A 57,671-nucleotide genomic window follows, 5' to 3' on the forward strand; every position below is an offset into this window, starting at 1 on the left:
TTAAGTTACGTAAGTTTTTTAGTTAAATTTCTTATAATAATAATGCACGGCCTCCGTTTTTACATTAATTCAATCATAAGCTAACCTGCAGCTTTTACTGTTTAATTAATAGTAATATGGAATCAAAAAACCAAAAGTTGCTTGTCGACACGCTTTTAGCAATCTCATTTCTTTTAGTGGTTTTATTGGCCGTGATTATGGTTTTTCAGCCAGGTGGCTATCCCAATTAATATTTCTTTAGGCTATTGCAATTGAGAGCTTACTCCACCTTGTAAAGGAAGGGCCAATGTGCCATAAATTACAGCCCTGCATTAAAAAACCGTAGACCGGGATTTCGCAGAAATTACCTGTTATTCTTGCATGTTCTACTAAATTGGTAGTATATTGTCATCCAATTTTAATAAAAAGATGTTTAAACATCTTTTTTGTTTGAAGTCCGGGGCATTTGCATACTTTTGGGCCATAATCAAAAACAAAAAAGAAATTTAAAGATCAAAACAAATGAAAAAGATTCTTATCCTGTTAGCAGCAGCATTCTCGTACACGGCAGCATCGGCACAAACTACCTGGACGGTAGATAAAGCTCACTCAAACGTTAAATTTACCGTAACTCACTTAATGGTATCTGACGTTGATGGTATTTTTAAAAGCTATGATGCAACTATTACCGCCGCCAAACCTGATTTCAGCGATGCTAAATTTCAAATCAGCATACAAACAGCTTCAGTAACAACTGATAACGACCAGCGTGATAAACACATTTCAAGCCCTGACTTTTTTGATGTTGCTACTTACCCAACTATTACCTTCACCAGTACTGCTATCACCAAAACATCTGACAAGCATTACAAACTAACTGGTAATTTAACTTTACATGGCGTAACTAAACCAGCTTCATTTGATTTATGGTACCGCGGTACTATCCAAAACCCAATGAGCAAAGCTGATGATGCAGGTTTCCAGTTAACTGGTACTATCAAACGTGCTGATTTTAATTTCGGTTCAAAATTTCCTAATGCTGTAGTAAGCGACGAGGTTACTATCAAAGCTAATGGCGAGTTTGGCAAAGCCAAATAATTGCAAAATTATATAACGGGAACGGCGCGGATAACCCGCGCCGTTTTTTTGTTTTTATAGTTTAGGCAGCGGATGATTTATGCTTAAGATTGCTGGTATTGTACTTTTAATTCCTGTTTTTTTTGATAGCGGATTATCAAAGTACAAATGCCAATTACTGCAATAAATGCCGAGCCCGCAGTGATATGAAAAAAGGGTAATTTAAAACCGGGGTTAATAAAGGTTTCGGTTATATCCGGAAGGATAATAGCGATGAGGGGTAAACAGCAAAATAGCCTCAGGTAAATGAGTTTTTTCATAAAAAGGAATAATGATGTTTAGCAAAAGTTAATCGCTGCTAATGTGTCATTATGTTTGTTTTTATGAAATACCCGTTATGAGGTATTTATACAACCTGTATTGGTATCTTATGGTTATGTAATTACGTTATTTTAAAAGGATACTGTTAAAATAAATAGGGGAGACGGGGCATTAGGACTTCCGGGCCAGAAGTTGCTTAAGCGTATTAAACCACAATTGATTTTTAGCCCCAAAAAGGGTATGATCAACAATGAGGTATAAAGTCTTCAATTCTTCTTTAAGCCTGTAACGTAACCTCAGCGGCTGCCAAAATAAACCGTTGTTACGTACCATTGAGCGTTTGTAAAACTCATCAAACCCCAAATATAGCTGTTCAAGGCTTTCAAGCGGGATATGCTCATAGCTATCGCCGTCAAGTACAATACTTTTAGGGGTAAGTATAATTTCGCCGGTGTAATGGTGCGGTGGCGGGGTAAATGCAAATAAAGCGCCAACCTCATTAGCCAACCCTAATGTGGCCAGGTCATAATCATGACTCCACATTACCTTTCCAATTCTCAATATCTGCATGTTATAAACTTCGGTATTAAAAACGGCATTTGCAATAGATTGTTATCATGATAGTTTCATTTTGTTACAATAATGTTAATCCCACCCTATGGTAACTGCTGTGATATGCTAAACGGTAAAATGCCTATCTTTGATTTACAGGAAAAACTTTCCTTATTAAATAAATATGGCTACAGAAGTTAAGTGCCCAAGTTGTGGTTTCGGTTTTCCGATAGAGGAGGTAATGGCCGAGGAGTATAAAAAAGAACTCAGGGTTAAGATGATGGATTACACCCGTCAAAAGGAAGAGGAATACCGCAAAAAAGACGAGGAGTTTTTAAATAAAGAGCGCCAGCAGCAGGCTGCTTTTGAGCAACGGCTTAATAGCGAAAAAAAGCAATTACAGCAAACGCTTGAAGATAACCTGCGCAAAACTATAAGCCAGGATTTTGAGAACCAGTTGTTATTGCTCAAAAATTCGGCTGCCGAAACTGAAGAGAAATTAAAACAATCGCGCCTGAAAGAACTGGAGTTTTTGCAGCGCGAAAACACGCTGAAGCAAAAGGAAGAGGAGATGGAACTTTCTGTTCAGCGTAAGCTGCAGGAGCAACGCAACGAACTTACTGATCAGATCCGCAAGCAGGAGGCCGAGCGCCACAGCATAAAAGATACCGAGTACCAGCTCAAAGTTAAAGAACTCGAAAAACAGCTTGACGATCAGAAAAAACTGGCCGACGAAATGAAACGTAAAGCCGAACAAGGCTCTATGCAACTGCAGGGTGAAGCCCAGGAATTGATATTGGAAGAGCTTTTGCGCAATTATTTCCCGTTTGATGTTATCAGCGAGGTAGGGAAAGGCGTTAGGGGGGCCGACTGTGTGCAAACCGTACGCAACCAATTTGGGCAGGAATGCGGGCGCATTATTTATGAAAGCAAGCGTACCAATGCTTTTTCGATGGATTGGATCGAGAAACTGAAAAAGGATATGCGCAGCATGGGGGTTGATGTAGCGGTTATTGTAACCCAATGCTACCCCAAAGGGATGGATTGCTTTGGTGAACGCGATGGCGTTTGGATCTGTAGTTTTGATGAGGTAAAGGCAGTATCCTACATTTTAAGGGATGGGGTAATGAAGTTATCAAACTTGTCCAAATCGCAGGATAATAAAGGTGATAAAATGCACCTGCTGTATGATTACCTCACCAGCAGCGAGTTTTCTGAACAGTGGAAGGCTATTCGCGAGGGGTACATGAGTATGCGCCAGTCTATTCAGCGTGAACGTGATGCGATGGAAAAGCTCTGGAAGGCCCGCGAAAAGCAATTGGACAAAGTGCTGTTAAGCGCAGCCCATATTCGCGGCAGTATTGAAGGTATAGCGGGTAACGATACCATTCAGCTTAACCTTACTGATGATGAGGATGCACTGCTGCTGGAGTAAGGCTTATATGCCGGCAATAATCTCATTTAATTTTACCACCAGTATCTGAATGGTCAGAAGTCTAATTGTAAGCTATATTAAAGTGACTGCGGAAGCCGTTTTTTCCGTTCAAGAAATGATAAAAGCTTTAGGGTGTGCATCTAAACCTATTAGGTTTAATGTTTATTAGGAGCTTTGCTGTCAATGTGTTAATATTACACAATAATTTCTGAGTGCCAGAGCATTCATTGATTTGTGATAAGGTTTAGGTTTTAAAGCCCCATGCAGCGAGTGCAATGGGGCTTTTATTTTTCTTTACACTCCTAAAGACAAAGAGCTAACGAACATTAACAGAAGGAAACCGACAAACAAAGGTGCATGGGGAATTTGGATTGCAGGGGCGTAAATAACTAAAAGACATCATAGAGATGCAATAAGAAAATAACCACCCTTATTGTCATACGATACTTTCCTGCTTAAAACGTTCATTTATGGGCACCATTTCATAAACTATGCATACGGCCCTTTTTATTTTTGCCCCGATAATGGCCACAAGTGAGGTCATCTGCCACAGCGATGGAACGGTCGAATCATTGATTTGTACCATAGCTTACCCGAAAAGCACCATAACCTACTGGTAAATGATGGCTAATTTTGCTTTTTTAAAGAAAAGCAAAATGAATAGGACAGTGCAACCGAAAATCAGTAGGGTGCAGGTCCGGAAAATTAACAGTTTAGCTTCCATTATAATGAAAAAGATAGTAGCTTTTAAAAGCGCATTGGGATATGCTTTAATATTAATCATGATTGGTGCATCCATTTTGGCTAACAATAAGGAAGTTATACTTCCGGAAATGGCTGCACTTGCTATTGGCTGCCTGATCCACCAAAACCCGGTGTGGTTATCTAAGCCATTTCATATATTTCTTTTGCCTTCAATAACTGCAATTGGCGGTTTCCTGATCAATAAAGCAAATCTCGACCTGGCAACAAAGCTTATTTTAGTTGTAATGTTTGTATTGTTAACCTTACAGGTATTTAAAAGTGCATTGGCCCCCGCATTGGCAACTGGCCTGTTGCCGGTTATCACAAATGCCACATCATTGTATTTTATATTCTCTATCCTGGCATTTACATTTTTATTGTTTGCAAGCTTGAATTTCAAACGCGAGGTGCCACCAGCTAAAATGGCTTCAAAGAGGCAAAAACCGCAGGACAACATCTTATACATAGCCTTTATATCAGCCTGGGTATTGATCTGTTCACAAAACGGATGGATGTATATTGCCGCTATCCCCCCGGTTTTGGTTGTGGGTTATGAATCAATTCATAAAGAAGAATATACCTTCAATATGTTTTATAAACAGGTGATTTGCCTTGCTTTAGCCGCTTTTATCGGAATTCAAAGCCTGTATTTTTTGAATAATCTGCTCCTGGCGGCAGTGTTTGATATCATAGCAGTGTTTTTTATGCTGCGTTTATTGGCTTTTAAACTAACACCGTCATACGCAACGGCAATATTACCTATGGTGTTGCATAATGCATCGCCTAAGTATTTTTATTGGCAAGTGCTAATTATGTGTATTATTGTTTTGGGCACTATTTATTCCTATAAAAACTTCAGGTTTAGCGAACAGCTTCGGGTGAGGCTGGTGCGGGTAAATAGTAAAGATGAAGAAGTTTCGTCTTGTGACAAATAGGCCGTCCTAATTTTTTGATTCCCGAAAAAAATTGAAAAACATCCTGCGCTCTTTTTGAAAAAACTCATGTATTCTATTTTTTGAGTCAGTTGTGGCCTGGAGGTTGAAGTTTAGCCTTATTGCTGATGCGCGCGTAAACCAAGTTAAAGAATAGGGGCCGAATACATGTTTACTATGTTGTAAACCCGGCAACAATGCGCTACTTTTATAGCCATAAACCAAGTCACAATGAAATCATCCCTAAGAACCATTGCTGTATTCTTAATACAGATTCTATCCATTTCATCCGCAAATCAACCCAAGCTGGCGCGAGTATGCAGTGTTGGGCTGCAGGGCTGACTACTCATGACCTGATCTGCACTATGCTTTTTGCATCGCTGCACACCCTCTCCAGAAAGGGAAGGATTGCTGCTCCGCACAGGTAATATCTTTCTTTTCGGCTAATGTTAAATGGTAAAATAAATGAAGAAAATACTGCTACTATCGATGCTCTTTCTTAATTGTTGTACATTATTTACAGATGAAAGAACAGTGAATTTTAAGCTTAATCCTAAAAGTAATGGATGGTATTTTATTGAGTTGATTAAAGATACAACCATGAGAGACACAGGTGTCGTAAATATAAAATTTAACGATACAAGCAGATTTGTTACTATTAAAATTAACAATATAGATAAAATGATAGTGAACCCATTTGATTATGATGGGAACAGTTTATCACGCAGACTTCAATATTTTGGTGTAAAAAAAACAGCACAAGGATCTTCTTTTCTTGAGTTTTACAATCCGACTGATGAAGAGCTAATGAACATTGACAAATGGAATCCAACCAACAAACGCGCATGGGAAATCTGGGACCTTGGGGATCAAATGTTTAAAAGATATCACAAAGATACAGTAGGAATGTAATCAATTTAAAATCTGCACCTGAAAGGCTTTCCTTTAGTGGTGCTGCATACAAGCATCAGTTGGGCAACATTGTTGAGATGAAAGTTATCAGCTTAGGTTTGTTAAGTAATACTGTTTTTAAAGAACAAGCCAAATGGTCGATATTGGATCAATGAAAATAGTTGTTAGGCCGATTAAGCTTTAAATAAAAATTTGAATGAAGTTAAGAACTATTGATGCATCATCGTTAACACCGGCCGAAATGCAAGTTTATTTGCACTATGCCATTGCTCCCCGGCCAATATGCTTTGTATCAACTATTGACAAAAATGGCGAGGTTAATTTAAGTCCGTTTAGCTTTTTTAATGTTTTTAGTGTCAATCCACCAATATGCGTTTTTTCGCCGACAAGCAGGGCGCGGGATAATACCACTAAACACACGCTCGAAAACGTTTTGGAAGTACCCGAATGTGTGATCAATATTGTAAACTACGATATGGTGCAGCAGACCTATTTAACCAGTATGGATTACAAAAAAGACGTAAATGAATTTTCGAAAGCAGGGTTTACTGAATTGGCTTCGGATACGGTAAAGCCGCCGAGGGTAGCGGAATCGACCGTTCAATTTGAATGTGTAGTGAATGATGTGATATCGTTAGGAAAAAGCGGGGGCGCGGGTAATTTGGTTATTGCCGAGGTGAAACGGATTCACATCAATGAAGCTATTTTGGATGCTAATGGTAAAATAGACCCGCATAAAATAGATCTGGTGGCTCGTTTAGGTGGCGATTGGTATTGCAGGATAACCAACGATAATTTATTTAAAATTTCCAAACCAACAGGCAGGGCCGGAATAGGTATCGGTGTAGATGCTTTTCCAAAAGAGGTTAAATACTCCACAGTATTAACCGGGAATGATCTGGGGGTATTAGGGCTTGTTGAAACGCTACCATCCGATGAGGAGGTAAGGGCTTTTAGTTTAACCGACGAAATGAAAGAACTGGTTAATGCTGCCATCAATGGCAGCCGCACTCTGCACCTGCATTTAAAAGCTAAGCAATTGTTGGATGACGGTCGGGTAATGGATGCCTGGAAAGTATTGTTAATGTAGTTTATTTAAGCATTGCAATGTTGTGGTAGGTTTGATAAAAGCTACAGATGCTACCGCAAGCCTCCCGGCTTGTGGTTAATAGGACCATATGCTAAGCTGCAATTTGCAACTAAGCATATAAAATTTATTTTTAAACATGAGCCGTAATTATAAATTCCACAACCCTGAAGGAATGTATTTTGTGAGTTTTGCAACCGTGTTCTGGATCGATGTATTTGTACGACGATTGTATTTTGACTGCCTGGTAGATAATCTTAATTTTTGTGTGAGTGAAAAGGGGATGGAAATATATGCGTGGTGTATTATGACAAGTCATGTCCACTTGGTATTTCGGTCGGAGAAAGTAAAACCAGAAGAATTGATTGGTGGTTTTAAATCTGTAACCTCTCGGCAAATTATAAAACTCATCGAAGATAATATGCAGGAAAGCAGGCGTGAATGGCTTCTAAATTCATTTAAGAAAGCGGGTGCCGCTAACTCAAATAATACCCAGAATCAGTTTTGGCAACAACATAATCAGCCTATTGAGCTTTGGAGCAATCATGTTATTCAGCAAAAAATAGATTATATTCATAATAATCCGGTAGTTTCTGGTTTTGTCGAAAACGATTATGGATATCTGTACAGCAGTGCCCGCGATTACGCGGGAATTAAGGGGCTTGTTAATGTTGTATTAGATTAGCGAAAAAAATGAAATACGCTGATACGCTACCTCAAGCGTCCTCGCTTGTGGGCATCATGCTAAGTTATGCAGGCGGGCTCGTCAAGTTGTAGACCTGAATGCAGGCCAGTTAATCTATGCGAACGGCTCATCAGGCTGTATACCTAAACGCTGGCCACAAGCGGGGATGCTTGCGGCGACGAGGGGCTTGTCAATATTGTATTAGATTAGCGAAAAAACAATGAAATAAGCTCATACGCTACCGCAAGCGTCCTCGCTTGTGGACATCATGCTAAGTTATGCAAGCGGCTCGTCATGTTGTAAACCTGAACGCGGGCCACAAGCGAGGACGCTTGCGGCAGCAAGGGCTATTTAATATTATCTTCGTTTGCTAAAACTAACCGTATCGGTAACAGGTTTTTCTTTAAAATCGTACGGATTCACCGCGGGGTCATTGATCTCCACTTTCTTTCCGGGCTCCTTTATATCCAATTGAAATATAGGACCGTCATTAATATAGCCTACTTTCATACGCGGCATTAAAGAATCTATAACGCGGTCCGCTACCTGCTTATTCCTTAAGATTTCGGAACCGTCATAACACAGGAAAATACTATTGTAAAATTTAAAATATGATGATGGGAATGTACTTAATTCTTCTTTGTTTATGATTTGAAAAACGGTGACTCTCAGAAACGTATTTCTTCGTGATATGACAACCTTAAAACACTTGCCGGATTTTTGATCGATATCAAGCTTGCCACACATCGCTGAATTTATTTGCTTATCAGATATCAAATAATTACTTACGGGATTACAATCATTGCCATCTGTACTTTTCATGGTACAAGATGAAACCGATAATACCAAACTTGCCCAAAAACCAATTACGTACGTCCTCATGTTTTTTTAAATATACTTTGATTAGGTATAATTACTGTATTCCCATTTAACAAATTCGAAACACCGCCCAGACGAGTCGGGCTTCTTAACCGGCGCGAGTATGCAGCGTTGGGCCGTAGGGTTGAGTACTCGTGAATTCATCTACTTTAATAATTTTATTTGAAATGTTTTATAAAGTCACGAGTACGCCTCGCTTTTGCCTGCGCTGCATACCCGCGCCAGAAAAAGAGACCAAAGAATTACCTTGCCATTAAATATTCTTTATACTCTTCTTGTATCATCCCTGCCGCAACAAACCTGCTTTCTGATGCTTGGTACTTATTTATCGCAAAGAATAAGGCCTCATTGATATTGCTAAAAGAATTAATGGTGAAAGGTTCGTCAGGGTCTAATGGTGCAAATTCGTAAATATCTAAAAAGTCTTCATCACCTTCATCAAAGCACTCCATATAACTCACACTATAGGTCGAGTCTTTTTCTTTATCTATTCTCAACCATTTTAAAATGGTATAGTCGTCCTGCTTTTGGTGAGATAGCCATTGTTCAATTGGCTTACCTGATGATAAATTAGTTTTTAATTGTTCTGATGATAAATATTTCATTTTGAAGGTAACAAATGTCCCCGCTACCACAAGCGTCCTCGCTTGTGGACATCATGCTAAGTTATGCAAGGAGCTCGTCATGTTGAAGATCTGAACACTGGTCACAAGCGAGGGCGCTCGCGGCAGCGGAGGATTACAATAGCGAAGGGCTCCAGATTTAAAAACCAGAGGCAGTTGGCAATTTTACATTCGTCATGTATTTAACACCGTCCGAAATATCTTTCAAGTAGATTATGTTCAATTGGGTTGGATTCAGTATTTCAATGTGAAGAATAACAGCATTGCCAAATTCCATTATTTTCATCTCAGATTTTGTTTGGAGATCGTATTTGAATAAAAAAGAATTATCTAAGTAATAAACAGATTTTCCATCCTCCGAAAACGGCGAATTAACGGTATTTATCAGTCTTTTTCTCAAACACATTTTAGCGTTTGTTCTTAAATCGATCAAAAACAAATCAGAGGTTGTATTAAACGTATCGGCATTTTGGTCCGAGATAATGGAAAAAGACAATCGTTGTTTTTTCTTATCTAATTCGAAGGCTGTAATAGCTAAAACGCTATCTTGATCAAAAAAAACTTTATTATTGTTCAATAACTTAAACCTGCTTAATATAATATCTCCCTCCTCGTCATTTTTCCCTTTAATCAGATAATTGGCTGTTAACACACTGTTAAAATCCGGGGTTATACTTAAAGAATCTTTTTCACCTTTAGTTGAAAATGTTTTGTGTTCAAGAGCATTGTAGTTTTTGATGATAGATGATTTTACCGTACCTAAATCAATGAACTCAATCTTTTGTCGCTTTATTTGGAGCTGATTTGTTGTATCGGATTTTCGGCCATTAGTCGTAACAGAATCAGTCTTTCGTTTATCCTTCTGAGGTTCTGAACATCCGAGAGCGCTAAATAGTGATATTACGATCAACGGCATCAATGTTATATAGCTTTTTTTAAAGAGGGTAGAATACATTACACTATAGTTTTAAAGTTAATTTTGCTTTTTTTTCGGGTTCTTTTCATATTAACCAGGTTTTTGCGCTGCTCACCATTTTTTACTTTATCAATCTTACGCCAAAGGATATAGCAAATGTTATTCTATCTATTTAAGTAAAAGATCAAGTTCTGTATAAGCCTGGATCAATCCTGCACGGTCGTCAAGCAAAATATTATAATAAACTTTAGGGCTATCGCATTTAAAGAACGGTGGATTTTCATTAATCACATTGTAGGGTATGTCATTGGTCTTTAAATAATCACTAATAAAGATCATGTTATTATTAGCAGTGAAACAGATCAGATAAAAGCCTGCTTTATGGCATTTTCCTAATAGCTCCGTCACGCACCCATAGTTGTCGCCGGTACCATGAAAATCATAAACAGTATTATCAAAATCAAAAGCAACAACCAAGGTACCGTGTTTTTTATAATCGTCAACTAATCGCAGGTATGATTGATTAGGTTGTAGATATTGATCCATCTTATTTTAACTATATAAAGTCACGAGTATGCCACGTTTTTGCCTGCGCTGCATACTCGCGCCAGTTAGGAGAAATAGCAAATGTTATTCTTATCATGCTATAATTTAAAGTGATCAATTACCTCTCCCTCACCCACAAATCAACCCTGCCACAGTCCTCACCTCCACAAAATCATCTCCCTCCAAATCCTTACAATTCACATGCGTATCGGTACAGATCAGCTTTTTAATAGCCCCGCATGCTTTTAACTTCCCAATGCCATCGTTTACAAACAAGCCGTGGGTAGTGATTACATAAATATCCCCTGCACCGGCATTTTTATAAGTCAGTGCGGCGTTTACGATGCTGCCTCCTGAGCGGATCATGTCGTCATAAATGATCACCGTTTTACCGGCTACGTCGGCGTTGATGGCGCTTACTTCGGTTTGGTCGCCTTTGAGGCGGCGTTTGAGGATGAAGGCGGCATTTACGCCCATGTCGTTAGCCAATGACTCTACCCATTTGGCGCGGCCGGCATCAGTGCTGGCCATTACAAAGTTATCGCCGCCGTACCGGGTGGCGGCTTCAATCACAATATCCTTACAGTAAACGTGTACAGGGTACAGGTCCTGCTCAAAGTAGTACTGGATGCCCTCGCTGTGCAGGTCGAACAGCATTACCTTATTGCCCCGGTTTGATTTTGGTATGGCCGAGAGCAGGCGGGCGCGTGTTTTGGCGGTCACAATTTCGCCGGGTTTAACGGCGCGTTCCATGGTACTATAGCCAAAGTAGGGGATCACCAGTGTAAGCGAATCGGCACCGTAACTTACCAGCGACGAAGCAAGGTCATAAAGCTCGAGCGTGGCGCTATCATTCACAGTACCGCCGATCAGCAATACCTCCCTGCCTTCCACATTGGAAAGGATGCGCTGGTAGCGTTCGCCGTCGGTAAAGTAGCTTACTTCAATTTCGCCGCGTTCGCAATGGCCAAGGGCAAGCACCTTCTCGGCGAGATATTCATATCCGGTTATGGCAAATAGTAATTTCTTCATTATATAAGAGCTTAAAGCGGAATGCATAAAGCATAAAGCTTTTTTTGTTTACGTGGTTGATTGGTTCTGTAGGGTATCAATTACCTGTTCAAAGGTAAATTCTTTCACAATATGGCCGTTTTCAAAAACGGTTTGGAGCTGATCAGTCAGTTCGGATTGTTCATCCTCGCCAATGGTTTTATAACCTTCAGCGGTTTTAACCAGTTTCAGCCTGCCGCCTTTGCTCTTTTTAAAGCTTGGGGTAATGTTTCCATGGGCATCCATTTCGGTAGGGCTTTTCTCCACAGCAACTTCTTTTCCATCAATAACCGCGCTGCTGCATTTCAGGGCAAATTTCTGGGTATCACGGTCGACCTTTTGCAGTAATGCCCCGCCCATGCCCAGTACCAGGTTTTCGGCACTGATGCCGTTTTCTTTAAGGGCTTTGTAAATCACACCGATCTCAGTATAGTTAACACCATCACCCTGGATCACCCTCACCTGCGGCGGCAGTACTTTATAACCTTTAGCATTGGTAGTAAAGCCGAATTTATCAAACAGGATCTTAAAGATCTCCAAAAGGGTCATTACCGGGTCGCCACTATCGGGGCGGATCACCAATGTTCCATCACGTTTCAGGATCTCTTCTTTCAGGTCTTCGCCCCAGTATTCGCTGCAGGCGCGGAAAATGTTAAAGCTGTCGCTCACGCAGGCGATAACGCCCGTAGGGAAGCTGCGCAGTACATGTTTAAATACCTCCAGTTCACCTTCCTGCCCAAGCAGGGTGCAAATGCTGTGCTCAGTAGCCGGAATGCTCAGGCCATGTACTTTTTGCGCATGATAGTATTTAATAGCCATGCCAGAACCTGCCAGGTTATCGCTGCCTGCAAAGCTGAGCAGGTGGGCAGCTCCGCCCAGTTTGGCACTCTCCACACTACTCACCCCGCGGAAACCAAAATCATTCAACACAAAACAAATTCCGCCGAAAGCTTCGGGCGTGGCGGTTTCTTCGTAATATTGGGTAACCACTTTTTTAACCTCGTGGCTTAGTGTGGCCACAGTGCAGGGATACCAAACCTGCATCAGCAGGGTTTCGAGGAAGTTGGTGAGCCAGTAGCATTCAGGATCGGTATTTTCGATGGTCATGAGCACGTTACCGGTGGGTACGCTGGTACCTTCGGCCACAGCTTTGATGCGTACCGGCAGATGACCGTTGTATTTATTCAGTATGTACTGAAACTTGCTGCAATCAAACACGTCATCGCGACCGAAAACCTGTTTCAAAAATTCATCGGCTTCGTCAAGGTCAACCTGGTTAAAGGCCGGGCCCTGCAGGTATTCTTTCAAAATATATTGCAGACCGAAAAAAACGGTCTCATTAAACATTCCTCCGCGGCTTTCCAGGTAACTGTAAATATTGGTGGTGCCGGGGTAGTAAAATTTATGGTGGGCGTATTTATATGCGTCGGCTAAAAGAATCAGATTTTCCCTTTTCATGGCTTTAGTTTTTAAGGTATTTGCCGGTGATGAAATTAAACAATTCAATGTGTTCTTCGCTAATGGAGCCGTCTTTTATCATTAAGGGCAGGTCGGTAAGTTTAAACCAGGCCAGGTCGGCAATATCATCCTGGGCCTTTGGCTCACCGCCAATAAAATCGCAGCTAAACAGCAGGGTAATGATCTTATCGGCCTCGCTGCGGTAGCGCCAGTCGTTTATTTTGGCTGATGTTTCGTACTGCATAGCGGTGGTTTGCATTTCCCCGCATTCTTCGGCAAGCTCGCGTTCGGCGGCATCTTCGTAGCAGCCATCTTCCGGATCAGAGAAGCCACCTACAAAACGCCATTTATTGTTGATGGCCTTTTTGCCAAGAAGGATTTCGCTGCGGTTATTCCTGAACAGTGCGACATCAACAGTAGGGTATACCTTTGGGTACTGGTTATAGTAAGCATACAGGATACCTGCACGAAAATCATTGGAATCGAAAACTTTATCGGCGTATTGTTTACGCAGTTCGGTGGCGTTATAGTCGCCATGTTCGGGAAGCTCGATGGTTTCAAATTTGCCGCTGTAGTAGGGGATAAAGCTGTCGCGGCTACCGTACAAACAAAACTGCTCAGCATTGAAAACACTTTTTAACAAATTGTCCAGATTATCCGACCAAATTTTATCGCTCGGATTATCGCTGATGGGCAGTACCACAATTTCAGGATAATCTTTTTTGATCATCTTTTCACGCGTGTAATAGTCGTAAGGGTTTTTGCGACTGCCTTTTATGGGGCTAACACCCAGTAATATAATCAGTTTGGCATGATTTTGCTTAACCTGTGCTATCAGTTGCTTGTGACCCTCATGCAGGTACGGCGTTTGAAAGCGTGCTATAATTACTCCTGTTTTCATCTCTATTTTGCGTTAATTGTACACAAATATAAATATGTGTTTTTAATACGCAAATTATTTTTTGATTTTTTTTAGAGAAAGGGAGCGGCTTGAGTATCTCGGGGACTTTATACAAAGTTTTTTGATTCTTGAAGCGAATAAAAACATGTCATTGCGAGGAGCGAAATGGGAATGAGCATCGGCGTGACGTGGCAATCGTATGCTATACAGAGCGGTTCTGCTTCCGTGCGATTGCCGCGCTACGCTTATAATGACGTGAATTTAAGTTATTGATTATCAATGGTAATTTTTTAACACGTCATCACATTTTTTTTCGGGTTCTTACCTGATGGTTACTCGCAATGACATAAAGGCTGGTCGATCTCTCCAACCCGGGATGGTGGATACAGAATTATATCTCGAAACTAATCCCCTCTTTTTGCAGCTGGTAATACTTTTCCTCATTAAAACGGAAAAGGTTACCCGGGCGGCCAGCACCTTCGAGGGCTTGTTTTTCGGTGGTTTCTTCGAGGAAGCCGTATTTGGTGATCTTCTTTTTAAAGTTACGGCGGTCGATAGGGCGGTCGAGTACCGCGAGGTAGAGTTTTTCGAGCTCGGAAAAGGGGAACTTTTCTTCGAGCAGTTCGAAGCCCACGGGTTGATAAAGCATTTTGCTTTTAAGGCGCTCGCGTGCTACGCTGATGATAGTAGTATGATCAAACGCCAGGGCGGGAAGCTTTTTGATATTGAACCAGTTTACATCGCTGGCATCGGTAGCAGCTTTAACAACAAAGGCATCCGGCCGCACAAGGCCGTAATAAGTTATGGAGATCACCCTGTTGCGCGGATCGCGGCCCGGCTGGCCAAAGCTGTATAATTGTTCCAGGTAGGTGATGTTTACACCGGTTTCTTCCCGCAGTTCGCGCTGAATAGCTTCCTCTAATGATTCATGATCAGCCACTAAACCGCCCGGCAATGCCCAGCTGTTTTTAAAAGGTTCGATATTGCGTTTTATGAGCAGTACGGACAACCCTTCTTTCGAGGTATATCCAAATACTACAGCATCAACGGCAACCTTTATATTTTGGGCGACTGGCATAATACAAAGGTAGAGATTGGGAAACGGCGGGGCAAGGGTTTATAAATAAATCAGTCATACAAAGTCAGGGTATCAAATGCCATTTTTTGATATTTAAATGCAGAATTATGCATGGCGGTGTTTGATCTCCTTATACCCCGACATCGGGAAGGTAACCCACTGTTAAGGTTTAGGTAATATCTTATTTATGATAATATGTTTATATGTATTATATGATGAGATATACAGCTTGATCTCTAACCAAAAACCTCTAATCTCTCACATCAATCATTCATTTCGTTCATTATTCATTCATCGTTCACTTTGTTCATAACCGTTCATTATCAATAAAAAACGGCTTTTGTGAGGTAACTTTCGGTCAAATTAGTAGCACATAAATTTTGCCCTGATCATTGAGCTGCTTATTATTTCTACTTATGGAACTGATAGCTTTATCATGATTATTGGCATTTTAATAAAATGTTGATATGGATAAATTGGACCTTTTAGCCGACAAGTTGGATTTCGTATATAAGAAGGAGGAAACTCCCGGCGATGTCCGAAGCCTTGTTGCCATTTGCCTCAATTACTGGTACCTTTTCTGTATTGGTATAGCAGTATGCATTCTCGCCACTTTTGTGTACATCCAGTACGAGCCAAGTAAATGGAATGTATCCAGCAAAATTATTGTTGAGGATGAAAAAAACTCGCCAACCAAAGCGCTTACCAACGGTGTAAATGCTGATCTTGCCTCCCTGTTTGATATCAAGAGCAATGCCGATAACGAGGTTAAGGTGCTGAAATCGCGCAGTCTCTTAAAAAGGGTAGTTTACTTGCTCGATCTTAATATCCATATTTATGATAACAATGGCTTTAATGGCTTTCGGGAAACAGAATTGTTTGATGAAACTCCTTTTAAAGTTAGTATAGGTTATAAAACCGATAAGCTGAAGCTGGCCAATTACACCCTTGAGGTATTAAATAACAACACATTCAGGCTGGTAAACGATAAAGACTCTGAAACTATTACCGGTGTATTTGATAAGCCTGTAAGTTTACGTCAATATAACCTCACTTTCCACAAAACGCAATACTTTAAACCCGAAGGCGAATACAAGATCAAGGTTCAAACGCCTAAGCAGATTGAAAAAGAGCTGGATGAAAACCTGGGTGTTGGTCTGGATGATAAGCAGGCTACCGTTATTGACCTTAACCTGAGTTATAATAACCCGGAACGCGGTCGGATAATTCTTCAGAAACTGATGGATGTATATCTGCAAAACAACCTGGCCAACAAGATCCGGATTGCCGATAGCACAATGAAGTTTATTGATAAACGCCTGGTAGTTGTTGGGGCCGAATTGGGTAAGGTTGAAAAGAACCTGGAGCAATACAAGGTTAAAAATAAGATTTCGGATATCAACGCGCAATCAAAGGCTTTGATTGAGGGGGCTAACTCGTATCAAAGTAAACTGAATGATAACGAGGTACAGCTGGCTATTGCCAATGATCTTTATAAATATGTAAACGATGCAGGCAACCCGCAGGTGGTACCAAGTTCTTTAATTACCAAGGATATGGCTTTCGGTACCGCTATAAACGGTTATAATGAAATGCTGCTGCGCAAAGAACAATTACGGATGACGCTTACCGATAACAGCATGATCATCAAAAATCTTGATCAGCAAATTGAATTGGCCCGCCAGGCATTGGTAACCAGCCTCAGCAATTATCGCAATAGTCTGCAGGTATCGCAATCGGCATTTAAAAAGCAAAACGCCACCATTGAAGATAAAATTACCAATGCGCCTGCAAAAGAACGGATCTACCTGGATTATGCCCGTGAGCAAAGCCTTAAACAGGATCTGTACCTGTTCCTGCTGCAAAAACGCGAAGAAACTGCTATTTCCCAAACGGCTACACTTTCAAGCTGCCGCATTTTAGATGATGCCGATGCCGATGAGAAACCCTTTGCGCCAAAAAAATCGCTGCTTTACCTTATTGGTGCAATTGCCGGGATTTGTATCCCAGCGGCGGGACTTAGCATAAAAGAATTGCTGAATACACGCATCAATACTAAGGCTGATATCGATAAGCATACAAGTGTGCCTTTATTTGGCGAGATAAGCCGCGGCGATAAGCGTTCAAAACCATTGGTTTATAATGACTCCCGCTCGGCTGTGGCCGAAGAGATCAGGGCGCTCCGAACCAGTTTAAAGTACGTTACTGATAACAAAAAAGGTTCAAACGTGATCATGTTTACTTCAAGTATGAGCGGCGAAGGCAAATCATTTATCTCGCTTAATCTTGGTAACTCCATAGCCCTTACCGGCAAAAAGGTGGTGTTGCTTGAACTTGATCTGCGTAAGCCCAAACTGCTTAAAAATATAGGCGGCATTAAAGATGAATACGGGTTTACCAATTACGTGATCTCGCCCGAAGGATGTGCCGATTGCCTTGCTAAGCCTTTTGAAAATAACCCAAATTTCTTCTACATATCGTCGGGGCCGGTGCCGCCTAACCCGGCTGAGTTGCTGATGGATGAAAGGCTGAAAACGCTTATCGAAGATCTTAAGAAAAAGTTTGATTATGTGATCATTGATACTGCGCCGGTGGGGTTGGTATCTGATGCGCTCATTATTGAGGAGTTTGTTGATGTTACCTTTTACGTAGTTCGGCAAAACTATACGCTCAAAACACAGCTGGGTATTGTAAATGATCTGCACCGTACCAAAAAAGCCAAACATATGTACCTCATAGTTAATGATATTGAGATGCGTACCAATACCATTACGGGTTACGGCCACGGTTACGGAAGTTATGGCTACGGATCGCCTTATGATGATAGCAGTAGTAAGGTGGCAGACTGGCTAAGGAAAATAAAAATGAACGTTTGGTAGCATTGTCTTCTTAATCTGCTTTAAATCCCCCTTAAATCATTTTATGTTGCAAGTATTAACAGTTGGTATAAACCGGTTTTTTAACAAAGGCCACGAGCGCTCGGTAAAAGCGCGAAAAAATATTTTTCGCTCAATAGTGCTGAAGGGCGGCAGCGTAGTTATAACGCTGGTTATGATCCCGCTTACAATCAGGTATATAAACCCTACACAATATGGCATTTGGCTTACGTTGAGTTCGCTGATAACCTGGGCTGCTTTATTTGATATGGGATTGGGTAATGGCCTTAAAAACAAATTGGCTCAGGCTATAGCATTAAACGAACCGGAGAGAGGGCGTATTTACGTGAGCTCAACCTATGCCATTATGTGTGTCATAGCTGTGCTTATGTTCGCGGTTTTCTACTTTGTTAATCCCTACATCAGGTGGACAGGTATTTTAAATGTGCCTGATGATGGCAGTGGTTACCTGAACAAAGTTGTACTGATCATATTCGGTTTTTTTTGCTTTCAGTTTATAGTACAGCTCATTAATACTGTGCTGGCGGCTAACCAGGAGCCAGCCAAAACAGCACAACTGAATTTTGTTGGGCAGGTGCTTTCGCTACTGGCCATATTGATATTGATGAAATTGGTGCCAGGTTCGTTAACCTGGCTGGTGATGGTGATGGCGGGTGTGCCTTTATTGGTACTGCTTGGGGGAAGCATACTAATGTACAGAGGCGATTACAGGTCACTGGCACCCGCCATCAGCGTAGTAAATTTAAAAAGCGCCAGGCAAATGTTTGGCGTTGGGAGTACATTTTTTATTATCCAGATCTGCGCATTGGTAATGTACGAGTCGGATAATATTGTCATTACCCAATTGTTTGGCCCCAAAGAGGTTACCACATTTAATATCGCCTATAAACTATTTTCGGTGGTGCTGATGTTTTTTGTAGTGGTGATTACACCTTTCTGGAGTGCATTTACGGAAGCTTATACTAAAAATGAGTACGAATGGATAAAAAATACCCTCGCTAAAATAAATAAGCTTTGGCTGGGCCTCAGTTTATGCACAATTGTGCTCACTGCATTATCTCCCTGGCTGTATGATGTATGGGTTGGTAAAAGCATTTCAATGCCGTTTAGTCTTTCAATAGCCATGTGCATTTACATCATTACACTTATTTGGCAGGCTATTCATGTGCAGTTTTTAAATGGTATAGGTAAAATCAAGTTGCAGCTGTATTTGGGGATAGCGACCTCGATAGTTAATATCCCGCTCTCAATTTTATTGGGCAGGCTGATGGGGGTAGCCGGTATCCCATTGGCCAATGCTATCGTTTTTGTGGTTATGGGTATAGTTTTTTCAACTCAAACCAATAAAATCATTAACCGTACGGCAACAGGTGTATTTAACAGGTAAGGGCATGACAATAACATACATTATCAGAAAGTTTTACCGGGCCTTGAGGGTTGTATATTTTGAATCGGCCCGTATGTATTCGCATATAGTTACATCTTTCAAATTTCGTCTTAACGGAGTTGAATTTAACAAGGATTTCACCGGTTACGGAATTCCTATTTTAGATGTTAAACTTAAAGGGAAATTCACCATAGGCAAAAAGTTTTGGTTTAACAGCGGTAAGTACCACGCCATGGGTGGACGGCAGCAGCAATGTTATTTTGTAGTGGCAGATGGTGCCGAACTAAGCATTGGCGATTATGTGGGCTGCACCTCGGTAGCGTTCATTTGTCACGATAAAATCAAGATCGGGAACCATGTAAAAATAGGCATCAATACAGTGATCTATGATACTGATTTCCATTCGCTGTATGCCGAAGCGCGTAATGACATTCCTGAACGGTTAGATGGATTGCGCACTAAACCGGTTATCATTAAAGACGGTGCCTTTATAGGAGGGCATACCACTATATTAAAAGGGGTAACTATCGGTGAAAACGCTATAGTAGGGGCAGGGTCTGTAGTTTTTCAGAGTATACCTGATGAACAGATCTGGGCAGGGAACCCGGCAGTTTATGTACGTGATACCTATAAAATGGAGTTGGAAACATGCAGCAGGTAAGTCAAACGGTTTATGCTCTTTTATTTTTGGTGATGGTGCTGGCATCGTTTTTTCATATGCAGGCACCGGTGCTTGGCCTTGCCTTGTTAATTATTTTACCGCCGGTAAAACACCAGTTTGCTGCTATAAAAATGGCGGCCTTGTTTGCTGTTTTATTTGTACCGGCTATGCTGGGACTGATAGCCGGCTATCAAAATAGTACCTATCTTATTTTAAAGGATTTTTATTATTTCTCTATCCCGGTATTGTTTGTGACCGCCGGAATTGTATTGTCGCGCCGGATTGACGTTGAACTGTTTTTAAAAACAATCATAATAGCAGGCGTACTCATTTCATTCCTGGTTACGGGCGTCTCCGTATCCTATATGGGCTTAGGTTCATTAACTGATCCTTATTCGGCTCATTACGCTATAGGCATTGTTGGTACACCTGCACCACCCCTGGCTTTTGCCTGTTTGTTATTTAGCTGGAAATTTAACATCAGGTTGTTTCGCAGGGCTTTATTCAGGCTGTTTTTAGGTATCAATGCGTTTGGCATTTACATGTTTGCTTCACGCACCTATCTCATTATCACATTGTGTTTTGTAATGCTGCTTGTTGTTGACAAGATCAGAAAAGTATGGATATTCCCGGTTATATTTTTGCTGGGGCTGTTAGTTATCGTAGTGCCGTTCATTACCGTCAGTGTAAACTCTGATAGCACTTTCATTAATAAAATAATGGGATCGTTTAACGAGGTAAGTATAGGTAATTATAATACCGAGCAGGACATTAATCTCCGTTATCGTGGCTATGAATCGTTTATGGCTTTGCGGGGGTATCTCTCGGGCGGCATGCGCGATTGGATTTTTGGCGGCCTTGGCAAGCTTATCGACCTTAAAACCTTTGTACGGCTTGGCGAGGATACTGATTTTCAGTATATCCCGGTACTTCATAACGGTTGGCTGTACATATTGGTAAAAACGGGTGCCGTAGGTGTTTTGGTTTATATGACCATATTTTTTGGTCTTATAGTAACTAAATGGAAGCTGTATGCCGATGCTAAGAGCAAACCCATAATTCGTATGTTTTCGGCTTTTATTATAGGCTCTGTTTTGAGTTTGCTGCTCACTAACTATATAGTTACAGCATTTTTTAATATGGAGATGAGCATTGTAATGGTAACACTTGGCTACAGTTATCTCAATTTACATGTATTGCTGCACCAGTTTAAAGCAAGACAACAACAACAGCAACAACAAATGAGCACGGAGCTTGCCGGTTTAAATATTTATTAGGGATGGGTATGGAACAAGGACACAAGTATGAAAAAGTAACGATTATAACTGTTGTTTATAATGCAGTAAATACAATTGAAGGCACCATATTGAGTGTCATAAACCAAACATATAAAAATCTGCAGTATATTATTATCGATGGCGGATCGACCGATGGCACACTGAATATCATCGAGAAATATCAAAACAGGATTGACCTGTTTGTAAGCGAGCCTGATAATGGCATTGGGGATGGTTTTAATAAGGGTATATCAATGGCCACCGGCGAATGGATAGGCATGATCAATGCCGACGACTGGTATGCTGTGGATGCCGTAGAAAACATCATGAAGGGCATATCGAATGACGATTTTGTGTGCTGCGGAAATATACGTTTAATTGGCGCTAATGGTATTGAGCGCGATAAAAAAAGCAAGGTGAGCTGGCTCAATTTTGGCATGTACATTATGCACCCAAGTTGCTTTGTAAGGCGTTCGGTTTACATGCAGGTAGGTCAATATGATATCGGCCTAAGGATAGCTATGGATTTTGATATGTTTTTAAGGATCAAACGCTTTGGTTATCACATCAGGCATGTCGACAAAATAGTGGCATATATGCGTATGGGCGGCGTTAGTAACGATACCGTTAAAATGCACCGTGAAGAATTAAGGGTGATGAAGAGGCATTTGCGTGGGGTTGATTACCTGTTGTCGTGGGCATTTAATTATCTTAACAGGTTACGCTGGCGGTATTTTTATAAAGATCCGCTCCGGGAACCAATAAACTTACAGTCGTAGCGTATGAAAAGAAATATACTGATATCATCATACGCAATATCGCCTGTTAAAGGTTCGGAATTTGGTTCGGCCTGGAATACGGTCATCAACCTGGCTACTCAACATGAACTTTGGGTTTTATACGGCATATCTGATGCCCACATGGGCGATACGCAAACTATGCGAAGTTTTTTAAAGGAAAACAGCATTCCCAATGTGCATTTTATTGAAGTACAACCAGGTTTTATAGCTAATGCCATTAACCTTTTAAATAAGGCAGGCTTCGGCTGGTTTTTTTATTTTGCTTATTATTTGTGGCAAAAAAATGCTTTAAAGCAAGCGCAAAAGCTTTTACAATCTGTAAATATTGATGTAGTACATCAACTCGGTCCAATAGGTTACCGCGAACCCGGTTTTTTATGGAAGCTCGGAAAGCCTATGGTTTGGGGGCCTATAGGAGGGATGATGGTTATTGATAAGCGATTATTAAAAAATAAGCCATTAGCTACACGAATTAAGTTTAATCTTAAAAATATTATAAACCGCCTACAGCTTGGATATTCATTGCGCATTAAAAAGGCATTTGAACAAGCTGATGTATTGATAGCTGCTACAAGGGCGGGGCAGCAGACCATCATGAATAGGTTTAACCGCGATAGTCATTATCTGCCTGATACAAGTTTTGTGAGCACGATCTCGCTCAACGAAGCTAAATTCAAAAATGAGAACCTGCAGTTTGTATGGAGTGGTTCACACATTGAGCGGAAAAACCTTGAGTTGTGCATTGATGCATTCGCCTCCATTCAAAACCGTAGCTGGACGTTGAATATTTTGGGTTCGGGGCCGCTTACCGGCAGGCTTAAAAGTAAAGCAGCAGCGTTAGGGTTAACTAATAATATTATATGGCACGGACAGCTAAGCAGAACTGATGCCGTTAAGGTGATGGCAGGGGCACACCTGCATATCATTACCAGCATAGCGGAGGATAACCCGGCCGTGGTTTTTGAGGCCATGAGCTGCGGCGTTCCTTCGCTTACTATTGATCATCATGGTATGAGCGACGTGATTTGCCATAAGTGCGGCATTAAAATACCGGTTGGTGAACATTGGGCAATGGTGAAGGGTATAGCAGCAAAGCTTAACGAGCTATTGGATAACCCACAGTTGTTAAAGGATCTGGGCAAAACCACCATCATTTGCGCCGAAACTTTTAAATGGGATAAAAGGCTCGAAACTTTGAATAGCATTTATGACAAAGCCATCGAATTGCGCGAGCAAAGCGAGAGTTACGTGGTATCAAATGAAAACTTAGTTGCCTGGTGATATGAATAGCAAGGGATCGAAAATACGGTTGGGGATTGATGCAAAATGGTATTTTGATGGTCCGCCGAGTGGCCACATGGTTGTTAAAAACCTGGTGAATGAAATTGTTTGTGCAGGTGACGACCGTTTTGAATTATGCCTTTTTTTAACAAGCAAAAATAGGATTGAGGCTAAAGCTCTTTTCCCTGCACACGTAAAGCTGATATTTTTGCCGTCTGTCCCTAACTTATTATCAAATCTGTTACTGTTGCCCTTAATGGCATTGCTATATGATATAGATGCAGTACTATTTCAGAATTTTGGCAGTAGATGGCCATCAAAGGCTTTGAAGATAGCATACATTCATGATGTGTTATTTCTTGATTACCCTCAGTACTACACCAGGGCCGAAGTTGCCTATTTTAAGCAGATGATCCGTTTTGCAGCCAATGCCGATCAGATCATCACCATATCCAATTGCGAAAAAGAGCGAATGCAGAAACACGATGTAACAGCGCCGCTTGGTATCAGTGTAGTTTATCATGGTGTTAACAAATCCTTTAAGCCCCTGCATGCTTACAGCGAAGATGATATTAAAGCTCTTGAAGAGAAATATAATTTGCCTCAAACTTACCTGCTTTATGTTGGGAGGGTAAATATCCGCAAAAACCTTATTGGGTTAGTTAAGGCATTGAACCTGCTGAAAGATTTTGATCTTAAACTGGTTATAGCCGGAGAGCGTGGCAGCTACCCTGAGCTGGACGAATACATAGCTGCAAGACAACTTGATAGGCATATAGTTTTTATCGGGCATGTACCTGAGGCCGATCTGTACTTGCTTTATGCGCGTGCCAAGGTATTTTGTTTCCCATCGTACGCCGAAGGTTTTGGTTTACCACCGATTGAGGCCATGCAATGCGGGGTACCGGTTGTGGTTTCAGACAGGACTTCTATGCCCGAGGTTTGCGGAGCCGCGGCGCTGTACGCCAACCCGGATGATGAAAGTGAAATTGCCCTTGAAATAGAATTGCTTTTAAATGACCCGGTTTTGTACAACGAAAAAGTAGATCAGTGCCTTGCACTGGCGCGTAAATTTTCATGGACAAAAGCCGCTAACGAAATATTAACCTTAATTACTGAAGCTCATGGTAGAGAAAATTATTCGGAAGCTCAAGCGCAACCCCGATTATAAATGGGAAAGCAAGTATAACCCCAGAGACATGGGGGTGATACTATCAGGCAGGCTTAGTCAGATATTGCGGGGCGGGTGGATGCGTTTGTTCCTGAAACATGTTGAAGGTTTACTATTTGTAGGCCACAACGTTAAAATAAGGCACGCCTACCTTTTTTCGGCAGGTAAAAATTTAATTATTGAGGATAATGTATTTATTAATGCGCTGTCGTATGATGGAATAATAATAAAAGATAATGTATCCATTGCACGTAACTGCACCCTGGTGGGTACCGGGATTATATCCCAAAAAGGCAAGGGTATAAGTATTGGTAATAACACAGGTATAAATGCCGGCGCTTATCTTGGCGGGCAGGGGGGGATTGAAATAGGTGATAATGTGATCATTGGTCCTGGTGTGCAGGTTTTTTCTGAGAATCATAATTTTTCGGATATCAACGTAAATATTAAAGATCAGGGGGTATCCCGCAATGGAGTTATCATTAAAAACGATTGCTGGATAGGGGCAGGGGCTATCATTTTAGCCGGGGTAACCATAGGTAATGGTTGCGTGATTGCCGCCGGAAGCGTGGTGACCCGGTCGGTTGATAATGATTCGGTGGTGGCGGGTGTGCCAGGCAAGGTTTTAAAAAACCGTAAGATAATCAGCGTTGGGAAAGTGGCGTAAAATGATGGATAATTGAATTTTATATAACAATGAACGTAGCCGAAAAAAATATCATAAATATAGTACAGGATGAAGAGCCCGCAGTTGTGGCAATGCCGTTTGATAAATTAAAAGGCTCATTTATTTATATTATCTGCGGCGTTATTGGTCGTTTGCCTTTTCACGCCTTGCGAATATTGGGCTTACGTATCCTGAAAGCAAAAATAGGTAAGCGTACCGGTATTTACCGGGGCTTTGAAGTAAGGCGGCCCCGGTTTTTAACTATTGGCAATAGCTCAGTTGTTGGTCATGGTGCATTGCTTGATGCGCGCTGCGGGTTAACGATAGGTGACAATGTTAATCTGAGTAACGAAGTGATGATCTGGACTTTACATCATGACTATAATGACAGGAATTTTGCGCAAACGGGGGCGCCTGTTATTATTGGTAATTATGCCTGGATCTGTTCGCGGGCAATAATTTTACCCGGGGTAACCATTGGTGAGGGAGCAGTAGTTGCTGCCGGCGCTGTTGTTGCCCGGGATGTTGCCCCTTATACCGTAGTTGGCGGCGTACCTGCTAAACCCATTGCTAAAAGAAACGAACATTTAACGTATGACCTGGGTGATGCCATCATTCCAATTATCTGATTGTTAATATTTCCAGGTAATATTTTCTTTAAGTACCCGCATCGGGTTTCCGCCAAAAATGCTTTTCTCCCCGTTTAATTTTTTGGTAACTAATGATCCGGCTGCAATAATACTTCCGTTTGGTAAGTTGGCACCTTTCAAAATAGTGCAGCGGCAGCCCACCCAAACGTTATCACCAATAACAACTTCTTTCGGCTGGTTAAAAACCTGGCCGTTTTCATCAAAAATATGATGGAAATCAGTATCCATTACCAGGCTTTCCCAGCTAATGCCGCTGTTGTTGCCAATAGTTATTTTCTTTTCGGCCACCAGGGCGCATTCTGTACTCATGTTAAAGTTTTCGCCAAAAATGAGCTGCCCGTTTTCGCCAACATTTATTTTACAGCCGTGCATTATAAAGGCTCGGCCATTAAAAACCACTTCGCCAAAAACCTGCCAAACGCCCCGGGCCCTCTTAAAGTCAGAGATCCCTACTTTACCATAGCCAATTTGCACCAATGCAGTTTTGATGGGGCCGTTTATGATGATCTTTCCCTTGGTTTTGTGGAGGTAAATATTGTTTGAAATTAAAACCGGCAGCTTTATGGCTGTTTTAAAAGGGAAGTATTTGAAATTAAAAATAATGCTTTTAAGGTTAACCCGCGAAAGCAGCTTTAATGTTTTGCTCATTTATAAATAAGATTTAAACGGCTGTGAACTTATTTAAATATCTACATAATTATCCGTTAGTTCTGTCCCGCCCACATAGTAAAATTTAAACTCCCGGCTTCAATTTGAAGTGGGCTAAAGATACATAAAATGTTTATTAAATAATAATTGTATAATAGTATTATTTGTGAATTATTATTTTATTGCCATTTGTTTTGTTCATATCTATTCATCCCGTTCATTCTGTTCATATACCCTTAAAAGGCATCAAAATTGCGTTTTTGTGCGTAATATTAGTCATTCGTTAGTTTTAAAGCTGGTTTTATAACAGTTATTAAAGTTAATGTATTTAAAATTAATATTTATATAATATCAAAATTTTGGCTTATGAGGATTGCTATTATTGGAACCAGAGGTATCCCCAATCATTACGGTGGTTTTGAACAATGTGCCGAATATTTATCGGTAGGTTTAGCGAAAAAGGGGTATGAAGTTGTAGTTTACAACTCACATAATCATCCCTACCAACAAAAAGAATGGAATGGCGTGGAAATACGGCATTGTTATGATCCGGAATGTAAGCTGGGTACTGTTGGCCAGTTTTTTTATGATCTCAATTGTATCAGGGATCTGCGGAAAAGCAATTTTGATATCATACTGCAATTAGGTTATACCAGCAGCTCGGTTTGGTCATGGCTTTTTCCGCGTAATACGGTTGTGACTACCAATATGGATGGGCTGGAGTGGAAGCGGGCAAAATACTCAAAGCCTGTTCAGCGCTTTTTACATTTTGCCGAAAAACTTGCCGTAAAATACAGCGACCACCTGATTGCCGATTCAACCGAGATACAGCGCTATTTAGGAAATAAATATAAAAAAGAGGCAACTTTTATCCCTTACGGTGCAGCGTTATTCGATAATCCAGAACCCGAAATACTACAGGAGTATGGTATCAAGGCTCATGGATATGATATGCTGATTGCAAGGATGGAGCCCGAAAATAGCGTAGAAACGATACTTGACGGTGTTGTAAGGGCCGATAGGGGAAGACCGTTCCTTGTAGTTGGTAACACGGCCAATGATTTTGGTGAATATCTTAAATTGAAGTTTGCACCATATAGCAAAATAAGGTTTGTGGGTGGCATTTATGATATGGAGAAGCTTAACAACCTGCGTTACTATTCCAATTTGTATTTCCACGGGCACACCGTTGGGGGCACAAACCCTTCATTGCTTGAAGCAATGGCTTCAAACGGTCTTATTTGCTCGCATGACAATAAGTTTAACCGCGCCGTATTGGGCGATGATGCCTTTTATTTTAATACAGCTATGGATGTAGCAGAACACTTACGTGTGGCAAGTAAGAGTGATGGAGCATACGGGCATTTTTTGGCCAATAACACGGGTAAAATCAAAACAATTTATACCTGCGAAAATATAGTGAACCAGTATGCCAGCCATTTCGAAAGCATAAAACTAAGTACTGTGAAAACTCAGCCTGCTGTGCCTGGAAATGTGGAAGTTGCATTATTTCTAAAGAACGCTTAAATAACCCGATTTTATTTTTCCCCCCAATAAAACAATGATCAAACATTATTTCCCCCTGCCGTTAAAATTGACTTTAATGGCATTTTTGCTGCTGTGTTTTTGTAGCTCTTGTTCTTACAAGCAAAATCAGGCTTTCCTTGAAAAGAAAGATGCGGCTTCGCCAATTGCAGGTTTTAAAGGCAATGCCGAAACATATAAGATAAAGCCGCAGGATGTTTTGCAGGTACGTAACCTGCAAAACATTAAATACATTGTTGATGATGTCCCGACGGGGGCCGGTGCTGCCCCCTCATCATCAGGTGGCGGTGCTGCTGCCGTGGGGCAAAGTTATGAAGTGGCCGAAGACGGCTCCGTGGCATTGCCGGTAATTGGGCGGGTAAAGGTTGATGGTTTATCAAGACTGGAAGCCGCCAATAAAATTCAGGACCTGTACGGCAAAAATCTTATCAAAGACCCTATTATTGATGTAAAGATCATTAACCTTAAAGTTACAGTACTTGGTGAGGTGAGGAGGCCCGGCAATTACCCATTAATAAAAGATAACGCCAGTTTGATAGATATGCTTGGCGAAGCAGGCGGCATTACAGATAAAGGGAACGAAAAGCATGTTAAGGTTGTGCGGGGCGGCATTGTTAATCCCGAAATCATCGAACTTGATTTAAGTGATGTAGCCTCATTATCCAGCCCGGCCATGATGATGCAAAACAACGATGTTATATACATTGAACAAAACAAGAAATCTTTACGCAACGAGAAATTGCAGAATTTTTCGACCTTGATACAGCCTATATTGCTGCTGCTTAACTCAGCACTTATTATAACAACGATAAAGTAAGGTCCGTTTCTTAATAAATTGTTTGAGAAGTTTTATGTGAAACGCGTGTGATGCATCTCACATAAAACTTCCCAAACATTGATTGTTGTTAATGGCAATCATTCCTACCCAAACAAATTGTTAGTAAACTCCAGCTTTATCCTTGTTTGAAAATTATCTATCGTTTTAAAAATCTCCTTTAAAGCTACTTTTTCAATTTTAGTTAGTTTATCTGGGTCAATGTAGTTGTCGGGTTCGGTGCGATCCTGGATGATTTGGGAGGCCTGGTTGCGAAGGCGCAGGCCCATTAAAAAGTAATACGACTGCATAAGTTCCTGAACCTCTTTTTCGTTAAATACCTCTTTTTCTTTCAGCGCTTTCAATCGCTCGCCGGTATTAACCTCAAAAATACGGTGACGCAGGGCATACATGCGCACCAGGTCGACAATTGGGGTCATTGATTTTTTGATGTCGAAAACCTCCTGGCTGCCCTTGGTGAACGTTTTAATATTTTTGAAAAAGGTGAGTGGCGGTTCATACTGCAAAGCGTTTTTAGCCATATGGAAAAAGATCTTACCCAATGGCTTTTGCAGTTCTTCGTCTAAAAACTCTTTCAGTTCATCCATAATGCTGGCTTCGCCATACAGGTAACGGCAATCAAAAAAAGTGGAGAACTGGATCACAGTTTCGGGAACAGCTTCGGTCATCCAGCTTTCGTAATTTCGTTTCCAGTGGGAGAGGGAGTGCGTCCATTTAGGGTTTTGGGCCATATAGCCGCCGGTACAAAAGCTAAAGCCTATGTGGTCCAGCTTTTCGGATACCTGCTGCGCAAAGCTCAGAAAATATTCGCGTACCAGTTCGCGGTGTTCATTGGCTTTATCTTCGTAGATGATGGCGTTATCCTGGTCGGTTTTAAAGGTTTGTTCTTTGCGGCCCTCGCTTCCAAGCACCATGAAAACAAATTTGGCCGGTGGTTCCCCCATTACTGCAATTACGTTTTCAATTACTTTTATCGCAATGGTATCTGCAATGGTAGTGATCACCTGGTTCACAATTTCGGCATTTACACCGCGGCCAAGCAACTGGGTAACCATTTGGGGTACCGATTCCCATTTACGTTTAAGTTCCTGAACGGATATGGCCTGTTTTACCGATTGAATAAATACCAGAGGCGATTGCGCCTGCTCGGCCAGTAACTTATTCCTGCTGATGCTGCCTACAAACTCATCGCCGTTTTTAATGAGCAGGTACCGTGTTTTGGTACGGAACATCATTAAAATGGCCTCATATACATAGGCATTGGTACTGATGCAAACAATAGGGTTATCCATCACATTGCCAACGGGCTGTGCCGTATCGGCCTGTTTGGAAACCACGTTATCGCGCAGCGTTATGTCAGTTACATAGCCTACAATGTTGTTTTGCTCGTCCCTGATAAAAATACAGCTCACTTTGTGTTTGGCCATTAGCCGCGCGGCTTCATAAACAGGGGTGCTTTGAGGACAGGAAACTATCTCGCGATATTCAATACTTTCAATCTTGCGCGAATACATTTGTTCGGAAGCTATATAGCTTTCTTCAAAAGTTGCGGGACGCTTGTAAAAATGTGCAAACTCATCATTGAGCATGCGTTTACCAAAGTCGGCCGTAAAGTATTGTACAAAATCCTCATAAGCTTTACATAGCGACCTGAAATCCTTGCGGTGCAGGAAAAACACGGTAGTGCCTTTCCTGGCAATCACGGTACGGATAGACTGCTTGCGGTTAAGCAACACCGAAATACCACCATAACAGTAGCCCGGATGGTGATGTTCCAGCAAACGCTTGTTTTGCTGACTATCGTAAAAAAAGGATTCGTATTCGCCTTCGGCAATAATATCTACGCCGCGCATTTTTGTTACTTCCTGCTGGTAAATAACGGTGTCCTTACTATAACGGATCTCCTGCAGCTGGTCGGCTACTTGTTCAAGTACATCGGCCGGGAGCAGGTTAAAAGGGGATACTTTACTTAAAAATTCAAGACGTTGAACCATATAACCAAAAAGCTATGATGATGATCAAAATTAAAACAATGGCTGCAGGCAAAAGGTATTTTTTTTCGGAGCGGATTTTTTGCAGGTAAACTTCCTGGTGTTCCACGCTATCTGCGGTAATGTCACCGCGTTTCAGCATTTCAAAAAAGCATTCGGCAGTAGCCTCGGCATCTTCAAGGGCGTTGTGCTGCCTGTCTAAGGTTTTGTTAAACAGTACCTCGTATAGCTGGTTTAACCTTAAATATTTAACCTGCGGATTTTGTACCCATTTGGTGGTTGCCAGCATGGTGCAAAAGGTTTTTAAGTTTTGGAGTGGATTAGTAATACCTGTACGGTAAAACTCAACGCCTGCAACATTCAGGTCAAGCTCAATAAAATGCCCTATTACCAGGGGCTGGTATTCCTGCAGGTCATTGGCCAGCATAGTCATTACATCCTTACGCCATTCGCCGTGTTCAACCAGGTATTCCTGCGTGAGGCCGTGAACTGCACGTGCTTTTTTACTTATGGTAAAGTCATTATCCTTAATATAATGATCTTCACGCTTTACCTCCTGCATATTGCTGGTATAAACTATCCATGACACCTGCAGCGCGTAAGGCCAGTTATCATTATCACAATATGGCAGGTCCCACTTTTTGGGCAGGCCGGAGGTTTCGGTATCTATGAATAAAAGGTAATCTTGCACATGCTAAATTTATGAATTTATTTGAATGCCAGATAACAGGCAACAAATTCCCTGCGGAGAAATAATGGTTTAAATGAAAAACACCCACTATGGCGGGTGTTCGTTACTGGTAGAAGTTTAGCGATAGCGTAACTTCGTCCTAAAATGACTTAAGCTTTCAGCTTGAGTTAAACAATCCTTGTTTGGAAGCGGATTGAATAACGGAAGCGATTTACCCCAAACCGGTGAAGCAGAATGCTTCACCGGTTTGGGGGCCAAGTTACGCCGTCGCTAAACTTGAACCAGCTTACGGCGCTGTCAAAGTCTTTCTCTCCACAGTATGCACGCTAAAATAACCCAGTGCACCGCCTTTTATATTGGTTATTGGATTGGCCGGGGCAGCATTGTTGCCATCGCCGTTGGCACTGTTGCTGAGACTGTAAAAGTATTTATAAACGGCCTGGTCAATGCTCATCATCTCGATAGTTACCTGGTTGCCGGGGCGGATGTCCCTTGCCGGGTTATCATTGTCATTGCTGAACCTAAGGTTATTGTTCACTTCCTGCCCGTTTGTAAATTCGTCATCTTCCAGCATAATTGATTCTTCTTTGCGGCCATTTACGTACTGTGTAAAGCGATAATAGTTTTTGGTAGCTGCAGGGTCGTTGTATTGTACAGTTACATATTTGCGCGGGGTGCCGTCTTTGTTATTTATAAGTTCGTCTTTAACCAGGTAAATACTATCTAAAGGAACCGCGGGATGCATTAAACAGCTTGAAGTGAAAGTTTTGCCATCAATATTAACACTTAGCTGATAGGTGTGACCGGGGATACCCGTTATTGTGTTGTTTTGGTAAACGCCGGCACTTGTAGCCGTAAGCGGGTAAACATTATTATTATCGTCGGCAATAGTGACGGTAGCACCGCTGATGCCGTTGAAATCATTATTATCAGTAAAGTTTTTGGTTTGGCTTAATAATACCTTACAGGCACCCGCTTCGTCGGTCAATACTCCTTCAACTACATATTGCGGGGCAGTATCTTTCAGTTTAAGGTCGATGGCCTTTTCGCAACTGCTTAGGGTTGCAGTAAAAAAGATAATGGTTATATATTTTATAGTGCTTTTCATCGGCTTAAAATTTAAAGTTATAGGTTACCGAAGGTACAAAGGTGAATAAAGTGGTACGTACAGCTTCTGTGCGGCTCGCATCCGTCTTGTTATCGCGGAAGAATATGCGATATGCGTTAGGGTTACCGTAAGCATTGTAAAGGCTGAAGGTTAAATCAGATTGAAATTTTGCAGTTTTCTTGAGCTGCTTGGTAGCACCCAGATCTAAGCGGTGGTATGCCGGCATCCTGTCGGCATTGCGGTTGGTGTAATAGTAATAAGTTACGCCGTCAACCTGGTATTTGCCGCTCGGGAAGGTAACGGCATCGCCTGTATAATAAACAAAATTGGCCGAGAATGTCCATTTGTCGCTGGCTTTATACATGGCCACAATGGCTATATCGTGGGTGCGGTCCTGCCGTGCATTGTACCATTGATTATTATTGATGCCATCAATCATCCGTTCGGATTTTGACAGTGTATAGCTGATCCAGCCGGTAAGCCTGCCTGCTTTCTTTTTTAGCAAAAACTCGGCACCATAGGCGCGGCCCTTGCCAAAAAGCAACTGCGTTTCTATAGGCTGGTTAGTGAATACATTGGCTCCGTTGCGGTAATCTATCTGGTTTTGGAGTTTCTTATAATAGCTTTCAACCGTAAATTCATAGTTGTGTTCGTTGAAATCTTTATAATATCCAACGGAAAACTGGTCGGCCAGTTCTGGTTTAATGAGGTTGGTGCTGGCAACCCATTTATCCGTTGGCGAACCCGAATTGGAGTTGGAGATCAAATGCAGGTTTTGCGCGTTCCTGGCATATGATGCTTTGATAGAGCTTACATCGTTTAGCTGGAAAGCTGCCGCAACACGGGGCTCCAGGTTAACATAGGTTTTAACCTCCTGGCCGGAAGTGTAATGTTTTGAACCGACGATGTTGCCGTCGGCATCGATATCATAATAATCGCCCGAGCCCAGTATGGTAAAGGCCGACAGGCGTACACCATAGGTTAAGGTAAAGCGATCTGTTGCCTTCCATGTGTTAGTTACATAGGCTGCGTTTTCAAGGGCATACCTGTTTTGAAGGTTTTGCGATATGATACCTGAGTTGCCCGTAGCCGAAATTTCGCCTGGTTTAATGGTGTGGTAAATGCTGTTGACGCCAAAGCTTATTGTGTTTTTTTGGCCTGCGTACCATTGCATATCTTCTTTAAAGTTAAAGTCGCGTATTTGCGAATAGATATTGAACTCGTTCACGTCCTGCTTGATATTCAGCTTATAGTCATAGTTGCTGTAAATGAGCGAGGTGTTTGAAAACAGTTGGTTATTGAAAATATGGTTCCAGCGTAGGGTGGCCGTGGTATTTCCCCAGTTTATACCGGCTATATCGGCGGCGCTGAGCACATCTTTCCCAAAATATCCCGAAATAAATAAACGGTCTTTATCCCCTAAAACATAATTGGCTTTGGCGTTAATATCATAAAAATAAAGCTGGCTGTTTTTGGCTACACTATCTTTAGATAGCTTTAAAAACGCATCGGCATAAGTTCTCCGGGCCGAGATCAGGAAAGATGATTTACCTTTTTGAATAGGGCCTTCCACATTGATCCGTGCTGCTATAAGGCCAATACCACCGCTTACGCCAAATTTTTGGTTGTTGCCATCATTCATTTTAACATCCAAAACTGATGATAACCTGCCGCCATATTGTGCAGGCATATCGCCTTTATAAATATTCATGTTTTTGATGGCGTCGGAGTTAAAGGTAGAAAAGAAGCCCAGCAGGTGCGATGCGTTGTATACCGGCGCTTCATCAAGCAGGATCAGGTTTTGATCAGTTGCTCCGCCGCGTACAAAAAAGCCGCCGCTGCCTTCCCCGGCCGATTTGATGCCCGGCAGCAATTGGATGGTTTTGATCACATCGCGCTCGCCAAGCAATACGGGAATGTTTTTGGTTTCCTGGATACTGAGGTGCTCAACACCCATTTGCGGGCTGGCAAGGTCGCGGGCACCAGCCGGAGCAGCTTTAATGGTTACTTCCTGCAGTAGTTGTGAATTATCTTCAAGGGCAATATCTACCCTTTGGTTACCGCTGAGTGATACAGGCATTACTATAGTTTTTTGCCCCATAGCGCTAACTGTAATTTCATGATCGCCGGCTGGCAGGGTTATCGAATAAAAGCCATATTCGTTACTTGATGTACCTGCGTTTGCATTAGTAACCCTGATACTTGCGCCAATGATCGTTTCGCCTGTTTGTTTTGATTTAATGGTACCGCTCACCGTGTATTTGCCATCGGTGCCGGCGGACTGCTTTTTTACCTTGCCAGCATCGTATTTAATCAGTACTTCATCATCAAGCAAGCTAAAACTAAAAGGATGCGGTGCAAGCGCTTTACGCAATACGTCACCCAATGGCTGATTTTTTGCGTTGATGCTGATCTTTACCGTGCTTTTGGCAACAGTTTCGTTATAAGTGAATCTTATACCGCTGGCGGCGGTGATCTTATCTAAGGCCTGCTTCAGTGGTTCGTTATTTATACTTATAGTAACGGTTTTATCTAAAGGTCCCTGGGCTTGCACTGTGTTATGTGTTAACATTAAAAGTAACAACATACAAAGTGCCGTTCGGAGGGGTGTTCGCGTTATTTCGCAAATCAGCACGGATACCCATGCCGGTCTGTTGGTTTTCATAAATGCTCTAAATTGTTGATGTGTTTGTTCTCCTTTTTGGGGATGTTTTAAAAATGAAAAAGTTAATTGTTGGGTGGTAAAGGTTGCAGGTAGTAGCTATTATCAAGCTTGCGCCAGCCAAGGTCCATTACGGCGCAAAGTTTGTTCAATGTTTTATCCACCGGCTCATTAGTGTTTATATGCCCATAAAATCCTTTTTGAGCAATACCCGGAGCGAGATTTATGCGGATGCCATATTGGAGCGAAAGGTGATCGGCAATGGTGTTCAGGGGGGTACCGTCATAACTGAACAAGCCGGTGCGCTGTAACAGGAATTTTGAGGCATTTGGATAATCCTGTTTAATCAACGATCTGTTGTTTTTGTTGTAAACAGCCTGTTGATTACGTACCATGATAGCCTGTTTGCTTTTGGGCAGGTTATGTTCCTGTACAGCTACTTTTCCGCTGATGACGGTTACTTCGGATATGATTTGGTCGGGGTAGGCCTTGATGTTGAAACTGGTACCCAGCACAACGGTTTTAAGCTGGCCCGATTGGATCACGAAAGGATGATCTTCATCATGCACAACATCAAAAAATGCCTCACCTTCCAGCTTTACCAGTCGCTCTTTGGTCCTGAACTTATCAGGGTAGCTGATCTTGCTGCCGGGGCTAAGCCAGATCCGGGTACCATCGGGTAAACTGATTTGTTTATGTTTGCCCGGAGCGGTTACCAGTTCAACCTGTTTTGCAGGATCAATTACCTCCAATACCTCGTTTTTGTAAAGTGCTGCAAATGTAACCAGCAATACCACGGCCGCTGCAGCAGCTATGCTTCGCCATAGGGTAATTACCTTACGCGCGGGTTTCCCCGGCGTTTCCATTCGCGCGGTTATCTTACTCAAAATATTTTCCCGCAGCTGTTCGGGATTTTGGTGTTTTGAGGCAGATAACAAAACTTCCTCATCGTTAAAATTGGTATACCATGCGTCGAGCCAGATTTTTTCATCCTGACTGATGGTGCCTTGCATTAACTTATGAGCAAGCTCTTTTACGTTATAGGTATTGTTTGCCATTGTAACTGATCTTTCAACCTTTTGCACATATAGTCATGGACGGATGGAAATACCCTTAGTGGAAAATGAAAAATATTTTTACTGATGGTATTTTATTTTTTTGCGGTGGAAACCGGGGGAAGGTATACCGACCGAAAAATTGTTAATTTTAACTGAACCAAACAAAAACCGATCCATGAGAAAAGTGATCTATGGCATCAACCTGAGTTTAGATGGTTGCTGCGACCACACCAAGTTTGGCGGTGGTAATGATATACTGCAATATTTTACGCAGCTTATGCAGGGTGTTGACCTGATTGTATACGGACGTACCACCTACGAATTAATGGTTCCTTACTGGCCCGATGTTGCAAAAGATCCAAACGCAAGCAAAGCAGACAGTGACTTTGCAAAAACATTTGACGCCATTGATAAAGTTGTTTTTTCACGTACACTAACTGGTACTGGCGAAAAAAATACGAGAATTACTCAAGCCGATCCCGGCGATGAGATCCTCAAACTAAAACAGCAACCTGGAGGTAATATTTCGATAGGCGGTGTAAACCTGCCGCTGCAAATAATAGAACGTGGCCTGGTTGATGAGTTTTATTTTGTTATACATCCGGTAATAGTAGGTGAAGGGAGAGGGTTGCTGGAAGCCAAAGGCTTAAAGGAGAACCTGGGCTTAAAGCTAATAGAATCAAAAATACTTGAATCGGGCTGTATTGCGCTTCATTACTTTAAACAACAGTAGCCGGGCCTAAGGTTAACTAAGTAGTAAAATTAGCACCGGTAAGGAAACACCAAGCGATTGACGTATTGAACTTAATGCCTTTGACATATGCGCCTCAACAGTTTTTTGTGATATACCCAATGCTGACGCTATTTCGGCATAGGTTTTATTTTCGTGACGGCTAAGCAGGAATACGATCCGGCATTTTTCGGGAAGCTGGCCGATGCTGTGGTCAAGCAGTTCGCGAAGTTCTTTCTCCTCCAGCCATTGCATAGTTGTATCCTCTGTTTCGATGGAGGTAAATGCAAGTTCATCCAAATGCTGCTGCTGCCTGTACTGGCGATCAAGATGATTGATCACCTTGTACTTAACCGCTACCGAAAGATAGGTAGCCATGGTATGAGTTAACTTAAGGCTTGCCCGGCGTTGCCAAATGCTCAAAAATACTTCCTGAACTACTTCTTCGGCTTCATGCTCATCATCCAAACGATGATAGGCAACTGCAAAGGTTTTATCCCAATACCGGTTATACAGCTCGGTGAAGGCGTCGCGGTTGTCGCTGGCTATCAGTTGTAATAACTGTTCGTCGGTATTTTTGGATATAGTGGGGATGGGCATGCTTACATTTTTCGGACTGGTGCTGACATTTACTTCAATAGGAATTTCAAAGTTAGAGTTTTAGCCCGGGTAAATGTTACGTGCAGGTTCAATTTTGTAAAACGAAAAAAAGCCAATTATTTAAGCGAAGCTTAAATAATTGGCTTTCCGGATTTAGAAATAAACGAAATATATTATTGACTTTTATTAAGCAGTTGGCTCGGCTTCGGTAGCTTTAGCTTTTTTGCCTGCTGCTTTTACATGGGTAGCTTCTTCAGCTTTTTTCTCTTTTTTAACTTTGGGTTCGGCCGGAACTGCATGTACTTCAGGGCTTAATTTGGCCGACAATGTTTTTGCAAGATTTTTTGCAGCCTTGTCAATCGCTTTTTTTGTTTTTTGAACGTCGGGCCCAAATTCACTTACAATTGCTTCAATCTGAATTACTAATTTTTCTTTTAATTGTTTTTTTAGAGTTTTACGAGCCTGTTTTATAGCAGCCTTATCTTTTATATTTTTCATGTGAGTGGATTAAATCAATTGAAGCGGAGTTTTTTCTGCCGCGCTGCAAAGTTAGGTTAATGTAATGTATTTTTAATATTATGTTTATGTTAACAAATGTTATGAATGTTAATTTTTTATTAATTGATAATCAATGATATTAGTACGGTAGTGCTTATTTATTTTCTTATTTTATAAAGTTGCTGGCCGGTACGGCTTGCACTAATTTTTTGAAAGCCTTTAAGTTAATTCATAACTTAGCCGTTTATTTATCGCCCTAAAACAACATGATCAAAGATTTAAGCGCATTAACACAGGTAGCCGAGTTTCATACCACTTTTAAGCACCCTATAGTTGAAAAACCTGCAATACCCTCAAAAGGACGCAGCGATTTGCGTATCGAGCTTATTGCCGAAGAATTGAAAGAGTTGCAGCAGGCCGTTAATGATAATAATATGGTTGAGGTAGCCGACGCCCTTTGCGATCTGCAATATGTATTATCAGGAGCGGTATTGGAGTTTGGCCTTGGTTCAAAATTTAAGGAACTGTTTGATGAGGTACATCGCTCAAATATGAGCAAGGCATGCAAAACAGTTGAAGAAGCCGAAAAAACCATCGAACATTATAAAAATACGGCCAATACAGATGCATATTATAAAGAGATAGACGGCCTGTACCTGGTTTACCGTACATCTGATCATAAAACATTAAAATCTATCAATTATTCGCCTGCCGATCTGAAAGGTATCGTAGGTTAATTATATATCAAAACACTATTCCATTGTCAGCACAAGAACCCAATCAGCCCGAGGCTAAAACCAATATGCACCCACGTAATAAGCACCGCGAGGGGTATGATTTTAAGGCATTAATAAAAACCACGCCAGCCTTAAGGCAATTTGTGCGTACCAATGAATACGATAATTTTACTATCAATTTTGCCAACCCGGAGGCGGTAAAAACGCTTAACAAGGCATTGTTGCAACATTACTACAGTGTAAACCATTGGGATATCCCCGAAGGCTTTTTGTGCCCGCCTATACCGGGCCGTGCAGATTATATTCACTATGCTGCAGATCTGCTTGCATCTGTTAATGATGGGGTTGTACGCAAAGGCCGGAAAGTACGTGTGCTTGATATCGGAACGGGTGCTAATCTTGTTTACCCTATAGTAGGTTTCAAAGAGTACGGCTGGAACTTTGTGGGTTCCGAGCTCGAACTGGAAGCTATGGCATCGGCACAAAGTATTATTGAGCAAAACAGCCACTTAAAGGTCGCTGTTGAATTAAGGCAGCAAAGTAAAAAGGCCGATATCTTTAAAGGGATCATCAAGCCTGGAGAGTTATTTGATCTTACTATCTGTAACCCACCATTCCATGCTTCGGCTAAAGAAGCGGCTGCCGGTTCGGCCCGTAAATGGGATAACCTGGGTTTAAGGAAAGATAAACAACCTATACTCAATTTCGGAGGCCAAAACACCGAGCTTTGGTATCCTGGCGGTGAAGCAGCTTTTCTGAAGTTGATGGCTGCGCAAAGCAAGGTTTTTGAAAAGCAGGTTTTGTGGTTCACCACGCTTGTCTCTAAGAAGGAGAACCTCCGCATCTTATACAACGCCCTTCAAAAAGAGGGTGTTAAAGATGTGCAAACCATCAACATGTCGCAAGGCCAAAAAGCAAGCCGCATCATGGCCTGGACTTACTTAACGTCGGAGGAACAACAGGCGTGGGGTAAAGCCGACCGTTGATTTATTTGTGATTACGTTGATTTCGCTGATGTTTGAACCTGGATTTGAGGGGGATTTTCAGGATGGAGCGGATTTTACTTTAACATCGAATTTTTTTAATTGAAGGATTTGTCGGATGCCATAAAATCCTATAATCCTTCAATCTTTTTAATCCCGGTTCAGAAAAAATCAACGCAATCCGCGAAATCATATCTCATCAGCGGTTCAGACCCTCAAAAACGTCTTCTTGGTATATAAATAATACAGGAACAGCCATTTCACCATCACATAGCAAATAGCCATTACTACAATATTAAACGGATCGCCAACTAACTGGCCTATCCATCCAAAGAAACCTTCGGTGGTATATTCCCATTTAATGAAGTGACCGGAGATATAAATGAGAATGGAGTTCATGCCTATCACCCTAAAATAAAAGGCCCATTTCTTATAGCCTTTTACATCAATGATATAATAAAATAGTGCCATCAGCAATAAGCTTAATCCCCCTACGTGCAGCACAAATGAGCTTGTCCACAGGTTTTTGTTGATCGGGAAATCAAGGTTCCAGATCTGGGCGAGGATCAGGAAGATCACACCAACCACAGCCATAGTAGCTACTTTGCGCATTTGCGTAATGCCGCCTTTTTTAAGCAGGATACCGGTAAGTATGCCTAATATGCCAGTGCTGATAGCCGGGATGGTTGAGAAAAGTCCTTCGGGATCATGAATGCCTAAGTATAATCGGCCCGGTAAAATGCTGCGGTCAACGTATGAGGCAAAGTTGCCTTTCATGGTGAGGTCACCAATAGGAAAGCCCGGGGCTGAAGTGAATTTAAGTAGCAGCCAATAGCCGATAATGAAAAAGCAAAACCAAAACATTTGCCAGCGCTCTTTACTATACAGGTAAATGATATTGGCAAACATATAAGCAATACCAATACGACCAAGCACACTCGGGAACCGGATCTCTGAAATCGGCATAATTTTTATTCCGTTGTTGACAACAAGGCCAAGCAGCACCAAAATAAATGCCCGCTTAATAACCCGTAGTAATAATTGCTGACGAGTTTTACCTTTCTCCAGTTCGCGCCCTACAGAAAACGGCGTTGATACACCAGCCATAAATAGGAATAGCGGGAAAATAAGATCATACAGGTGAAAACCATTCCAATCCGGATGGGTAAACTGGTTGGCTATAGCGCCCCAAAAAGGTGAGCCGGTGGCTTTGGCCATACCGTGAAAAATCTCTTCGCCGCCCATGATCCAAAACATATCGAAGCCGCGAAGGGCATCCAATGAAAATAAGCGGGTAGGGGCCGCGTTTATGTCGTCGGCCTGTTTGGCGCTTGCCTGGTTTGCTGTGATAGCCATTAGTTTAATTGTATTTTTAGGTTTTGAACTAAAGATAGTAAAAGCCATACTATTTAAAATTATTTTTTTACATCGATTGGCTTTTATAATCTATTTAAAAAGATTCAGGCATTTTATGTAGAGACGCATAATTGCGTCCCCCGTAGGACATGCCGTTTTGCACAGCGTTTAACCTACCGCAATTTGCACGCGGGAGACGCAATTATGCGTCTCTACAGGTAAAACAAAGATTTTAAAATAAAACCAAAATGCTGCCGTAAATTCGCAGCCTTGTAATTATGCCAATGTTAGAGATCATATACCGCGATGAGCACCTGATTGCCATCAACAAGCCGCACGGGTTACTGGTACACCGTTCATCCATAGCGGCCGATGCGTCAGAGTTTGCTCTGCAACTGCTCCGCGACCAGATTGGTATGAAAGTTAACCCTGTTCACCGTATCGATCGTAAAACAGGGGGCATTCTGCTTTTTGCCTTTAATAAAGAGGTTGAGATTGCCATGCAAAAAGCCTTTATGGAAAACCAGGTAAGCAAAAAATACCTGGCCATAGTACGGGGACATACACCCGATGCGGAAAGCATTGATTATCCGTTACGCAAGGAGAACGGCACCCTGCAGGATGCATTTACGAGTTACACCACCCTTAAACGTGCAGAACTTGATATTGCTTTTGGCAAGCATCCCACTTCACGATACTCATTGGTTGAAGCTGTGCCCACTACCGGACGCATGCATCAGCTTCGCAAACATTTGAGTCATATTTTTCACCCCATTATAGGCGACCGCACGCATGGCTGCAATAAACAAAATAAGTTGTTTTTGGAACAGTGGGAAATGACCACCATGTTGCTGCATGCCTCGCAATTAGTATTTATACACCCTGTAACCGGAGGAGAAGTAAAGATACAGGCCGCACTTCAACCGGAATTTGCACGTGTTATGGAAATCATGGGCTGGTAATTGTATTAATCTTAAAGCAAATATTTAAACAAAACCGGTTTGAAATTGTAGTTGATACATGGAAAAGTCGGTGATTTATGATCTGGATACCGAAGATGGTATACGCCAGATCAGAATTGAAGCGGTACACCAGCTGATGCCCGGCACACATGAGTATGCGATGGGTGTGTTTAGGTTAAGTGAGGGCGAAACAGATCTTGGAGATATTGTTTTTGACGACGATATGCACGAGTGGGAATATACCTGTATGGGCGACTTAAGCCATCGGGAAGCAAAAAAGATAGCAAGATTTATCAAACATAATTTTAGCGCCGAGGTAGCGGAGTAGGAGTGTTAGGTACGCACGTTCAAGCGTCCTTCGCTTGAATGCTAACGAATAGGAGCGTCCACGCTCCCGGTTTAAGTTAAGCGTGGACGCTTAACTTTTCGAATGGTTCAAGCGTCGACGCTTGAACCTGCACGGGCAATACCGCTTAAATAGTGCCAATAATATTTACCGTATCTTTGCACCTCAACAAAAACAAATCATGATTGATAAGGCATTGAGTAACCTCGGCATAACTGCCCTTAACCCCATGCAGCTTGCCGCGCTTAGTGCCGCTAAAAAGGGCGATGTAATACTTCTGTCACCTACGGGTTCAGGGAAAACATTGGGTTTTTTATTGCCGCTGCTTAACCTGCTTGATGCTGGTGTTGCTACTGTCCAGGTAATGATCCTGGTACCATCGCGTGAGCTTGCCTTGCAAATTGAGCAGGTTTGGAAATCGATGGGCACCGGCTTTAAGATTAATTGCTGTTATGGCGGTCATGCTGTAAAAATAGAGCGTAATAACCTATCACATCCACCAGCAGTTTTGGTTGGCACGCCGGGGAGGATTGCCTTTCACCTGCGCGAAGAGAATTTCAGTACCGATACTGTACGTACGCTCATTCTCGATGAGTTTGATAAAGCACTTGAATTCGGTTTCCAGGAAGATATGGCTTATATCATCAGGCAGTTGCCTGCTGTTAAAAAGAGGATCCTTACCTCGGCCACCAAAATGGACGAGATCCCTGAATTTACTGGTATTACCAGGCCTGTTGAAGTGAATTTTTTAAGTAATGTAACTTCTGCCCCGGATATTAAACAGAAAGCTGTGATATCTGAAGCGGCCGACAAACTGGATGCACTGTTTGCCCTGATCTGTAAAATAGGGAATAAAGCAACCCTGGTGTTTTGCAACCACCGGGAGGCTGTAGACCGGATCAGCGAACTGCTTTGGTATAAAGGGCTGGAGCATGATGTTTTTCATGGCGGTATGGAACAGGATGACCGTGAGCGGGCCCTGTTAAAATTCAGAAACGGAAGTCACCGTTTGCTGATCACTACCGATCTGGCTTCACGTGGGTTGGATATCCCCGAAATAGAATATGTGGTGCATTACCAGCTGCCTCATAATGAGGAGGCGTTTTTGCATCGCAACGGTCGTACAGCACGTATGAATGCCAAAGGGACATCATACCTGATGCTTACGCCTGATGAAAAGCTGCCTTATTTAAAACAATTGCCAGAGGTTGAACAACTGCCCGAAAAGCTGATACATCCGCCTGCATCGCCATGGGTTACGTTGTACATAGCTGCCGGGAAAAAGGATAAGGTTAACAAAGTAGATATAGTAGGCCTGCTGCTTAAAAAGGGCGGTTTGGCAAAGGATGACCTCGGCCTGATAGAAGTACTTGACTACTCATCATATGCTGCCATAAAGCGCGACAAGATAGAAGGTGTAGTAAAACAGGTAAAAGCCGAAAAAATTAAAGGCAAAAAGGTGAAGATGGAAATTTCGAGGTAATTTTGTTTAAAAGATAGATACAATGAGCAACAACGATATCATGAAAAAGCTGCGGGTGGCCATGAAATTTACTGATGATGATATTATCAAAGTTTTAGAGCTTGTCAATTTCAGGATCACCAAAGCCGAAATAGGTGCCATATTCCGCGCTGATGACCACCCCAACTTTAAACCCTGCGGCGACCAGATTCTTCGTAACTTCCTGAATGGCCTGATCATTTACAAACGCGGCCCAAGGGAACCAAAACCGAAGGCGGAGTAATCTGAACCGGGATTTGGGGAGATTTTTTGGATTAATTGGATTTGATTTGCAATAATCCTCAAATTCCGAAAATCATGGTTCAGAAAAAATCTGCAAGCGGACAAGTTAATCCTGTCATCCGAAAAATCCGTAAAATCTCGGTTCAATGCCCTTCTACAGGTTTTTCCTGAATTAGCCTGTATCTCCCTGATTTAATCAGCTTTTGCTGCTGAGCCGAAAATGAGGTACGGCCACCGAAATCCTGTACCCAGTAGGTTTTATATTCGGCTACGCCAACTTCTTTAAAGTCGGGGTTCATGAGGTTACGGCAGTGGCCTTCGCTTTTAAACCAGCCTGCCATCACTTCTGCAATACTTTGTTGCCCCTGTGCTATGTTTTCGCCTATGGCAAAACTTTTGAAACCTTTAAATTTATAACCGGCGTAAACAATGCGGTCTTCCATACTGCGGCCATCCTGGCTATCATGACTGAAATAGTTTTTAAGCGCCATATCTTTGGCATGGCCTGCCGCTGCATCTTCAAGGTCATTATTCCAGGTAAGGGGAGGGACAGGCGGAAAATATTTATTGCCGCAATTGCAACCCTTTTGGCGGGTAGCATTAATGCTGTTTAAAAACTCCGTTCTGAATTGCCTGCTGCTTTGGCCGTAGGTATCACCAAAAGATATCAACGCAGCAAAAAATACAACTAATTTCTTCATCTTGATAGTTTGACAATCTTAAACGCTTGTGGTTTAAATTATTGTTTTGGCCGCCTGATAGCCGAACGCCATCTGCCGGTTTTTCTTCGCCGGTAAATGATGATTAATGTTATAACGACGAGAATAAGAGTGATGACGATGAGAAAGATAATGAGGTTATGTGCCTGGCGTATCTTAGCATTGGCCTGCGCTTCCAGTTGGAGGTATACACTTTTTTTTTGGCCAGTACCGAATCTTTCTTTTTGATCTTTATTGAATCCGAAGCAACTACTTTAGCAATACTGTCGACAGTGACCTGGTTGAGACTATCGTCCAGAAACTCATGACGTTTAATAGCCTCGGCAGCTTTATCAAAATCGTTCATTTTGCGGTACAGTTCGGCATAGCCCACCTGTACAACCGATTCCTTTTTAGGGTCGCGGGTTTTGAGCGATAAAGCGAGGGCATCATTCAGGTCTTTCTTGCTTAGCTTATAATCTTTTATATCGCTTTTAATGGCTGCAAGTTCAACAAGCGAAGTAATGATATTAAGTGTATCCTTTATTTGCCTTGAGATGGTGTTCGACTGTAAAATGAACCACTTGGCCTGGCTAAACTTACGCTGCGAGCGGTAAACCTTAGCCAGCGCATTAAAGCTTGTACGCAAGCCTAAAGTGTCATTATAGCTTGAGTAGCTATGAAGTGCAAGCATAGTATAATTGAGTGCCTCGGTTTGAAAATAGTATTTCATCCGCCGGGTTGATACGGTATCGTAATTTAAATAGCAGGCAGCTATCTGGGTATAGATAGGGCCCTTTAATGAGTCGCTGGTAACCTGTAATTTTTGCTTAAGGCTGTCAAGATCACCGGCGTGTGCTGATAATTTAAATGTGGCTGTCAGAATAAAAAGTAAGGTAGTAAGTCTCTTCATATAACAGATTACCCGAAAATAACAATAATCTGCTTATAATTAGGCAAATAGCGTGCCTGTTTAAGTCTGCTTTAATGTGTGTTCATCAAAGTTTTGTAGCTTTTTGTTTGTTTTTGAGCTGTATTGGCTGTTTTTCAGGAAGATAGCCTTGAAAATATTAATCAACAATTGTTTGCACGTTTCCACAGAATCTGCTTTGATACATGAAATTGTATACAAAAACAGATTTTATGCTTTGGCAGGGTGCTAAGAAGCTGTTTAAAAATGCAAAATGTTCATCGCCGTTGGTTTTAACCAACGATAAACAAGTTGAAATGTCTTGGCTTTAGCCCAATTACGCGTACAGATTTGGGCTGAAGCCCTCTTATCGGTACTCATTGTTCCATTGGTTAAAACCAACGGCTATGAAGTTCTATCTACATGTAGAAGACACTCATCAATTTTAAACAGCTTCTAAGAAATCACGCGTTCGTAATTATTCAAAGCCGATCTTAATCCGGCGAATTTCTTTAACAACACGTTATACAAGGTAATTCCTAATGCTGCACAGGTAATGCCCGCAAGCACGTCAAGTACGTAATGGTGACTTGCATAAACAGCCGTAAACCAAATTCCAACGGTTACTATAGCAAAGAAGATGTTGGCCAGCCCCAGCCTGTTTTTGAGGCCGTAGTAAAGTACAATCACCGGGTAGGAGGAATGCAGCGATGGCATGGCTGCAAACACGTTTGAGCCTTTGGTGTAAATATTTTTAAAAATGCCGGCGTGAAAATAAGCATCAAACCTGGCCAGCCCTGCCGTATTGCCCATGGTTAACGGAATAAAATGGAAGCCGTGGTATTGAACAAACCATGGCGGTGCTGCAGGGTAGGTATAGTATACTATGAAACCTAATATGTTTACCAGAACAAATGTTAACGAAAAATTGAGGAACTGTTTTTTGTTTTTGAAAAACAGGTAAGCAGCAAAGCCCAGCGGTACGGGGATCCAGCACAGATAGAAGAGGCCTGACACAACGTCGATAAAAGTGTTGCTATTGGCCAGCCAGTATTCGTTAGGAGTGAGCAGTTTGCCATTAAAATGGATGCCAAATAAATATTTTTCTGCATTATAAAGCTGCGCTATATGTACTGGGTTGTAGTTATAATTGGGGAAGGCCTTCATGTAATCAAAAATGATCCAGTACACTATAAAAATAGTGAAGCCCAGTATAAACTTGCGGGTTATGGCCGATGCATAGAAAAGCACATTAAAAATAAGTACCAGCGTAAGCTCATCCGGTTTGTACCCAATAAGAAACGTTGAAAGCGCCAGGTAAGCAATGGAAAGCAGCGAAACAATAATTATCGACCGGATATTTACCGTTACGCCGTTGTTGGCTTTGGTCATTGCTATTTTTTTAAGAAATCTGAACGGAAAATTTTATCCCAGAAAGGTGAACTTACCCCATAGCCTTTTTCAGGGTCTTGATAGTGGTGAAGCATGTGGTGCTGTTTTATTCTTTTGAATAGCCCGCTTTTAAAGTTGAAATGGTGCATGGCATAATGGGATATGTCATAAAACAGGTACCCTAAAATAAAGCCCGGGAAAAAGCCCCAGATGTAATTGACAGGCAGCATCCATTTAAACAAAAAGAAAAAGCCCGTAGCCAGCGGAATGCTTAGCGAAGGGGGCAGTACCAAACGTTTGGCATCGCTCGGGTAATCATGATGTACACCGTGCATAATAAAGTGCAGACGTTGCGCCCATTCCAGTTTTTCGCTTGGCTGGTAATGAAACACAAAACGGTGCATGATATATTCGGTGATGGTCCAGATAAACAGGCCGAAGATGAACAATCCGAGATAAGTTAAAACATCTAACCCCAAATCAAAGAATTTATAGCTGCAATATCCAATAACGGGAACAAAAATATAAAGAGGCACGGTGTAATGCACTTTCGATAAACCTTCCAAAAAATCGCTTTTGAACATTCGCACAGATTCCTGCGAGTTGGATATATATTTCTTTTTCATGTTATAATCAGGGTTTAAAACGTTTTTAGGATCTCTCTGCCTGTTATGGTGTATTTTAATTTTATTAAAGATGGCTGGCCTTTAACCAGCAAAAGGCAATTTTAGCAAAGATATTGCTAAGTGTAAATGCCTTTATTTTATTGTTACGAAGATATGATATTTGTTGCTAAGTCTTAAACCCTAAGTTTTAAGTTCTGAGCTTTAGTGCTAAGCCTTGAGCCTCCAGTAAAAAAGTCAACCCAAGCGCAGGCAACATTCAACTCCCGACTTAATACTTAATGCTTTCGACTTAAAATTTAATCTTCCCCTTCTTCCAGTTTCATTAAAGCTTTTTTAGCTTCTCTTAACCTGTTAAAGGCAGTAATATTTGTTAGTACAGCCAGGATCACCAGCGGAATGGTAAATATCGAAATGGTTTCAAATACATGGAACTTGATACCTGGGATGAACAATTTATAGTTACCGCCAATATACTGGGCTACAATACCTGAAAGTGCGGCACACAAGCCAATGGTTACCACACGCTCGGGTCTTTGCATTAAGCCACCTTTAATTTCAACCCCTAAACCTTCGGCACGGGCACGTACATAGCTAACCATCATTGAGCCAATAAGCGCTATAAATGCAGCTATCGAACTCAAAAAGTAGTGATGTGCCACCAGGTAATAGCAAATACCCAAAAACATGATCAATTCGCTGTAGCGGTCAAGTACAGAGTCATACAATGCGCCAAAAGTTGATTTCATGTTGCCTAAACGGGCTACCTGGCCATCAAGCATATCAAACAGGCCTGCAAAAAGGATAAGACCACCCGCCCAGCCTACATAGCTCAGATCGCCGCGGTTACCTTCTTCGGCACCTAAAATAAATATACCTGCAACGCCCACATTAAGTACAAAGCCTATGGTAGTAACTGCATTGGGGGTTAAGCCTATTTTTATAAGGATCTTCACAAACGGATCAATAACCTTATATATGCCTAACTGTAGGTTGGTTCTGAAAGATCTCCTAAGTGTTGTTGTTTGCTGTTCCATGTGTTCTCTCTGCTTATTTAGGTGCGATGATTAAAAGTCGAATTTAACCCTGGTGCGCAGGCCCCATTGGGCAACGTTTGGCTGGTCAAGGTAGTTAAATCGCCTCACAAAATCTATGCGTATAAATTTAAATATATTTTCAATACCAACACTACCCTCAACATAAGGTGTTTTGCCTAATGTATAAGTAATTGGCACGCCATCGGTGCCAACCGGCAATTGGTATAATGAGGGATGTATTGATGGATTATTTTGATCAGATAAACCGCCGTATAATACTTTCAATGATGCAGTTTCACGCCATTTCAATTTCTTTAACAACGGTATTTTGTTAAAGAAGAAACCGCTAAAGTGCTGGTCTATCCTGAAACTTGCATACTTATCGCTCACAAACTCCAAAAAGTTCATTAAGTTGTACGAGTCGATATCATAAGCATAGGTTTGGTTTGCCCTGTGTATAGTTAACAGCGGGTATGGTACCGAGCCGAAAATTTTACCTGCCGAAACATTGATATCCGCATAACCTAACTGCGAAAAATAGAAGCGTTTGTCTGCACGGAAATCAAGCTTTTGATAGTTGTATTCGCCTGCAAATAAGCCTTTAATACCGGCTGCGTAATCAAGCTCAAACGCGGGATATTTATTCGGGATCGGGATCCTGTAAATTTTACCCTGGTAAAACTGCTCATGCGGTGCCCAACGGATACTGCCGGTAAGCTCGGTAGTGGTTAAATGATGGATTGAGTTTGGTAAATCATTAACGAGGTTGTCAAAGTACAATGATCCGGCCGGTTCCTGCGTCCATTTTTTAAAGCCTGCGGCAAACGACAGGTGGCTTTCCAGCTCGTGTAAATAATCAAACCTGTAAAAATCGTTGTAAAGGAATTTATCGTTCACACCACGTTTAAACGATAACAGGAAGTTATCCTCCTGCACAAACTGTAGGTTGGCACCCGGAATCTTGGTATCACGCTGAAAGCTTGCCCTGATATAGTTTTGCGGAAAACGGTAGATGGATTTATCATTAAGCGAGTAGGTTGCACTTAAAAAGTACTTCCAGCGCTCGTCTTTAAAACCATAGGCTGCATACGTTTCAAAATAGTAACGCTTACTTAATTCAGGCGTTGTACGGCCACCAACACGCAAACGGAAACCTTCAACCGGGTTAAAGCTGTAAAATGTATTGGCAGGGCCTAATTCAAACTTACCAAAGCCTTTATAACCTGCCAGTAACAAGGTTGCTATATCAACCGTACGCTTAAATGAAGGCATGTTGCGCAGGCTGTCAATGTTTTTATAAACCTTTGATTCGGCCAGTGTCAATGTATCCGGCCTGTTTTGCTGCCAGAACGCTTCAGGACGATGCTTTACCTCATCACTTAGTTCGGCATATTGAGAGCCCTGGTACGCTGTATCCGGTCGTGGCTTATTAACAACATAGTTGCTGTAGGTTATGGCCCGTATACCAAACAAACCGCTTTTTGCATCTTTTTTCGACGCGCCAAAATCAGCAATAGTTGTGCTTTTGCTTAAATGATAGCGGCCATCAGGGTTTTGCTGAAACTCAAGGTTTACAGTCATCGACCTGATGAAGTTGATGTTGATGTGTTTGTTGATTGTCAGATCGCACTTTTGCACAGCGTAATTGCCGTCGAGCGTGATATAAATACTACCCTCAAAAAGTACATCTGTTGTATTGCGTGGTGTAAAATCAAGCTTTACAAGCTTGTTATTATGTGCGTCGACAATAGTATCTGCAATAAAGTATTTGTAGTAATTAGGCGAGTTATCAGAGATAGGGCTCAGAAACTGACTGGTTATTAAAAATACGTTGTTGGTATAAATATCAACTTTGTTATATAAGTGCTTGAAGTATTGGGTAAGGCCCTCGTTATCAATACCGGCACCATAGTTCACACTTTTTTGGCCTTCGATATTTTCTCTTGTTTTTTCGGGGTTCTTTCGATAATAAACCTGTTGTAGTTTTTCGTCAAGGTAGATAGGAAGCAATGATTTGCCCGGTATCAATGAGCTATCACGGTTATCTAAAATGAACTTGTATTTACGGAAAAACTTCCTGTCCGAAAATTGGGCTGATACATTGCTCAGCGCAAACATCATTTTGTCGTATTCCTTGTATTCAACGTAGTTGTATGCTTCCGGACGGTTCTTTTCTTTATTTTCAATCACCTTGCGGATCAACTCAACTGCGGGGTTATCTTTATTGCGGTACTTAGGTTTTTTACCTGATTTTACCACAACCTCGTTAAGTTCTTGCGAAGCAGGGAATAGCCTCACATTTATAACCTGTTCTTTACCCGGTACAACAGCTAAAAAGGCATCTTTATAGCCTAAAAACGAAATTTTGATTTGTTTATATTGCTGATTGCTTGTTGCAAGACGATATTTACCATTAAGATCGGTGGTGGTGCCGGTAGTGGTACCGGTAAACGAAATACTAACAGATGGCAGTGTTTGCTTGTTACCGGCATCGGTAACAGTACCCGTTATAACCGTTTGCTGCGCATAAAGTGCCGAAACGGAAAAGAACAGTATTAAGAAAATTAAGCTTTTATAAAATTTATTACAATCCATGTACTTTGTGCAATGTGCAAATACAAACTTCTTTTTTCGGCTTAACACTGTATTATTAGATAAAGAGGTATGTATTAGTTATTCAAATGTTTTTGACGGATTAATTATGCCCGCCCCTGTATGTTTTTCGTCAGTCTGTTACCCCAATTTTTACTTATCAACCTCACTTTGTGCACTCCCGGCAAGTGGCTGCTACGGAGTTTACAATTAACAGGCCAAAGGTAAAAAAAATCAGAACAGACTAATGTGGTCAAAAAGTCAAATATTGTTTACAGCTATTTGGTATCATATTTACGCAGCCATAAATAAACCTCAATAACGGCAGTAGCTGGTAGTTAGTACGGCAACTGTATCAGGTCTGTAACGTTGTTTGTTTTGTAAAGCATTGATAATGAGTATTTATTAAATGGTTTTTAGACTTCAGGAAGAGCTTTCAACGCATATAAATAACATTATTTAACATTTGATACTTAGCAGTCATAAGACTATGGCTTTAAAATAATGTTACCAGGTTAGATTTTTTTTACTTCATAAAAACAAAACAGCCGTAAAGCAGGGTTCAATGCTTACGGCTGTTTTGACGGTATTTAGTAAATCAACGACTATTCAGTAGCGAACATATCGTCATAATAATCCAAACCAAGGTGGGTGATCAGGTCTTCGCCCATCAGGTAACGAAGGGTATTCTCCAATTTGATCAGTTGTTTGAAGATATCATTTTCTGCATGCAAACCTGGTGCTGTTTGAGGCGATTTCAGGTAGAACGATAACCATTCCTGAATACCGCTCATGCCGGCACGTTTAGCCAAATCGCAGAAGATAGCAAGGTCAAGCGCGATCGGGGCAGCAAGGATTGAGTCGCGGCAAAGGAAGTTGATCTTGATCTGCATTTTGTAACCTAACCAGCCAAAAATGTCGATGTTATCCCAGCTCTCTTTGTTATCGCCATGCGGAGGGTAATAGTTGATACGGATCTTGTGGTAAATGTTACCATAAAGCTCCTGGTTATCTTCAGGTTTGAAGATATCTTCCAACACACCCAGTTTTGATACTTCTTTAGTTTTAAAGTTGTCCGGATCGTCAAGTACCCAACCATCGCGGTTACCCAAAATGTTGGTTGAGAACCAGCCGTGTACACCTAATGAACGTGCTGCTAAACCTGGGGCTAAAACAGTTTTCATTAAAGTTTGACCGGTTTTGAAGTCTTTACCTGCAATAGGGGTTTTGGTTAATTTAGCCAGTTCGATCAATGCAGGGATATCAACTGTTAAGTTAGGGGCACCGTTAGCAAAAGGAACGCCTAATTTTAAAGCAGCATAAGCATAGATCATGCTTGGAGCGATCAGCTTATCATCATTTTTCAAACCTTCTTCAAAAGCGGCTAATGATTGATGTACAGCCGATGCTTCGTAATAGATCTCGGTTGAACCGCACCATACCAAAACAACCCTGTCAAGGCCATTAGCCTCTTTAAAGTTTTTGATATCTGCCATTACCTGCTCAGCAAGCTCAAGCCTGGTTCCGGTTTTAACGTGGGTACCGTCAAGGTTTTTAGCGTAGTTTTTATCAAACGCAGCTTTCATTGGTTTTATAGCTTCCAATTCGGCTTTAACAGCGTGCAATAAGCCAGCTTCAAGTACCTGTGCATTTGAAGCAGCTTCAAATACGTTATCTTCATAAACATCCCAACCACCAAATACAATATCGTTTAAGTCGACTAAAGGAACAAATTCTTTAATTTTAGGGTTACGGTTTTCGGTTCTTTTACCTAAACGGATGTGACCCATTTGAGTAAGGGAGCCGATTGGTTGCGAGATGCCTTTTTTAACGGCCTCTACGCCGGCAATCAAGGTAGTTGCCACAGCACCTAATCCGGGAATCAGGATACCAAGCTTACCTTTGGCAGGTGTAATGTTGATTTTCATTTATGTAACTGTTATTTATTTAAATTAAGTGGCTAAAGCCATTTGTTGGCTTTATACCATTTTAGCGTTTCGGCCATTCCGTTTTGCAAATTGTATAAAGGGTAAAATCCCAGGTCGGATTTAGCTGCTTCAATATCACAATTCCAGTTAATGGCGGTTAATTCATTAAGCTTTTCAATATTCAGTACCGCAGCCTTATTGCTCAAAGAACTTATTTTTTCGGCCACTGCGGCTATTATTTTAACAAAATTTACAGGCAGATGAAACTTCAGTGTTTTAAGCTTTAGCACATCTTTGGTGATGTTACCTAATTCATAGCGGTCGTAAAAATTACCGTCGCTCAAATTAAATGTCTTGTTATTACCACCATACAATGCCTTGATACTTGCTTTGGCAAGGTCTTTAACATATATGAAGCTAAGTTTTTGAGCCGTATTGCCTATATATGGTTCAATGCCTTTAACTATCTGTTTAAAAAATATAAATATGCCTGTATCCCTTGGTCCGTAAACCGCGGTAGGTCTTAGTATGGTGTAATTTAAGCCGGTTACCGTTTTTAGCTTTTCTTCTGCAAGCAATTTGCTCCGGCCGTAAGCTGTAACAGGATGCGGAGTGGTGGCCTCAGTTATAACACCGGTTAGCGAATTAAGTGGCCCAACGGATGCCAGGCTGCCAATAAGTACAAACTTTTTCAGGTCAGGACAACCTTCATAAGCTGCCGAGGCAAGGTTATAAGTGTATGTAGCGTTTATGCGGTTATATTCGGCTTCGGAGCGGGCGCTGGTTACGCCTGCTGCATGGATAATATAATCGGGCTTAATCTCGCTCAGTTGTTTCCTTAATGTTTCCTTATTGTTAAATTCGGGGTAAATATATTGAATATCCAAATTTTTCAAATGGTCTATTTTGCTGCTTTTTCTGATAGCAATAAAAACCTCGAGGTTGTTTTGTAAGGCCTCTTCAATTAAATGATATCCAACAAATCCGCTTGCACCGGTTATCAAAACCCGTTCCCTCATATTGCTTTTTGATATAATCTGTATTTTTTATAGGGATCCCCTTTGATGGCCTCAATAGCCCGGTTCACCATATCGTTGTGTTCCAATGTCCAGCCAGCCTCGGCATGGGCATAGCCTTTGGCTTTATATTCACGGATGATGGTGCCATATAAGCAAGCCTCAATGCCCATTTTGCGATAATCTTCAATTACCCCCAGTGCATAAATGCGGATGCCGGTAATGTTCTTTTTGCCAAATAGCAGTTTAAAAATGCCGGTTGGTAATAAGCGACCGCGTTTTATAGTTTTGAAAATGTCATTGTAGTTAGGCAGGGCAAGGCCAAATGCTACTATTTTGCCATGCTGTTCGGCCACAATGGCAAAGTCTGGATCAAGTATCAGTTTAAGATCTTTAGCTAAATAATCAAACTCTTCATCGGTAAGCGGAACGAAGCCCGTATTTTTATCCCAAGCCGAGTTATATACCTCGCGAAGCTTGGCCGCCTCTTCGTTAAACTTTTTAAGGTTGATTTTGCGGATTATAATATCACTGCGTTTCAAACGCTCCTCAAGCGAGTTTAATAATCGTACCGATTTATCATCGTAAGCCTGTCCGTCCCAATGCCACGCTATCATATCAACATCTTTGGTAAAACCGAAATTTTCTACCAGGTTGGTGTAATAAGCAAAATTATAGGTGTTCATCAAAAATGGCGAACTATCAAAGCCCTCTATCAACAAACCGCAAGGCTCATTGGTTGAAAAATTGGTTGGCCCCAATAACTTACCGGTAACACCTTTTTCTTTAAGCCATTTAGTAACGGTTTCAAAAAGTATAGTGGATACATTAGTATCATTAATACAGTCAAAAAAACCAAAAAAGCCATCGTTAACATGGCTGTACTCATTATGGCCGTTGTTAAGGATGGCAGCTATCCGGCCAACTATTTTATCGCCGTTATAAGCCAAAAAAGGCTGTACCGTATTGTGCTTATGAAAGGGATGTTTGGTTAGCAGGTCCCTTTGGGCAATAAACAATTCGGGAACGTAGTAAGGATCGTCCTTATACAGGTCGTGCGGGAAATCAATAAATGAAGCCAGTTCTTTTTTTGATTTAACCGTTACAATTGTAATCATGTGTGGTAAATGATTGAATAAAGCAAATAGGCGTGCTTTAAAATAATAATGTGCATTTAGCTTGCTTTAATAAAAAAGCAGCTAAATGCACAACAAAATTCTTCATTATATTTTTTCTTTAACAGAAGCTGTTACACCAACTTCTTTAAAGGCTTTTGATAGTTTTTCAACGGCTTCGTCAATTTGCTCAAATGTATGAGTAGCCATTAATGAGAAACGAAGCAACGACGAATCGGAAGGAACGGCAGGGGATACAACCGGGTTAACAAACACACCAGATGCTTGCAGGTGTTTGGTAACGGCGAATGTTTTTTCGTTATCACGAACGTAGATCGGCAAAATAGGGCTTTCAGTAGGGCCAAGGTCAAAACCTTCTTCCTGTAAAAGCTTCATGGCATAATTAGTATTATCCCAAAGTTTTTCAATTCTTTCCGGTTCAGATTCAATGATATCCAACGCTGCAATAACGCTGGCAACAGAACCCGGAGGCATACTTGCGCTGAACATTAATGAGCGTGCGCGGTGTTTGATATAATCAATAGTGTCCTGATCGCTGGCAATAAAACCACCTAATGAGGCTAATGATTTGCTGAAGGTACCCATGATCAGGTCAACCTCGTTAGTTAAATTAAAGTGTGAGGCAGTACCTGCACCTTTATCACCAATTACGCCAAGGCTGTGTGCATCATCAACCATAATGTTGGCACCGTAAGTATCGGCAAGTTCAACAATTTTAGGTAACTTAACAATATCGCCTTCCATGCTGAAAATTCCGTCAACGGCAATAATCTTCACGGCATCTTCAGGAAGGATGCTTAATTTGCGCTCCAGATCAGCCATATCGTTGTGAGCATACTTGATCACTTTTGAAAATGACAGGCGGCTGCCATCAATGATACAAGCATGGTCATACTCATCAAGTATGATATAGTCATTCCTGCCGGTAACGCAAGAAAGTACACCAAGGTTTACCTGGTAACCAGTGCTGAATAAAACAGTAGCTTCTTTGCCTACATAGCTGGCCAGCCTGTTTTCAAGCTCAATGTGGATATCAAGTGTACCGTTCAAAAAACGTGAACCGGCGCAGCCTGTGCCATATTTGTCAATTGCTTTTTTTGAAGCTTCTTTGATTTTTGGATGATTGGTAAGGCCTAAATATGAATTAGAGCCAAACATTAATACCCGCTTGTTGTCAATAATTACCTCAGTGTCTTGTGCAGACTCAATAGGCCTGAAATAAGGATATAACCCTCGTTCACGCAGCATATTGGCCACTTGAAACTGAGCGATTTTCCCATGTAGTTTTTTAACCATGTATATTAACTCTGCTTAAATTTTGTGTAAAAATACCATGAATAAGCATATAACTTATACGGTGTGTGTAAATTTTTTTTAAATAATGCCTATTAACGTATCAATACTACTTAAGAAGCACACAAATTCTTACAAGGCAAATTAATTAATTTTTTTATTTATATCGAGCCTATTATTTTCATTTTTTTGTAAAAACCCCAAAAAGCTTACACTATCCCGAGTTTTTGTAAAATTTTAGGTAAAATTCTTGTTCCTGATTTTAATTTAGTAATATTAATTACATATTCGCATTCCCTCGTATAAATCCTGCACTAATTGTAAAACTTTTCTTTATGATTTTGCTTGATATACATTGTTATCTATAGCTACCGTATGAAGAAAAAACACAAGTACTTTTTAGCACTTCTTGTACTTAATTTAACATTTAGTTTACACAGCAATAGTTATGCCCAAACTGCAGCCGATACTATCAACGGCCCGGTTACGCTGAAGCAGGCTATCGACTTTGCCTTGCGCAATCAACCTGCTGTTAAACAAGCTTCCATTGATGAGCAGATCAATGAGCGCGATATCAGGATCGGCC

55 protein-coding genes (1 of these 55 only partly in view) are annotated in these 57,671 nt (G+C 41.4%); 25 read left to right on the top strand and 30 right to left on the bottom strand.

Annotated elements, in window-relative coordinates:
* Positions 1–501: 501 nt before the first annotated feature.
* Positions 502–1,077 (top strand): YceI family protein, encoded by a 576-nt coding sequence (locus tag MTO98_RS10135; RefSeq protein WP_243486537.1) that lies wholly within the window; start codon positions 502–504, stop codon positions 1,075–1,077.
* Between the two features lie 83 nt (positions 1,078–1,160).
* Here the strand turns inward: MTO98_RS10135 and MTO98_RS10140 are convergent, their stop codons facing one another.
* Together MTO98_RS10140 and MTO98_RS10145 are read right to left on the bottom strand one after the other, a co-directional pair.
* Entirely contained in the window at positions 1,161–1,376 is a 216-nt protein-coding gene (locus MTO98_RS10140; RefSeq protein ID WP_243486538.1) for a hypothetical protein, read from the bottom strand.
* Between the two features lie 172 nt (positions 1,377–1,548).
* Complete coding sequence (locus MTO98_RS10145; protein ID WP_243486539.1) at positions 1,549–1,947, bottom strand: hypothetical protein; 399 nt, start codon at positions 1,945–1,947, stop codon at positions 1,549–1,551.
* A 166-nt stretch (positions 1,948–2,113) separates the two neighbouring features.
* Here MTO98_RS10145 and MTO98_RS10150 point away from each other — a divergent pair, with 166 nt between their 5' ends.
* Positions 2,114–3,364, top strand: coding sequence for a DUF2130 domain-containing protein (locus tag MTO98_RS10150; protein ID WP_243486540.1), 1,251 nt, complete (start codon positions 2,114–2,116; stop codon positions 3,362–3,364).
* A gap of 436 nt (positions 3,365–3,800) precedes the next feature.
* On the opposite strand, the gene MTO98_RS10155 is transcribed toward MTO98_RS10150, so the two are convergent.
* A complete protein-coding gene (locus MTO98_RS10155) occupies positions 3,801–3,950 on the bottom strand; it encodes a hypothetical protein (RefSeq protein WP_243486541.1) in 150 nt (49 codons plus the stop codon).
* Between the two features lie 142 nt (positions 3,951–4,092).
* Between MTO98_RS10155 and MTO98_RS10160 the strand changes: the two genes are divergently transcribed.
* The 4 genes from MTO98_RS10160 (at position 4,093) to MTO98_RS10175 (ending at position 7,724) form a co-directional block, all read left to right on the top strand.
* Entirely contained in the window at positions 4,093–5,043 is a 951-nt protein-coding gene (locus MTO98_RS10160; protein ID WP_243486542.1) for a hypothetical protein, read from the top strand.
* Positions 5,044–5,505: 462 nt separating this feature from the next.
* Positions 5,506–5,952: a hypothetical protein gene (locus MTO98_RS10165; RefSeq protein ID WP_243486543.1), complete on the top strand. Its 447-nt coding sequence runs from the start codon at positions 5,506–5,508 to the stop codon at positions 5,950–5,952.
* Between the two features lie 196 nt (positions 5,953–6,148).
* Positions 6,149–7,042, top strand: coding sequence for a flavin reductase family protein (locus MTO98_RS10170; RefSeq protein WP_243486544.1), 894 nt, complete (start codon positions 6,149–6,151; stop codon positions 7,040–7,042).
* A gap of 136 nt (positions 7,043–7,178) precedes the next feature.
* Positions 7,179–7,724 (top strand): transposase, encoded by a 546-nt coding sequence (locus MTO98_RS10175; RefSeq protein ID WP_243486545.1) that lies wholly within the window; start codon positions 7,179–7,181, stop codon positions 7,722–7,724.
* Between the two features lie 357 nt (positions 7,725–8,081).
* Here MTO98_RS10175 and MTO98_RS10180 read toward each other — a convergent pair whose 3' ends face one another.
* From MTO98_RS10180 to MTO98_RS10215, 8 genes are all read right to left on the bottom strand, one after another.
* Complete coding sequence (locus tag MTO98_RS10180) at positions 8,082–8,606, bottom strand: hypothetical protein (RefSeq protein WP_243486546.1); 525 nt, start codon at positions 8,604–8,606, stop codon at positions 8,082–8,084.
* Between the two features lie 239 nt (positions 8,607–8,845).
* Positions 8,846–9,208, bottom strand: coding sequence for a hypothetical protein (locus MTO98_RS10185; RefSeq protein WP_243486547.1), 363 nt, complete (start codon positions 9,206–9,208; stop codon positions 8,846–8,848).
* Positions 9,209–9,365: 157 nt separating this feature from the next.
* Positions 9,366–10,181 carry a hypothetical protein gene (locus tag MTO98_RS10190; RefSeq protein ID WP_243486548.1) on the bottom strand — a complete coding sequence of 272 codons (816 nt, stop codon included), beginning with the start codon at positions 10,179–10,181 and terminating at the stop codon, positions 9,366–9,368.
* 129 nt (positions 10,182–10,310) lie between these two features.
* Complete coding sequence (locus MTO98_RS10195; protein ID WP_243486549.1) at positions 10,311–10,688, bottom strand: hypothetical protein; 378 nt, start codon at positions 10,686–10,688, stop codon at positions 10,311–10,313.
* 129 nt (positions 10,689–10,817) lie between these two features.
* A complete protein-coding gene (locus MTO98_RS10200; protein WP_243486550.1) occupies positions 10,818–11,720 on the bottom strand; it encodes a ribose-phosphate pyrophosphokinase in 903 nt (300 codons plus the stop codon).
* 48 nt (positions 11,721–11,768) lie between these two features.
* Positions 11,769–13,196: a nicotinate phosphoribosyltransferase gene (locus MTO98_RS10205; RefSeq protein WP_243486551.1), complete on the bottom strand. Its 1,428-nt coding sequence runs from the start codon at positions 13,194–13,196 to the stop codon at positions 11,769–11,771.
* A 4-nt stretch (positions 13,197–13,200) separates the two neighbouring features.
* A complete protein-coding gene (locus MTO98_RS10210; RefSeq protein WP_243486552.1) occupies positions 13,201–14,097 on the bottom strand; it encodes an NUDIX domain-containing protein in 897 nt (298 codons plus the stop codon).
* 391 nt (positions 14,098–14,488) lie between these two features.
* Positions 14,489–15,175: an NUDIX domain-containing protein gene (locus MTO98_RS10215; RefSeq protein ID WP_243486553.1), complete on the bottom strand. Its 687-nt coding sequence runs from the start codon at positions 15,173–15,175 to the stop codon at positions 14,489–14,491.
* 467 nt (positions 15,176–15,642) lie between these two features.
* Between MTO98_RS10215 and MTO98_RS10220 the strand changes: the two genes are divergently transcribed.
* The 9 genes from MTO98_RS10220 to MTO98_RS34360 are packed head-to-tail and all read left to right on the top strand — an operon-like array spanning position 15,643 to position 25,945.
* Positions 15,643–18,054: a polysaccharide biosynthesis tyrosine autokinase gene (locus MTO98_RS10220; protein WP_243486554.1), complete on the top strand. Its 2,412-nt coding sequence runs from the start codon at positions 15,643–15,645 to the stop codon at positions 18,052–18,054.
* 43 nt (positions 18,055–18,097) lie between these two features.
* Positions 18,098–19,459: a lipopolysaccharide biosynthesis protein gene (locus MTO98_RS10225; RefSeq protein WP_243486555.1), complete on the top strand. Its 1,362-nt coding sequence runs from the start codon at positions 18,098–18,100 to the stop codon at positions 19,457–19,459.
* Positions 19,460–19,463: 4 nt separating this feature from the next.
* A complete protein-coding gene (locus MTO98_RS10230) occupies positions 19,464–20,120 on the top strand; it encodes a DapH/DapD/GlmU-related protein (RefSeq protein WP_243486556.1) in 657 nt (218 codons plus the stop codon).
* Entirely contained in the window at positions 20,108–21,397 is a 1,290-nt protein-coding gene (locus MTO98_RS10235; RefSeq protein WP_243486557.1) for a hypothetical protein, read from the top strand. The genes MTO98_RS10230 and MTO98_RS10235 overlap by 13 nt, the downstream gene beginning before the upstream one ends.
* Positions 21,398–21,405: 8 nt before the next feature.
* On the top strand, positions 21,406–22,176 hold the full coding sequence (locus MTO98_RS10240; protein ID WP_243486558.1) for a glycosyltransferase family 2 protein: 771 nt from the start codon (positions 21,406–21,408) through the stop codon (positions 22,174–22,176).
* Between the two features lie 3 nt (positions 22,177–22,179).
* The gene (locus MTO98_RS10245; RefSeq protein WP_243486559.1) at positions 22,180–23,478 is read left to right on the top strand and encodes a glycosyltransferase family 4 protein; all 1,299 of its coding nucleotides are present in this window, start codon (positions 22,180–22,182) and stop codon (positions 23,476–23,478) included.
* A 1-nt stretch (position 23,479) separates the two neighbouring features.
* A complete protein-coding gene (locus tag MTO98_RS10250) occupies positions 23,480–24,649 on the top strand; it encodes a glycosyltransferase family 1 protein (RefSeq protein ID WP_243486560.1) in 1,170 nt (389 codons plus the stop codon).
* Entirely contained in the window at positions 24,603–25,316 is a 714-nt protein-coding gene (locus MTO98_RS10255) for a DapH/DapD/GlmU-related protein (RefSeq protein WP_243486561.1), read from the top strand. The genes MTO98_RS10250 and MTO98_RS10255 overlap by 47 nt, the downstream gene beginning before the upstream one ends.
* A gap of 29 nt (positions 25,317–25,345) precedes the next feature.
* Positions 25,346–25,945, top strand: a complete 600-nt coding sequence (locus MTO98_RS34360; RefSeq protein ID WP_305852743.1) for a DapH/DapD/GlmU-related protein — start codon at positions 25,346–25,348, stop codon at positions 25,943–25,945.
* 3 nt (positions 25,946–25,948) lie between these two features.
* On the opposite strand, the gene MTO98_RS10265 is transcribed toward MTO98_RS34360, so the two are convergent.
* The gene (locus MTO98_RS10265; protein WP_243486562.1) at positions 25,949–26,614 is read right to left on the bottom strand and encodes an acyltransferase; all 666 of its coding nucleotides are present in this window, start codon (positions 26,612–26,614) and stop codon (positions 25,949–25,951) included.
* Positions 26,615–26,980: 366 nt separating this feature from the next.
* Between MTO98_RS10265 and MTO98_RS10270 the strand changes: the two genes are divergently transcribed.
* Positions 26,981–28,141 (top strand): DUF1972 domain-containing protein, encoded by a 1,161-nt coding sequence (locus tag MTO98_RS10270; RefSeq protein WP_243486563.1) that lies wholly within the window; start codon positions 26,981–26,983, stop codon positions 28,139–28,141.
* Positions 28,142–28,217: 76 nt separating this feature from the next.
* The gene (locus MTO98_RS10275; protein ID WP_243486564.1) at positions 28,218–28,976 is read left to right on the top strand and encodes a polysaccharide biosynthesis/export family protein; all 759 of its coding nucleotides are present in this window, start codon (positions 28,218–28,220) and stop codon (positions 28,974–28,976) included.
* A gap of 104 nt (positions 28,977–29,080) precedes the next feature.
* Here the strand turns inward: MTO98_RS10275 and MTO98_RS10280 are convergent, their stop codons facing one another.
* From MTO98_RS10280 to MTO98_RS10300, 5 genes are all read right to left on the bottom strand, one after another.
* Positions 29,081–30,988, bottom strand: a complete 1,908-nt coding sequence (locus MTO98_RS10280) for a DUF294 nucleotidyltransferase-like domain-containing protein (protein ID WP_243486565.1) — start codon at positions 30,986–30,988, stop codon at positions 29,081–29,083.
* A complete protein-coding gene (locus MTO98_RS10285) occupies positions 30,972–31,676 on the bottom strand; it encodes a 3'-5' exonuclease (protein ID WP_243486566.1) in 705 nt (234 codons plus the stop codon). The genes MTO98_RS10280 and MTO98_RS10285 overlap by 17 nt, the downstream gene beginning before the upstream one ends.
* Before the next feature lie 286 nt (positions 31,677–31,962).
* On the bottom strand, positions 31,963–32,784 hold the full coding sequence (locus tag MTO98_RS10290) for a DUF4249 domain-containing protein (RefSeq protein ID WP_243486567.1): 822 nt from the start codon (positions 32,782–32,784) through the stop codon (positions 31,963–31,965).
* Between the two features lie 4 nt (positions 32,785–32,788).
* Positions 32,789–35,449, bottom strand: a complete 2,661-nt coding sequence (locus MTO98_RS10295) for a TonB-dependent receptor (protein ID WP_243486568.1) — start codon at positions 35,447–35,449, stop codon at positions 32,789–32,791.
* A 62-nt stretch (positions 35,450–35,511) separates the two neighbouring features.
* Positions 35,512–36,504: a FecR family protein gene (locus tag MTO98_RS10300; RefSeq protein WP_243486569.1), complete on the bottom strand. Its 993-nt coding sequence runs from the start codon at positions 36,502–36,504 to the stop codon at positions 35,512–35,514.
* Positions 36,505–36,679: 175 nt separating this feature from the next.
* Between MTO98_RS10300 and MTO98_RS10305 the strand changes: the two genes are divergently transcribed.
* A complete protein-coding gene (locus MTO98_RS10305; protein ID WP_243486570.1) occupies positions 36,680–37,237 on the top strand; it encodes a dihydrofolate reductase family protein in 558 nt (185 codons plus the stop codon).
* Between the two features lie 12 nt (positions 37,238–37,249).
* On the opposite strand, the gene MTO98_RS10310 is transcribed toward MTO98_RS10305, so the two are convergent.
* The gene (locus MTO98_RS10310; RefSeq protein ID WP_243486571.1) at positions 37,250–37,834 is read right to left on the bottom strand and encodes an RNA polymerase sigma factor; all 585 of its coding nucleotides are present in this window, start codon (positions 37,832–37,834) and stop codon (positions 37,250–37,252) included.
* A 186-nt stretch (positions 37,835–38,020) separates the two neighbouring features.
* Positions 38,021–38,332, bottom strand: coding sequence for a hypothetical protein (locus MTO98_RS10315; protein ID WP_243486572.1), 312 nt, complete (start codon positions 38,330–38,332; stop codon positions 38,021–38,023).
* A gap of 266 nt (positions 38,333–38,598) precedes the next feature.
* Between MTO98_RS10315 and MTO98_RS10320 the strand changes: the two genes are divergently transcribed.
* Positions 38,599–39,069 carry a nucleoside triphosphate pyrophosphohydrolase family protein gene (locus MTO98_RS10320; RefSeq protein WP_199719449.1) on the top strand — a complete coding sequence of 157 codons (471 nt, stop codon included), beginning with the start codon at positions 38,599–38,601 and terminating at the stop codon, positions 39,067–39,069.
* A 23-nt stretch (positions 39,070–39,092) separates the two neighbouring features.
* Positions 39,093–40,055, top strand: coding sequence for a 23S rRNA (adenine(1618)-N(6))-methyltransferase RlmF (gene rlmF / locus MTO98_RS10325; protein WP_243486573.1), 963 nt, complete (start codon positions 39,093–39,095; stop codon positions 40,053–40,055).
* A gap of 204 nt (positions 40,056–40,259) precedes the next feature.
* Here the strand turns inward: rlmF and MTO98_RS10330 are convergent, their stop codons facing one another.
* The gene (locus MTO98_RS10330) at positions 40,260–41,408 is read right to left on the bottom strand and encodes an acyltransferase family protein (RefSeq protein ID WP_243486574.1); all 1,149 of its coding nucleotides are present in this window, start codon (positions 41,406–41,408) and stop codon (positions 40,260–40,262) included.
* A gap of 284 nt (positions 41,409–41,692) precedes the next feature.
* Between MTO98_RS10330 and MTO98_RS10335 the strand changes: the two genes are divergently transcribed.
* From MTO98_RS10335 to MTO98_RS10350, 4 genes are all read left to right on the top strand, one after another.
* On the top strand, positions 41,693–42,370 hold the full coding sequence (locus tag MTO98_RS10335) for a pseudouridine synthase (protein ID WP_243486575.1): 678 nt from the start codon (positions 41,693–41,695) through the stop codon (positions 42,368–42,370).
* A 58-nt stretch (positions 42,371–42,428) separates the two neighbouring features.
* A complete protein-coding gene (locus MTO98_RS10340) occupies positions 42,429–42,698 on the top strand; it encodes a hypothetical protein (RefSeq protein WP_243486576.1) in 270 nt (89 codons plus the stop codon).
* A 199-nt stretch (positions 42,699–42,897) separates the two neighbouring features.
* Positions 42,898–44,199 carry a DEAD/DEAH box helicase gene (locus MTO98_RS10345; RefSeq protein ID WP_243486577.1) on the top strand — a complete coding sequence of 434 codons (1,302 nt, stop codon included), beginning with the start codon at positions 42,898–42,900 and terminating at the stop codon, positions 44,197–44,199.
* A 22-nt stretch (positions 44,200–44,221) separates the two neighbouring features.
* Positions 44,222–44,461, top strand: coding sequence for a DUF1456 family protein (locus tag MTO98_RS10350; RefSeq protein WP_243486578.1), 240 nt, complete (start codon positions 44,222–44,224; stop codon positions 44,459–44,461).
* 142 nt (positions 44,462–44,603) lie between these two features.
* On the opposite strand, the gene MTO98_RS10355 is transcribed toward MTO98_RS10350, so the two are convergent.
* From MTO98_RS10355 to MTO98_RS10400, 10 genes are all read right to left on the bottom strand, one after another.
* A complete protein-coding gene (locus MTO98_RS10355) occupies positions 44,604–45,161 on the bottom strand; it encodes a CAP domain-containing protein (protein ID WP_243486579.1) in 558 nt (185 codons plus the stop codon).
* A gap of 109 nt (positions 45,162–45,270) precedes the next feature.
* Positions 45,271–46,071: a tetratricopeptide repeat protein gene (locus MTO98_RS10360; RefSeq protein WP_243486580.1), complete on the bottom strand. Its 801-nt coding sequence runs from the start codon at positions 46,069–46,071 to the stop codon at positions 45,271–45,273.
* 453 nt (positions 46,072–46,524) lie between these two features.
* Positions 46,525–47,460, bottom strand: coding sequence for a phosphatase PAP2 family protein (locus tag MTO98_RS10365; protein ID WP_243486581.1), 936 nt, complete (start codon positions 47,458–47,460; stop codon positions 46,525–46,527).
* 2 nt (positions 47,461–47,462) lie between these two features.
* Positions 47,463–48,086, bottom strand: coding sequence for a sterol desaturase family protein (locus tag MTO98_RS10370; protein WP_243486582.1), 624 nt, complete (start codon positions 48,084–48,086; stop codon positions 47,463–47,465).
* A gap of 296 nt (positions 48,087–48,382) precedes the next feature.
* A complete protein-coding gene (locus MTO98_RS10375) occupies positions 48,383–49,120 on the bottom strand; it encodes a CDP-alcohol phosphatidyltransferase family protein (RefSeq protein WP_243486583.1) in 738 nt (245 codons plus the stop codon).
* 30 nt (positions 49,121–49,150) lie between these two features.
* Entirely contained in the window at positions 49,151–51,715 is a 2,565-nt protein-coding gene (locus tag MTO98_RS10380; protein WP_243486584.1) for a DUF5686 and carboxypeptidase-like regulatory domain-containing protein, read from the bottom strand.
* A gap of 602 nt (positions 51,716–52,317) precedes the next feature.
* Positions 52,318–53,640: an inositol-3-phosphate synthase gene (locus tag MTO98_RS10385; protein WP_243486585.1), complete on the bottom strand. Its 1,323-nt coding sequence runs from the start codon at positions 53,638–53,640 to the stop codon at positions 52,318–52,320.
* A gap of 32 nt (positions 53,641–53,672) precedes the next feature.
* On the bottom strand, positions 53,673–54,659 hold the full coding sequence (locus tag MTO98_RS10390; RefSeq protein ID WP_243486586.1) for an NAD(P)-dependent oxidoreductase: 987 nt from the start codon (positions 54,657–54,659) through the stop codon (positions 53,673–53,675).
* Positions 54,656–55,774 (bottom strand): hypothetical protein, encoded by a 1,119-nt coding sequence (locus MTO98_RS10395; protein ID WP_243486587.1) that lies wholly within the window; start codon positions 55,772–55,774, stop codon positions 54,656–54,658. Before MTO98_RS10395 ends, MTO98_RS10390 begins: the two co-directional genes overlap by 4 nt.
* Before the next feature lie 105 nt (positions 55,775–55,879).
* Positions 55,880–57,088, bottom strand: coding sequence for a pyridoxal phosphate-dependent aminotransferase family protein (locus MTO98_RS10400; protein ID WP_243486588.1), 1,209 nt, complete (start codon positions 57,086–57,088; stop codon positions 55,880–55,882).
* A 372-nt stretch (positions 57,089–57,460) separates the two neighbouring features.
* On the opposite strand from MTO98_RS10400, the gene MTO98_RS10405 reads away from it, so the two are divergent.
* Positions 57,461–57,671: the beginning of a TolC family protein gene (locus tag MTO98_RS10405; RefSeq protein WP_243486589.1), read on the top strand. The gene runs 1,145 nt beyond the window's last position; the window shows 211 of its 1,356 coding nt (coding positions 1–211); its start codon is at positions 57,461–57,463; its stop codon lies beyond the right edge, outside the window.

Origin of the sequence: Mucilaginibacter sp. SMC90, assembly GCF_022811725.1 — a bacterium.
Taxonomy (GTDB): domain Bacteria; phylum Bacteroidota; class Bacteroidia; order Sphingobacteriales; family Sphingobacteriaceae; genus Mucilaginibacter.

Excerpts from the sequence above, each read along its gene's own strand:
- MTO98_RS10300 (WP_243486569.1), bottom strand. The coding sequence starts at position 36,504 with ATGGCAAACAATACCTATAACGTAAAAGAGCTTGCTCATAAGTTAATG.
- MTO98_RS10185 (WP_243486547.1), bottom strand. The coding sequence starts at position 9,208 with ATGAAATATTTATCATCAGAACAATTAAAAACTAATTTATCATCAGGT.
- MTO98_RS10200 (WP_243486550.1), bottom strand. The coding sequence starts at position 11,720 with ATGAAGAAATTACTATTTGCCATAACCGGATATGAATATCTCGCCGAG.
- MTO98_RS10380 (WP_243486584.1), bottom strand. The coding sequence starts at position 51,715 with ATGGATTGTAATAAATTTTATAAAAGCTTAATTTTCTTAATACTGTTC.
- MTO98_RS10280 (WP_243486565.1), bottom strand. The coding sequence starts at position 30,988 with ATGGTTCAACGTCTTGAATTTTTAAGTAAAGTATCCCCTTTTAACCTG.
- MTO98_RS10310 (WP_243486571.1), bottom strand. The coding sequence starts at position 37,834 with ATGCCCATCCCCACTATATCCAAAAATACCGACGAACAGTTATTACAA.
- MTO98_RS10230 (WP_243486556.1), top strand. The coding sequence starts at position 19,464 with ATGACAATAACATACATTATCAGAAAGTTTTACCGGGCCTTGAGGGTT.
- MTO98_RS10225 (WP_243486555.1), top strand. The coding sequence starts at position 18,098 with ATGTTGCAAGTATTAACAGTTGGTATAAACCGGTTTTTTAACAAAGGC.
- MTO98_RS10335 (WP_243486575.1), top strand. The coding sequence starts at position 41,693 with ATGTTAGAGATCATATACCGCGATGAGCACCTGATTGCCATCAACAAG.
- MTO98_RS10290 (WP_243486567.1), bottom strand. The coding sequence starts at position 32,784 with ATGAAAAGCACTATAAAATATATAACCATTATCTTTTTTACTGCAACC.
- MTO98_RS10370 (WP_243486582.1), bottom strand. The coding sequence starts at position 48,086 with ATGAAAAAGAAATATATATCCAACTCGCAGGAATCTGTGCGAATGTTC.
- MTO98_RS10140 (WP_243486538.1), bottom strand. The coding sequence starts at position 1,376 with ATGAAAAAACTCATTTACCTGAGGCTATTTTGCTGTTTACCCCTCATC.
- MTO98_RS10365 (WP_243486581.1), bottom strand. The coding sequence starts at position 47,460 with ATGACCAAAGCCAACAACGGCGTAACGGTAAATATCCGGTCGATAATT.
- MTO98_RS10175 (WP_243486545.1), top strand. The coding sequence starts at position 7,179 with ATGAGCCGTAATTATAAATTCCACAACCCTGAAGGAATGTATTTTGTG.
- MTO98_RS10210 (WP_243486552.1), bottom strand. The coding sequence starts at position 14,097 with ATGAAAACAGGAGTAATTATAGCACGCTTTCAAACGCCGTACCTGCAT.
- MTO98_RS10170 (WP_243486544.1), top strand. The coding sequence starts at position 6,149 with ATGAAGTTAAGAACTATTGATGCATCATCGTTAACACCGGCCGAAATG.
- MTO98_RS10250 (WP_243486560.1), top strand. The coding sequence starts at position 23,480 with ATGAATAGCAAGGGATCGAAAATACGGTTGGGGATTGATGCAAAATGG.
- MTO98_RS10275 (WP_243486564.1), top strand. The coding sequence starts at position 28,218 with ATGGCATTTTTGCTGCTGTGTTTTTGTAGCTCTTGTTCTTACAAGCAA.
- MTO98_RS10270 (WP_243486563.1), top strand. The coding sequence starts at position 26,981 with ATGAGGATTGCTATTATTGGAACCAGAGGTATCCCCAATCATTACGGT.
- MTO98_RS10390 (WP_243486586.1), bottom strand. The coding sequence starts at position 54,659 with ATGAGGGAACGGGTTTTGATAACCGGTGCAAGCGGATTTGTTGGATAT.
- MTO98_RS10295 (WP_243486568.1), bottom strand. The coding sequence starts at position 35,449 with ATGAAAACCAACAGACCGGCATGGGTATCCGTGCTGATTTGCGAAATA.
- MTO98_RS10135 (WP_243486537.1), top strand. The coding sequence starts at position 502 with ATGAAAAAGATTCTTATCCTGTTAGCAGCAGCATTCTCGTACACGGCA.
- MTO98_RS10375 (WP_243486583.1), bottom strand. The coding sequence starts at position 49,120 with ATGGAACAGCAAACAACAACACTTAGGAGATCTTTCAGAACCAACCTA.
- MTO98_RS10220 (WP_243486554.1), top strand. The coding sequence starts at position 15,643 with ATGGATAAATTGGACCTTTTAGCCGACAAGTTGGATTTCGTATATAAG.
- MTO98_RS10255 (WP_243486561.1), top strand. The coding sequence starts at position 24,603 with ATGGTAGAGAAAATTATTCGGAAGCTCAAGCGCAACCCCGATTATAAA.
- MTO98_RS10160 (WP_243486542.1), top strand. The coding sequence starts at position 4,093 with ATGAAAAAGATAGTAGCTTTTAAAAGCGCATTGGGATATGCTTTAATA.
- MTO98_RS10205 (WP_243486551.1), bottom strand. The coding sequence starts at position 13,196 with ATGAAAAGGGAAAATCTGATTCTTTTAGCCGACGCATATAAATACGCC.
- MTO98_RS10320 (WP_199719449.1), top strand. The coding sequence starts at position 38,599 with ATGATCAAAGATTTAAGCGCATTAACACAGGTAGCCGAGTTTCATACC.
- MTO98_RS10215 (WP_243486553.1), bottom strand. The coding sequence starts at position 15,175 with ATGCCAGTCGCCCAAAATATAAAGGTTGCCGTTGATGCTGTAGTATTT.
- MTO98_RS10315 (WP_243486572.1), bottom strand. The coding sequence starts at position 38,332 with ATGAAAAATATAAAAGATAAGGCTGCTATAAAACAGGCTCGTAAAACT.
- MTO98_RS10355 (WP_243486579.1), bottom strand. The coding sequence starts at position 45,161 with ATGAAGAAATTAGTTGTATTTTTTGCTGCGTTGATATCTTTTGGTGAT.
- MTO98_RS10240 (WP_243486558.1), top strand. The coding sequence starts at position 21,406 with ATGGAACAAGGACACAAGTATGAAAAAGTAACGATTATAACTGTTGTT.
- MTO98_RS10145 (WP_243486539.1), bottom strand. The coding sequence starts at position 1,947 with ATGCAGATATTGAGAATTGGAAAGGTAATGTGGAGTCATGATTATGAC.
- MTO98_RS10165 (WP_243486543.1), top strand. The coding sequence starts at position 5,506 with ATGAAGAAAATACTGCTACTATCGATGCTCTTTCTTAATTGTTGTACA.
- MTO98_RS10190 (WP_243486548.1), bottom strand. The coding sequence starts at position 10,181 with ATGTATTCTACCCTCTTTAAAAAAAGCTATATAACATTGATGCCGTTG.
- MTO98_RS10330 (WP_243486574.1), bottom strand. The coding sequence starts at position 41,408 with ATGGCTATCACAGCAAACCAGGCAAGCGCCAAACAGGCCGACGACATA.
- MTO98_RS10245 (WP_243486559.1), top strand. The coding sequence starts at position 22,180 with ATGAAAAGAAATATACTGATATCATCATACGCAATATCGCCTGTTAAA.
- MTO98_RS10345 (WP_243486577.1), top strand. The coding sequence starts at position 42,898 with ATGATTGATAAGGCATTGAGTAACCTCGGCATAACTGCCCTTAACCCC.
- MTO98_RS10180 (WP_243486546.1), bottom strand. The coding sequence starts at position 8,606 with ATGAGGACGTACGTAATTGGTTTTTGGGCAAGTTTGGTATTATCGGTT.
- MTO98_RS34360 (WP_305852743.1), top strand. The coding sequence starts at position 25,346 with ATGAACGTAGCCGAAAAAAATATCATAAATATAGTACAGGATGAAGAG.
- MTO98_RS10340 (WP_243486576.1), top strand. The coding sequence starts at position 42,429 with ATGGAAAAGTCGGTGATTTATGATCTGGATACCGAAGATGGTATACGC.
- MTO98_RS10385 (WP_243486585.1), bottom strand. The coding sequence starts at position 53,640 with ATGAAAATCAACATTACACCTGCCAAAGGTAAGCTTGGTATCCTGATT.
- MTO98_RS10195 (WP_243486549.1), bottom strand. The coding sequence starts at position 10,688 with ATGGATCAATATCTACAACCTAATCAATCATACCTGCGATTAGTTGAC.
- MTO98_RS10395 (WP_243486587.1), bottom strand. The coding sequence starts at position 55,774 with ATGATTACAATTGTAACGGTTAAATCAAAAAAAGAACTGGCTTCATTT.
- MTO98_RS10350 (WP_243486578.1), top strand. The coding sequence starts at position 44,222 with ATGAGCAACAACGATATCATGAAAAAGCTGCGGGTGGCCATGAAATTT.
- MTO98_RS10265 (WP_243486562.1), bottom strand. The coding sequence starts at position 26,614 with ATGAGCAAAACATTAAAGCTGCTTTCGCGGGTTAACCTTAAAAGCATT.
- MTO98_RS10400 (WP_243486588.1), bottom strand. The coding sequence starts at position 57,088 with ATGGTTAAAAAACTACATGGGAAAATCGCTCAGTTTCAAGTGGCCAAT.
- MTO98_RS10305 (WP_243486570.1), top strand. The coding sequence starts at position 36,680 with ATGAGAAAAGTGATCTATGGCATCAACCTGAGTTTAGATGGTTGCTGC.
- MTO98_RS10155 (WP_243486541.1), bottom strand. The coding sequence starts at position 3,950 with ATGGTACAAATCAATGATTCGACCGTTCCATCGCTGTGGCAGATGACC.
- MTO98_RS10360 (WP_243486580.1), bottom strand. The coding sequence starts at position 46,071 with ATGAAGAGACTTACTACCTTACTTTTTATTCTGACAGCCACATTTAAA.
- MTO98_RS10150 (WP_243486540.1), top strand. The coding sequence starts at position 2,114 with ATGGCTACAGAAGTTAAGTGCCCAAGTTGTGGTTTCGGTTTTCCGATA.
- MTO98_RS10235 (WP_243486557.1), top strand. The coding sequence starts at position 20,108 with ATGCAGCAGGTAAGTCAAACGGTTTATGCTCTTTTATTTTTGGTGATG.